Annotated in this window: 52 protein-coding genes (2 of these 52 running past the window's edge); 38 read left to right on the top strand and 14 right to left on the bottom strand. The window is 66.0% G+C overall.

Annotated features, from left to right (window positions below):
* The 3 genes from ACO2Q5_RS09695 to ACO2Q5_RS09685 all read left to right on the top strand — a co-directional run.
* Positions 1-979: the 3' portion of an MATE family efflux transporter gene (locus ACO2Q5_RS09695; RefSeq protein WP_423290365.1), read on the top strand. Its footprint begins 359 nt before the window's first position; only the last 979 of its 1,338 coding nucleotides appear in the window; the start codon falls outside the window, past its left edge; it ends in the stop codon at positions 977-979.
* 58 nt (positions 980-1,037) lie between these two features.
* The gene (locus ACO2Q5_RS09690) at positions 1,038-1,493 is read left to right on the top strand and encodes a universal stress protein (RefSeq protein ID WP_423290363.1); all 456 of its coding nucleotides are present in this window, start codon (positions 1,038-1,040) and stop codon (positions 1,491-1,493) included.
* Positions 1,494-1,648: 155 nt separating this feature from the next.
* Positions 1,649-3,412 carry a trypsin-like peptidase domain-containing protein gene (locus tag ACO2Q5_RS09685; protein WP_423290361.1) on the top strand — a complete coding sequence of 588 codons (1,764 nt, stop codon included), beginning with the start codon at positions 1,649-1,651 and terminating at the stop codon, positions 3,410-3,412.
* Positions 3,413-3,609: 197 nt separating this feature from the next.
* Here ACO2Q5_RS09685 and ACO2Q5_RS09680 read toward each other — a convergent pair whose 3' ends face one another.
* Positions 3,610-4,386: a hypothetical protein gene (locus ACO2Q5_RS09680; RefSeq protein WP_423290359.1), complete on the bottom strand. Its 777-nt coding sequence runs from the start codon at positions 4,384-4,386 to the stop codon at positions 3,610-3,612.
* 422 nt (positions 4,387-4,808) lie between these two features.
* On the opposite strand from ACO2Q5_RS09680, the gene ACO2Q5_RS09675 reads away from it, so the two are divergent.
* The 11 genes from ACO2Q5_RS09675 to ACO2Q5_RS09625 all read left to right on the top strand — a co-directional run bounded on the left by ACO2Q5_RS09675 (position 4,809) and on the right by ACO2Q5_RS09625 (position 14,310).
* On the top strand, positions 4,809-4,970 hold the full coding sequence (locus ACO2Q5_RS09675) for a hypothetical protein (RefSeq protein ID WP_423290357.1): 162 nt from the start codon (positions 4,809-4,811) through the stop codon (positions 4,968-4,970).
* 89 nt (positions 4,971-5,059) lie between these two features.
* On the top strand, positions 5,060-5,620 hold the full coding sequence (locus tag ACO2Q5_RS09670; RefSeq protein ID WP_423290355.1) for a NifU family protein: 561 nt from the start codon (positions 5,060-5,062) through the stop codon (positions 5,618-5,620).
* Positions 5,621-5,731: 111 nt separating this feature from the next.
* Positions 5,732-6,340 (top strand): tRNA (adenosine(37)-N6)-threonylcarbamoyltransferase complex dimerization subunit type 1 TsaB, encoded by a 609-nt coding sequence (gene tsaB / locus ACO2Q5_RS09665; RefSeq protein ID WP_423290353.1) that lies wholly within the window; start codon positions 5,732-5,734, stop codon positions 6,338-6,340.
* Positions 6,333-6,746 carry a GNAT family N-acetyltransferase gene (locus ACO2Q5_RS09660; protein ID WP_423290351.1) on the top strand — a complete coding sequence of 138 codons (414 nt, stop codon included), beginning with the start codon at positions 6,333-6,335 and terminating at the stop codon, positions 6,744-6,746. Before tsaB ends, ACO2Q5_RS09660 begins: the two co-directional genes overlap by 8 nt.
* A 179-nt stretch (positions 6,747-6,925) precedes the next feature.
* Positions 6,926-7,930, top strand: a complete 1,005-nt coding sequence (locus tag ACO2Q5_RS09655) for a BMP family lipoprotein (protein ID WP_423290349.1) — start codon at positions 6,926-6,928, stop codon at positions 7,928-7,930.
* The gene (locus tag ACO2Q5_RS09650) at positions 7,931-9,511 is read left to right on the top strand and encodes an ABC transporter ATP-binding protein (protein WP_423290347.1); all 1,581 of its coding nucleotides are present in this window, start codon (positions 7,931-7,933) and stop codon (positions 9,509-9,511) included.
* Positions 9,511-10,608 carry an ABC transporter permease gene (locus tag ACO2Q5_RS09645; RefSeq protein ID WP_423290345.1) on the top strand — a complete coding sequence of 366 codons (1,098 nt, stop codon included), beginning with the start codon at positions 9,511-9,513 and terminating at the stop codon, positions 10,606-10,608. The genes ACO2Q5_RS09650 and ACO2Q5_RS09645 overlap by 1 nt, the downstream gene beginning before the upstream one ends.
* Positions 10,608-11,576, top strand: coding sequence for an ABC transporter permease (locus ACO2Q5_RS09640; RefSeq protein ID WP_423290343.1), 969 nt, complete (start codon positions 10,608-10,610; stop codon positions 11,574-11,576). Before ACO2Q5_RS09645 ends, ACO2Q5_RS09640 begins: the two co-directional genes overlap by 1 nt.
* A 155-nt stretch (positions 11,577-11,731) precedes the next feature.
* The gene (locus tag ACO2Q5_RS09635; protein WP_423290341.1) at positions 11,732-12,532 is read left to right on the top strand and encodes a purine-nucleoside phosphorylase; all 801 of its coding nucleotides are present in this window, start codon (positions 11,732-11,734) and stop codon (positions 12,530-12,532) included.
* 78 nt (positions 12,533-12,610) lie between these two features.
* Positions 12,611-13,531 (top strand): sulfite exporter TauE/SafE family protein, encoded by a 921-nt coding sequence (locus tag ACO2Q5_RS09630; protein ID WP_423290339.1) that lies wholly within the window; start codon positions 12,611-12,613, stop codon positions 13,529-13,531.
* The gene (locus ACO2Q5_RS09625) at positions 13,528-14,310 is read left to right on the top strand and encodes a TIGR02186 family protein (protein ID WP_423290337.1); all 783 of its coding nucleotides are present in this window, start codon (positions 13,528-13,530) and stop codon (positions 14,308-14,310) included. Before ACO2Q5_RS09630 ends, ACO2Q5_RS09625 begins: the two co-directional genes overlap by 4 nt.
* On the opposite strand, the gene ACO2Q5_RS09620 is transcribed toward ACO2Q5_RS09625, so the two are convergent.
* Together ACO2Q5_RS09620 and ACO2Q5_RS09615 are read right to left on the bottom strand one after the other, a co-directional pair.
* The gene (locus ACO2Q5_RS09620; protein WP_423290335.1) at positions 14,311-14,790 is read right to left on the bottom strand and encodes a VOC family protein; all 480 of its coding nucleotides are present in this window, start codon (positions 14,788-14,790) and stop codon (positions 14,311-14,313) included.
* A gap of 102 nt (positions 14,791-14,892) precedes the next feature.
* The gene (locus ACO2Q5_RS09615; protein WP_423290333.1) at positions 14,893-15,171 is read right to left on the bottom strand and encodes an accessory factor UbiK family protein; all 279 of its coding nucleotides are present in this window, start codon (positions 15,169-15,171) and stop codon (positions 14,893-14,895) included.
* 139 nt (positions 15,172-15,310) lie between these two features.
* On the opposite strand from ACO2Q5_RS09615, the gene lgt reads away from it, so the two are divergent.
* The 4 genes from lgt to ACO2Q5_RS09595 all read left to right on the top strand — a co-directional run bounded on the left by lgt (position 15,311) and on the right by ACO2Q5_RS09595 (position 18,455).
* Positions 15,311-16,201: a prolipoprotein diacylglyceryl transferase gene (gene lgt / locus ACO2Q5_RS09610; RefSeq protein ID WP_423290331.1), complete on the top strand. Its 891-nt coding sequence runs from the start codon at positions 15,311-15,313 to the stop codon at positions 16,199-16,201.
* Positions 16,198-17,241 carry a class I SAM-dependent methyltransferase gene (locus ACO2Q5_RS09605; protein ID WP_423290329.1) on the top strand — a complete coding sequence of 348 codons (1,044 nt, stop codon included), beginning with the start codon at positions 16,198-16,200 and terminating at the stop codon, positions 17,239-17,241. The genes lgt and ACO2Q5_RS09605 overlap by 4 nt, the downstream gene beginning before the upstream one ends.
* Positions 17,242-17,254: 13 nt before the next feature.
* Positions 17,255-18,004, top strand: coding sequence for a peptidoglycan editing factor PgeF (gene pgeF, locus ACO2Q5_RS09600; protein ID WP_423290327.1), 750 nt, complete (start codon positions 17,255-17,257; stop codon positions 18,002-18,004).
* 250 nt (positions 18,005-18,254) lie between these two features.
* Positions 18,255-18,455 (top strand): hypothetical protein, encoded by a 201-nt coding sequence (locus ACO2Q5_RS09595; protein WP_423290325.1) that lies wholly within the window; start codon positions 18,255-18,257, stop codon positions 18,453-18,455.
* A 409-nt stretch (positions 18,456-18,864) separates the two neighbouring features.
* On the opposite strand, the gene ACO2Q5_RS09590 is transcribed toward ACO2Q5_RS09595, so the two are convergent.
* On the bottom strand, positions 18,865-19,365 hold the full coding sequence (locus tag ACO2Q5_RS09590) for an Lrp/AsnC family transcriptional regulator (protein WP_423290323.1): 501 nt from the start codon (positions 19,363-19,365) through the stop codon (positions 18,865-18,867).
* A 180-nt stretch (positions 19,366-19,545) separates the two neighbouring features.
* Here ACO2Q5_RS09590 and trxB point away from each other — a divergent pair, with 180 nt between their 5' ends.
* Entirely contained in the window at positions 19,546-20,484 is a 939-nt protein-coding gene (gene trxB / locus ACO2Q5_RS09585) for a thioredoxin-disulfide reductase (RefSeq protein ID WP_423290321.1), read from the top strand.
* Between the two features lie 4 nt (positions 20,485-20,488).
* Here trxB and ACO2Q5_RS09580 read toward each other — a convergent pair whose 3' ends face one another.
* The 3 genes from ACO2Q5_RS09580 to ACO2Q5_RS09570 form a co-directional block, all read right to left on the bottom strand.
* Positions 20,489-20,965: a cytochrome b gene (locus ACO2Q5_RS09580; RefSeq protein ID WP_423290319.1), complete on the bottom strand. Its 477-nt coding sequence runs from the start codon at positions 20,963-20,965 to the stop codon at positions 20,489-20,491.
* A gap of 76 nt (positions 20,966-21,041) precedes the next feature.
* A complete protein-coding gene (locus ACO2Q5_RS09575; RefSeq protein ID WP_423290317.1) occupies positions 21,042-21,269 on the bottom strand; it encodes a DUF1150 family protein in 228 nt (75 codons plus the stop codon).
* Positions 21,270-21,272: 3 nt separating this feature from the next.
* Positions 21,273-21,686 (bottom strand): Hsp20 family protein, encoded by a 414-nt coding sequence (locus ACO2Q5_RS09570; protein WP_423290315.1) that lies wholly within the window; start codon positions 21,684-21,686, stop codon positions 21,273-21,275.
* 243 nt (positions 21,687-21,929) lie between these two features.
* On the opposite strand from ACO2Q5_RS09570, the gene ACO2Q5_RS09565 reads away from it, so the two are divergent.
* From ACO2Q5_RS09565 to ACO2Q5_RS09550, 4 genes are all read left to right on the top strand, one after another.
* Positions 21,930-22,148, top strand: coding sequence for a YdcH family protein (locus ACO2Q5_RS09565; protein ID WP_423290313.1), 219 nt, complete (start codon positions 21,930-21,932; stop codon positions 22,146-22,148).
* 86 nt (positions 22,149-22,234) lie between these two features.
* Complete coding sequence (gene purE / locus ACO2Q5_RS09560) at positions 22,235-22,720, top strand: 5-(carboxyamino)imidazole ribonucleotide mutase (RefSeq protein ID WP_423290311.1); 486 nt, start codon at positions 22,235-22,237, stop codon at positions 22,718-22,720.
* A 46-nt stretch (positions 22,721-22,766) separates the two neighbouring features.
* Entirely contained in the window at positions 22,767-23,837 is a 1,071-nt protein-coding gene (locus ACO2Q5_RS09555) for a 5-(carboxyamino)imidazole ribonucleotide synthase (protein ID WP_423290309.1), read from the top strand.
* Positions 23,838-23,862: 25 nt separating this feature from the next.
* Positions 23,863-24,285, top strand: a complete 423-nt coding sequence (locus ACO2Q5_RS09550; RefSeq protein WP_423290307.1) for a hypothetical protein — start codon at positions 23,863-23,865, stop codon at positions 24,283-24,285.
* 180 nt (positions 24,286-24,465) lie between these two features.
* Here the strand turns inward: ACO2Q5_RS09550 and dnaE are convergent, their stop codons facing one another.
* Positions 24,466-27,957 (bottom strand): DNA polymerase III subunit alpha, encoded by a 3,492-nt coding sequence (gene dnaE / locus ACO2Q5_RS09545; protein ID WP_423290305.1) that lies wholly within the window; start codon positions 27,955-27,957, stop codon positions 24,466-24,468.
* Between the two features lie 237 nt (positions 27,958-28,194).
* Here dnaE and xdhA point away from each other — a divergent pair, with 237 nt between their 5' ends.
* From xdhA to ACO2Q5_RS09485, 12 genes are all read left to right on the top strand, one after another.
* Positions 28,195-29,601 carry a xanthine dehydrogenase small subunit gene (gene xdhA, locus ACO2Q5_RS09540; RefSeq protein ID WP_423290303.1) on the top strand — a complete coding sequence of 469 codons (1,407 nt, stop codon included), beginning with the start codon at positions 28,195-28,197 and terminating at the stop codon, positions 29,599-29,601.
* On the top strand, positions 29,598-31,961 hold the full coding sequence (gene xdhB, locus ACO2Q5_RS09535; RefSeq protein WP_423290301.1) for a xanthine dehydrogenase molybdopterin binding subunit: 2,364 nt from the start codon (positions 29,598-29,600) through the stop codon (positions 31,959-31,961). The genes xdhA and xdhB overlap by 4 nt, the downstream gene beginning before the upstream one ends.
* Positions 31,954-33,012 carry a xanthine dehydrogenase accessory protein XdhC gene (xdhC, locus tag ACO2Q5_RS09530; RefSeq protein WP_423290299.1) on the top strand — a complete coding sequence of 353 codons (1,059 nt, stop codon included), beginning with the start codon at positions 31,954-31,956 and terminating at the stop codon, positions 33,010-33,012. The genes xdhB and xdhC overlap by 8 nt, the downstream gene beginning before the upstream one ends.
* Entirely contained in the window at positions 32,927-34,474 is a 1,548-nt protein-coding gene (locus ACO2Q5_RS09525; RefSeq protein WP_423290297.1) for an ABC transporter ATP-binding protein, read from the top strand. The genes xdhC and ACO2Q5_RS09525 overlap by 86 nt, the downstream gene beginning before the upstream one ends.
* Entirely contained in the window at positions 34,461-35,615 is a 1,155-nt protein-coding gene (locus tag ACO2Q5_RS09520) for an ABC transporter permease (RefSeq protein ID WP_423290295.1), read from the top strand. The genes ACO2Q5_RS09525 and ACO2Q5_RS09520 overlap by 14 nt, the downstream gene beginning before the upstream one ends.
* A 1-nt stretch (position 35,616) precedes the next feature.
* Positions 35,617-36,549, top strand: coding sequence for an ABC transporter permease (locus tag ACO2Q5_RS09515; protein WP_423290293.1), 933 nt, complete (start codon positions 35,617-35,619; stop codon positions 36,547-36,549).
* 55 nt (positions 36,550-36,604) lie between these two features.
* A complete protein-coding gene (locus ACO2Q5_RS09510; protein ID WP_423290291.1) occupies positions 36,605-37,687 on the top strand; it encodes a BMP family ABC transporter substrate-binding protein in 1,083 nt (360 codons plus the stop codon).
* A gap of 160 nt (positions 37,688-37,847) precedes the next feature.
* Complete coding sequence (locus ACO2Q5_RS09505; protein ID WP_423290289.1) at positions 37,848-38,414, top strand: TetR/AcrR family transcriptional regulator; 567 nt, start codon at positions 37,848-37,850, stop codon at positions 38,412-38,414.
* A 5-nt stretch (positions 38,415-38,419) separates the two neighbouring features.
* Positions 38,420-39,538, top strand: a complete 1,119-nt coding sequence (locus ACO2Q5_RS09500; RefSeq protein ID WP_423290287.1) for an efflux RND transporter periplasmic adaptor subunit — start codon at positions 38,420-38,422, stop codon at positions 39,536-39,538.
* A 5-nt stretch (positions 39,539-39,543) separates the two neighbouring features.
* The gene (locus tag ACO2Q5_RS09495; protein ID WP_423290285.1) at positions 39,544-42,651 is read left to right on the top strand and encodes a multidrug efflux RND transporter permease subunit; all 3,108 of its coding nucleotides are present in this window, start codon (positions 39,544-39,546) and stop codon (positions 42,649-42,651) included.
* Between the two features lie 105 nt (positions 42,652-42,756).
* Positions 42,757-43,833 carry an NAD(P)/FAD-dependent oxidoreductase gene (locus ACO2Q5_RS09490; protein WP_423290283.1) on the top strand — a complete coding sequence of 359 codons (1,077 nt, stop codon included), beginning with the start codon at positions 42,757-42,759 and terminating at the stop codon, positions 43,831-43,833.
* A gap of 87 nt (positions 43,834-43,920) precedes the next feature.
* Entirely contained in the window at positions 43,921-44,736 is an 816-nt protein-coding gene (locus tag ACO2Q5_RS09485; protein ID WP_423290555.1) for a GH25 family lysozyme, read from the top strand.
* A 229-nt stretch (positions 44,737-44,965) separates the two neighbouring features.
* On the opposite strand, the gene ACO2Q5_RS09480 is transcribed toward ACO2Q5_RS09485, so the two are convergent.
* On the bottom strand, positions 44,966-47,467 hold the full coding sequence (locus ACO2Q5_RS09480; RefSeq protein ID WP_423290281.1) for a GcvT family protein: 2,502 nt from the start codon (positions 47,465-47,467) through the stop codon (positions 44,966-44,968).
* 256 nt (positions 47,468-47,723) lie between these two features.
* On the opposite strand from ACO2Q5_RS09480, the gene ACO2Q5_RS09475 reads away from it, so the two are divergent.
* On the top strand, positions 47,724-48,104 hold the full coding sequence (locus tag ACO2Q5_RS09475) for a hypothetical protein (protein WP_423290279.1): 381 nt from the start codon (positions 47,724-47,726) through the stop codon (positions 48,102-48,104).
* A gap of 41 nt (positions 48,105-48,145) precedes the next feature.
* The gene (locus ACO2Q5_RS09470; protein WP_423290277.1) at positions 48,146-49,540 is read left to right on the top strand and encodes a PepSY-associated TM helix domain-containing protein; all 1,395 of its coding nucleotides are present in this window, start codon (positions 48,146-48,148) and stop codon (positions 49,538-49,540) included.
* A gap of 374 nt (positions 49,541-49,914) precedes the next feature.
* On the opposite strand, the gene ACO2Q5_RS09465 is transcribed toward ACO2Q5_RS09470, so the two are convergent.
* The 4 genes from ACO2Q5_RS09465 to ACO2Q5_RS09450 form a co-directional block, all read right to left on the bottom strand.
* Positions 49,915-51,036, bottom strand: coding sequence for a hypothetical protein (locus ACO2Q5_RS09465; protein ID WP_423290275.1), 1,122 nt, complete (start codon positions 51,034-51,036; stop codon positions 49,915-49,917).
* Positions 51,037-51,164: 128 nt separating this feature from the next.
* Positions 51,165-51,956, bottom strand: a complete 792-nt coding sequence (locus ACO2Q5_RS09460; protein ID WP_423290553.1) for an iron chelate uptake ABC transporter family permease subunit — start codon at positions 51,954-51,956, stop codon at positions 51,165-51,167.
* Entirely contained in the window at positions 51,946-52,728 is a 783-nt protein-coding gene (locus tag ACO2Q5_RS09455) for an ATP-binding cassette domain-containing protein (protein ID WP_423290273.1), read from the bottom strand. The genes ACO2Q5_RS09460 and ACO2Q5_RS09455 overlap by 11 nt, the downstream gene beginning before the upstream one ends.
* Entirely contained in the window at positions 52,725-53,264 is a 540-nt protein-coding gene (locus ACO2Q5_RS09450; protein WP_423290271.1) for a Fur family transcriptional regulator, read from the bottom strand. Before ACO2Q5_RS09450 ends, ACO2Q5_RS09455 begins: the two co-directional genes overlap by 4 nt.
* A 70-nt stretch (positions 53,265-53,334) precedes the next feature.
* On the opposite strand from ACO2Q5_RS09450, the gene ACO2Q5_RS09445 reads away from it, so the two are divergent.
* Positions 53,335-54,378 carry a zinc ABC transporter substrate-binding protein gene (locus ACO2Q5_RS09445; protein ID WP_423290269.1) on the top strand — a complete coding sequence of 348 codons (1,044 nt, stop codon included), beginning with the start codon at positions 53,335-53,337 and terminating at the stop codon, positions 54,376-54,378.
* A 190-nt stretch (positions 54,379-54,568) separates the two neighbouring features.
* Here ACO2Q5_RS09445 and ACO2Q5_RS09440 read toward each other — a convergent pair whose 3' ends face one another.
* Positions 54,569-55,490, bottom strand: the 3' portion of a protein-coding gene (locus tag ACO2Q5_RS09440) for an adenosine kinase (RefSeq protein WP_423290267.1). Its footprint extends 62 nt past the window's final position; only the last 922 of its 984 coding nucleotides appear in the window; the start codon falls outside the window, past its right edge; its stop codon occupies positions 54,569-54,571.

The following is a 55,490-nucleotide window of genomic DNA, read 5'->3' as shown; positions in this document are numbered from 1 at the left end:
TGCCCCCGCCAGCGCCGAGGTGGAGGGGCTGGCCCGGCAATATCTGGTCATCCGCATCTGGGGGGCGCCCGCCACCATCGGGCTTTACGCGCTGATGGGCTGGCTGATCGCGGTGGAACGCACCCGCGGCATGGTGGCGCTGCAAATCTGGATCAACGGCGTCAATGTCACCCTGGACCTGTGGTTCGTGCTTGGCCTTGGCTGGGGCGTGCCGGGCGTGGCTGTCGCCTCGCTGATCGCGGAATGGTCGGGGCTTTTCCTTGGCCTCTGGCTCTGCCGCTCCGCCTTTGGCCCGGCCTTTGCGGCGGCCCGCGCCCGGCTGCGCGATGCGGCGGCGCTGCGGCTCATGGTGGTGGTGAACCGGGATATCATGATCCGCTCGGTCATCCTGCAGCTTTCCTTCACAACCTTCATCTTTCTCGGCGCGCGTGAGGGCGACCTGACGCTGGCCGCCAATCAGGTCCTGCTGCAATTCCTTGAGATCACCGCCTATGCGCTGGACGGCTTTGCCTTTGCCGCGGAAACGCTGGTCGGACAGGCCGTCGGCCGCCGCCGCCCCGATGAGGTGCGGCGTGCAACCGCGCTGACCATGGGCTGGACACTGGCCGGGGCAGCGCTGCTTAGTCTGGTCTTCGGGCTGGCAGGCGGGCCGATCATCGACCTGATGACCACCGCCCCCGATGTCCGGGCCGAGGCGCGTCTGTATCTGCCCTGGCTGCTGGCCGCGCCGCTGATCGGGGCGGCGGCCTGGGTCTATGACGGGGTCTATATCGGCGCCACGCTGACGCGGACCATGCGCAACCTCATGCTTCTGTGCGTGGTGATCTATGTCGGGGCGCTGCTACTGCTGGTGCCCGCCTTCGGCAATCATGGCCTCTGGGCCGCGCTGATGGTGCTGAACCTCTCGCGTTCGGTCAGCATGTGGCGCCACGCACCCAAGGCGGCCCGCAAGGCCGAAGGGGCGGCACAGGCGGGCTGAGGCTTGCCTTTTCCCCGCCCGCCGTTCCATGATCCGCCCGCCCAACCGGAGAACCCCGATGCGCAAGTTTCTGGTCGTGCTGGACGACAGCCGCGAATGTCTGAACGCGATGCGCTATGCCGCACTCAGGGCCGCGCACACCGGGGGGGGCGTGCAGATCCTGTCCATCGTGCCCCCGGAAGAGTTCCAGACCTGGATGGGCGTGGCCGATCTGATGCGCGCCGAAGCGCGCGAGCGGATCGAGGCGCATTTCGAGGTTTTCGCCAAATGGATGCGCGACAAGCAGGGGGTGAACCCCGAACTCGTGGTGCGCGAGGGCGATGCGGTGGCCGAGATTCTGGCACAGGTGGCCGAAGATCCCGAAATCGGCGTGCTGGTTCTGGGTGCGGGGACCGAAAAGCACGGCCCCGGCCCGCTTGTCACCGCGATGAGCCGCAACTCCGGCAACCTGCCCATCCCCATCACCATCGTGCCCGGCGACATGTCCAAGGAACGGCTGGAGCGGATCACCTGACACCGCAGGCCCGGGCACAACCCTGCGGCGAACCATGGGATTTCCGCCCTGCCCTGCGGGAATCGTGACCCTGAACCGCTGAAGATTTACTTTTCAAAGCCGCCAAAGCCGGGCAGCATGGGTGGCACTCACATTTCGATGCTGGAGATTGCCGGATGCGTGCGATTGTCTCGGCCACCGCGCTGGTCATCACCCTTGCCCTGACGCTTTTGCTTGTGCCGCAGCGGGCCCAGGCGCAGGCATGGCTGGACAATGCCTTCGACGCCTCGACCATGAGCCGCGAGGACATCGCCACGCTTCAGGCGGCACTGGCCTTCTCGCAGGATTACTACGGCTATCTGACCGGGGTCTGGGACCAGCAGTCGCAGGATGCCTTCACCGCCTATGTCAGCCGCGTCTACAAGCGCAACACACCGACGTACCGCGATCTGAACGATCTGATCATGTCGCTGGAGGATGAGCGGGTCGCCCACAACTGGCAGCTTTATTACGACGAGACCTCGAACACCAGCTACCTGCATCCCTTCGGCCTACTGGAACAGCTGGAAAACAAATCGGACACCGAGCTGGAATTCCTGTCCAAGGACGAGGAATTTTCCATGATCATCCGGTATGAGGATCAGGCCGGCATGAAATCCAGCCATGACTGGTTCATGCAGAAGGTGAAGGCGGGCACCAATCCCTATACCTACAGCGATGCCAACCTGTCCCTGACATGGACCACGATCGAGAATGACTTTCAGGCCTATGTCCGGTCCGACAAGTACAAGGATGGCTGGGTCACCATCTCTATCGTCGTGACGAAAAAATACTACGGGCATGTGAACCTGCTTGCGGCTTCGGCCACGGTCGGGGGCAGCCCGGCCAGCCTGATCTGGACCGAAGGCGGCGTGATTGATCAGGTCATCAACGGCAGCACCACGGCCGCCGCACCGCCGCCGGCCAGCGACAATCCGAAGGATCAGGTCCGCCGTCCGGTGCCGCCCGGCGTGGCCGAAGCGCCGCCGCCGGCCGCCCTGCCCGAACCGCCGAACGCGCCGGTCGAAGTCGTGGTGCCCGGCCCGACCCCCGGCGAAAAGCCCGCGGGTCCGGTTCTGGGCACGCCTGCGCCCGGCTCTGTCGATATTTCGGACAAGCCCGCGCAACCGCCGCTTGGCACCCCTGCGCCCGGCGGAACCGAGGTGGCCGAAGGCCCGGCCCCGGTGCGCGCACCGGGCGCGGACGAGACGCCCGCCACCACACCGACCCCGGAACCGCCGGGCACCGATGTCGCCGAGGCGCCGCTGCCCAAGGTCGAAGGCACGCTGAAAAGCTCGGGCTCGGGCTTCTACATCGCGCCCACCACTCTGGTGACCGCAGCCCATGTGATCGAAGGCTGCAGCGCGGTGGCACTGGCCGATGGCACGCCGCTGGAAATCCTGGCCGCCGATGCCACGCTGGATGTGGCCGTTCTGGGCGGGGCAACCGACTCGGGCGCCTGGCTGAAGCTTTCGGCGCTGGAGGTGCCGAAACTGGGCGAGGCGGTGACCGCGCTTGGCTATCCCTATTACACCAGTCTGGATCAGGGTCTGACGGTGACCAGCGGCAATGTGGCCGCGCTGCGCGGCACCGATGGCTCTTCCAACCGGGTGATGATCACCACCCCGGTGCAGCCCGGCAATTCGGGCGGGCCGCTTCTGAACAAGAAGGGTGCCGTGATCGGTGTCGTGGTCAGCCGCATCGACGATCTGGCCGTGCTGGAAGAGACCGGCACTCTGCCGCAGAACATGAACTTCGCCGTGCCCTCGGGGCCGCTGCTGACGTTCCTGGCGCAGAACCGGATCACCCGCCCGCAAGGCAACGGCACCAGCGGCGAGATTTCCAGCGAAGTGCCTGAAGGCGTGTCGAATGCGGTGGTTCCGCTGCACTGCTACCAGTAAACCGGCCGCATCGACGGATCGAAAAGGGCGCCCCGCGGGCGCCCTTTTTCTGTGATGCCGCAGCTGACGGCGCCCGGCCTGCAGTCCGCACCTGCGCTGCAGCGCAAAGGCTATCCCCGCGCCTCTGGACAATGAAAAGGGCGGCAGGACCCCGTGTCCTGCCGCCCTACGAAACCTGAAGAAAACCGCAGCCTCGTTCAGGCCTCGGCCGTTTCGCCTTCGTCCTCATCCTCATTGGCCGAGGCGTCGTCTTCCGGAAGGTCGTCCTTGTCGGTGCAGAGGCCATCGAAGAACGCCCCGGCCTTGTCCCAATAGGCGCCCTTGGTCTCGGTCAGCTTCTGTCCGAGCTTATGGCCCCATTTGGAACCATCCTTGTCATCGTCCTTGTCGTCGTCTTTATCATCGTCCTTGTCGGCATGCTTGCCGCGATCCTTGTCGCAGTCGTCACCCTTGCCGTGACCTTTGCCGCCGTGGTCCTTGCCACCATGGTCCTTACCCCCATGGCCCTTGCCGCCATGACCACCGTGACCTTTGCCGCCGCCGCAATCGTCATCCTTGTCGTCGTCATCGTCCGCGGAATCGTCATCCTCGAACTCGTCGCCGGTGAAGTGGTAGTAGCTTTCTTCGTTGTTCGGCCCGTAGATCGTCGCCTTGATCACGGTCTTGGTCGGATCCGTGCCCGGCTTGTTCATGTCGATGTTTTCCGAGGCCTTGTCGAAATAGTCCTGGAACGTCGGGGCATCCTTCGTGTCCAGTTCGTCGGCATCGACATAGTAGTAGTCATCCACGGTGCCGTCGTTGTCATAGTCGACGTGGAAGGTGATGCCTGAGGTGTCCTTGGCAATCTCGGGGAAATTCCCCTTGGTGCTGCCATTGTCCTGATCGTCGTCATCGTCCTTGGGATCATCATCCTTGCCCGGACCGCAATGGTCCTTGCCGCCCCCGCCGTGGTCCTTGCCAAAGCCATTCCCCAATCCGATCTTGCCGAGGGACGGCAACGACGGAAGCGAAGGAAGCGAAGGAAGCGAAGGAAGCGAAGGAAGCGAAGGAAGCGAAGGAAGCGAAGGAAGCGAAGGAAGCGAAGGAAGCGAAGGAAGCGAAGGAAGCGAAGGAAGCGAAGGAAGCTTTAGCCCCACTCCAAATTTCATGAAAGACATTTCCCAAACCCTGAATAAGCGGAGCCCCCAAATCTGCCATAGTCTTTTTGCCCGGTTTTCGCCACAAATTGGCCGTAAACAGGCCGTTTCCGGTTTGGCAACGCGGTAACCATGATTGCGCTGGCAGAGGCCAGCCATTCGCGACACGCATTCCGGAACTGCGGAATCGGGCGTTTTCTGCAACGCAGCACAACCCTATGTCCCGCAGCGGGAGGCGCCTGCAAAGAAGGATGGACCCGATGTCCGCAAAACCCGTGAAACCCGCCCCGGCCCGCCGCCCGGCCGAAAACCCCGCTGTCAGCTATCTTTCGGCCGAGCGTGAATTGCTGCGCCATGTGCAGCTGCGGTCGCTGTCGGCGCTGGACGAGATGTATTCCTACTACGGCACCGACCGGGCCTGAGGCCCGCCGCCATGCCAAATATGGGCGCCAAGGTTGACTTGACGCCCGCCAAAGCGCATATCCCGGGGGAACGGGCCGGAGGTCAGAGCATGTTCATCCAGACAGAATCCACCCCGAATCCCGCCACGCTGAAATTCCTGCCGGGCCAGACCGTGCTGGATATGGGCACGGCAGATTTTCCGGGCACCGAGGCGGCGGCCAGCTCGCCCCTGGCGCGGCGCATCTTTGCGGCGGGCGGCGTGACCGGCGTGTTTCTCGGCTCTGATTTCGTGACGGTGACCAAGGCGGAGGATGTGGAATGGAACCACATCAAACCGCAGATCCTTGGCGCGATCATGGAGCATTTCCAGTCCGGCGCCCCCGCGATCGAAGGTGAGGCCGGATCGGGTCATGCCGCGCATTTCGCAGCCGAGGATGGCGATATCGTCCGCCAGATCAAGGAACTGCTGGACACCCGGGTGCGCCCTGCCGTGGCCCAGGACGGCGGCGACATCACCTTCCACGGCTTCGACCGCGGCGTCGTCTACCTGCACATGCAGGGCGCCTGCGCGGGCTGCCCCTCCTCGACCCTGACGCTGAAGATGGGGATCGAAAACCTCCTGCGGCATTATATCCCCGAAGTGACCGAGGTTCGGCCGGTCGCGGCCTGACCTTTCTGCTGTCATGCAGGGGAATGCTCATCGAGCCCTCCGGGCCCTTTTCGCACGGCGGGCGCCGGGGCGTTTCGTGCCTGGCTGCCGAAGACAGGCGGGGCACCGCTGATGTCCGCCGCTGTTCTGGCCTTCGACACATCCGGCCCGCATTGCGCGGCCTGCCTGCTGTTGCAGGATCAGGTTTTCCTGCGTCAGGAAGACATGGCCAAGGGACAGGCCGAACGGCTGATGCCGTTGCTGGAGGAGTTGTTGGCTGAGGCCGGGATCGGCTGGCGCGACCTGACGCTTCTGGCTGTGGGCACAGGGCCGGGGAACTTCACCGGCGTGCGGATCGCCGTGGCGGCCGCCCGCGGGCTGGCGCTTGGCCTTGGCATCCCCGCCATCGGCGTCACCACGCTGGAGGCGCTGGCCCATGGTCTGCCGCGCCCGCTGCGGGTGGTCGAAGATGCCCGCCGCGGCATGGTCTATGTCCAGAGCTTTGGCCCCGGCAGTGCAGCGATCCTGACCGAAGCCGCCAGCCTGCCCGCCTTTGCCGGGCCTGAGACCGGATCGGCCGCAAAAGCCCCCCTGCCCCCCGCAATGCCGCTGGCCGAGGCGATTGCCCGGATCGCGGCTTCCCGCGCGGGCAGCCCGCAACCACGCCCTGCGCCGTTCTACCTGCGCGGCGCCGATGCGCTGCCGCCGTCGGACCCGCCGCCGGTCATTCTGGATGCCTGACACCCCGGCGCTGGCCGCGCTGCACCACGCCTGCTTCACCGCCCCCCGGCCATGGTCCGAGGCGGAGATTGCGGGCCTTCTGGCCGATCCGACCGTCTTTTTGCTGGAGGCTCCCGCCGGGTTCCTGATGGGCCGCGCGGTGGCAGGCGAGGCGGAGCTTCTGACGCTGGCCGTCGACCCCTCCGCCCGCCGGACGGGCACCGGCCGCGCTTTGGTTGCCCGGTTTCTGGACGAAGCCCGCGCCCGGGGCGGCGAGACGGCCTTCCTTGAAGTCTCTGCCGAAAATGACGCCGCCATCGCGCTTTACGATTCGGCAGGCTTCGTCACGGCGGGCCGCCGCCGCGGCTATTACGCGACGTCAGACGGCCGCCGTATCGACGCGCTTGTGATGTCCTGCACGCTTTAACCCGCCGCATCTGCCGAATCCTGACCTTCCGGTCAGGTTCCCCTCGCCGATCACGCGAATCCGTCTTGACCCCCGGTTCGGCTTCGTCGCTATCATGGGGGCAATCCGGCCGCGACCGGCCCCCGTCAGGGGCGCCGGCGGACTGGCCGGAATGTAGTTAAGCAACCGGGAGAAGACCCATGACCTTCCTGAAATCCCTGTCCGGGGCCACGGCCGCCCTTGCCCTGATGGCGGGCGCCGCGCTGGCCGAACCGGCGCTGATCTACGATCTGGGCGGCAAGTTCGACAAATCCTTCAACGAAGCCGCCTTCAACGGCGCCGAGATGTGGGCGAAAGAGACTGGCGGCACCTACAAGGAACTGGAGATGCAGGACGAAGCGCAGCGCGAACAGGCGCTGCGCCGTCTGGCGGAATCGGGCGCGAACCCGATCGTGACCACCGGCTTTGCCATGTCGGACCCGATTTCCAAGGTCGCGCCGGACTTCCCGGACACCAAATTCGTCACCATCGACGGCTGGGTCGATCCGGCGGCGAACCCGAATGTCCTGTCCATCGGCTTTGCCGAGCATGAGGGCAGCTATCTGGTCGGCATGCTGGCCGCGATGGCGTCGAAGACCGGGACCGTCGGCTTCATCGGCGGGATGGACATTCCGCTGATCCGCAACTTCGCCTGTGGCTATGCCCAGGGCGCAAAAGCGGTGAACCCGGATATCAAATTCGTCTCCTCGATGACCGGCACCACCCCGGCCGCCTGGAACGACCCGGTGAAGGGTGCGGAACTGGCCAAGGCCCAGAAGGGGCAAGGCGCAGATGTGATCTATGCAGCCGCGGGCGGCACCGGCATCGGCGTTCTGCAGGCCGCCGCGGACGAAGGCATCCTGTCGATCGGCGTGGACAGCAACCAGAACCACCTGCACCCCGGCAAGGTCCTGACCTCGATGCTGAAGCGCGTCGATGTCGCCGTCTACAATTCGATGAAGGCGGGCGCCGATCTGGACACCACCCCGCAGGCGCTGGACCTGAAGTCGGACGGCGTGGGCTATGCGCTGGACGACAACAATGCCGCGCTGATCACGCCGGAAATGAAGGCGGCCGTCGATGCCGCGGCCGAAAAGATCAAGTCGGGTGAGCTGGTCGTGCACGATTACCGCACCGACAACACCTGCCCCGCCGCGACCTTCTGAATGGTCCCGGGCGAACAGGAGGGGCGGCCCGCAGCGGCCGCCCCATTCGCCATTGAGCTGAAGGGCATCTCCAAGGCCTTCGGCCCGGTTCAGGCGAACAAGGACATCAACATCGCCGTGCCCCGCGGCACGATCCACGGCATCATCGGCGAGAACGGCGCGGGCAAATCCACGCTGATGTCCATTCTCTACGGCTTCTACAAGGCTGACGCCGGACAGATCCTGATCGGCGGCACGCTGACCCCCATCCCCGACAGCCAGAGCGCCATCCGCGCCGGCATCGGCATGGTGTTCCAGCATTTCAAGCTGGTGCAGAATTTCACCGTTCTGGAGAACGTCGTCCTTGGCGCCGAGGACGGCCCCCTGCTGCGCGGCTCGCTGGCCAAGGCGCGCAAGGTGCTGACCGATCTGTCGCGCGAATATGAGCTGGACGTGGACCCGGACGCCCTGATCGAGGATCTCTCGGTCGGCCACCAGCAGCGGGTCGAGATCCTGAAGGCGCTGTACCGGCAGGCCGAAATCCTGATTCTGGACGAACCCACCGGCGTTCTGACCCCGGCTGAGGCCGACCACCTGTTCCGCATTCTCAAGGGGCTGAAGGAACAGGGGAAAACCATCATCCTGATCACCCACAAGCTGCGCGAGATCATGGAGGCGACCGACAATGTCAGCGTGATGCGCCGCGGCACCATGGTCGGCACCGTCCGCACCGCGGAAACCAGCCCCGAGCAGTTGGCCGAGCTGATGGTGGGCCGCAAGGTCCTTTTGGAGGTGCCGAAAGAACCGGCCCGTCCCGGTGATGTGGTTCTGCGGGTCGAAGACCTGCGCGTCCGTGACGAACATGGCGTCGAACGGCTGAAGGGTGTCGGATTCGAAATCCGCGCGGGCGAGATCCTTGGCATCGCGGGCGTCGCCGGCAACGGCCAGTCCGAACTGCTGGCAGCCCTTGGCGGCATGACCAAAGCCACCGGCATCGCCATGCTGAAGGGCAGCCCCCTGCCCCTGTCGGGACGCGGCGCCGATGGCAAGTCGCGCCGCCGGGCGGGCATCAGCCATGTGCCCGAGGACCGGCATCATCACGGTCTGATCCTCGACTTTTCGGCCTGGGAGAATGTGGCCTTCGGCTATGACGATGACCCGCGCTACTCCCGTGGCCTGCTGATGGACAATGCCGCGCTGAAGGCCGACACCGCGCAGAAGATGGCCACCTTCGACGTGCGCCCGCCGATCCCCGGCCTTGCCGCCAAAAGCTTTTCCGGCGGCAACCAGCAGAAGATCGTCGTCGCGCGCGAGATCGAGCAGAACCCAGACCTCCTGCTGATCGGCCAACCCACCCGCGGCGTGGACATCGGCGCCATCGAATTCATCCACAAGCAGATCGTCGCCCTGCGCGATGCCGGAAAGGCCATCCTGCTGGTCAGCGTCGAACTGGACGAGATCATGAGCCTGTCAGACCGCATCGCCGTGATGTTCGACGGAAAGATCATGGGGTTCCGCGATCCCGAAACCACGAACGAGCGCGAACTGGGCCTTCTGATGGCCGGGATGAGCGGCACGGACGGCAAAGGAGAAGCTGCCTGATGGACCGCCTGCCGAAATGGGCCGATGTGGCCCTTGTGCCGCTGATCTCACTCCTTCTGGCAGCAATCATCTCCGCCCTCGTGATCCTTGCCATCGGGCAGGACCCGTGGGAGGCGATCACCGTCATGGTCGAGGGCAGCCTGATGTCCGCCTATGGCTGGGGCTATACGCTGTATTACACCACCAGCTTCATCTTCACCGGGCTGGCGGTCACGGTGGCCTTCCATGCCAGCATGTTCAACATCGGGGGCGAAGGGCAGGCGCAACTGGGGGGGCTGGGCGTGGCCTTGTGCTGCCTGTTCATTCCCTGGCCGCACTGGTCGCTGGCGCTGATCGGCGCGGCCTGCGCGGCGGCGGCCTTCGGCGCGGCATGGGCGGCGATCCCGGCCTGGTTGCAGGCCAAGCGCGGCAGCCATATCGTGATCACAACGATCATGTTCAACTACATCGCCTACAGCCTGATGATCTTCATGCTGGTCGATGTGCTGCGCCCGCCGGGCCAGCAGGACCCGTCCACGGCGAATTTCCCCGCGGCAACGCATATCCCCTCGCTGGACCAGCTGCCGCTATTCAACCTGGTCTTCACCCGGCCGGTGCCTGCGAATATCACCCTACTGATCGCATTGCTGCTGGCCGTCGGGGTCTGGGTTATGCTCTGGCACACAAAGCTGGGCTATCAGATCCGCGCCTTCGGCAAATCCGAACCCGCCGCCCGCTATGCCGGGATCAGCCCGGTGAAGATCACCATGATCGCCATGCTGATGTCGGGCGGTCTGGCGGGCCTGATGGCCATCAACAACGTGATGGGCGAGGCGGAGCGGCTGGTCGGCAATTCCGCCTCCGGCGCGGGCTTCATCGGCATCGCCGTGGCGCTGATGGGCCGCAACCATCCGGTCGGCGTGGTGCTGGCGGCCTTTCTCTTCGGCTTCCTGTTTCAGGGCGGGGCGGAGCTGGGCATGTGGACGAAAATCCCCATCGAGATGCGGGTGGTGGTGCAGGGTCTGGTGATCCTGTTCACCGGCGCGCTGGACATGATGGTGCGGATGCTGCTGGCGCGGGTGTTCGCCCTGGGCCGCAGGAAGGCAGAGGTGGCGTGATGGATTACAACACCCTGCTCCAGCTGCTGGATTCAACCATCCGCCTGGCGACGCCGCTGCTGCTGGCCTGTCTGGCCGGGCTCTATTCCGAACGCGCGGGGATCTTTGACATCGGGCTGGAAGGCAAGATGCTGGTCGCGGCCATGTGCTCGGGTGCGGTGGCCTTCTATTCGGGATCGGTCTGGGTCGGGCTTCTGGCCGGGATCGCGGGTTCCATGGTCTTTGCGCTGATCCATGGCGTGACGGCGATCACCTTCCGCGGCAACCAGCTGATTTCCGGCGTGGCGCTGAACTTCCTCGCCTCCGGGCTGACCGTGCTGGTGGCGCAGACGCTGTTCTCGCAAGGCGGACGGACGCCCCCGATCTCGGGCGAGGCGCGGTTCAACCCCCTCGACCTGCCGCTGGCGCAGGCGGTGAAGGAGGTGCCGCTGGCCGGCCCCCTTTATCAGGAGGTGGTGTCGGGCCATTCGATCCTCGTCTATGCCGCCTTCGCCATCGTGGCGCTGACATGGTGGGTGCTCTACCGCACCCGCTTTGGCCTGCGGCTGCGCGCGGTGGGAGAGAACCCGGCCGCGGTGGATACGGCAGGCGTCTCGGTCGCGGGGCTGCGCTATGGGGCGGTGATGATCACCGGCATCCTCTGCGGCATCGCCGGCGCCTATATGGCCACAGCACTGCAGGCGGGCTTTGGCAAGGAAATGACGGCGGGCCGCGGCTATATCGCGCTGGCCGCGCTGATCTTCGCCAAATGGCGCCCGGTGGCGGCGATGTGGGCCTGCCTGCTGTTCGGCTTCTTCCAGGCGCTGGCGCTGCGCCCGGACGTGGTCGAGGGCGTGGCGCAGGTGCGCATCCCCGGCGCCTTCCTTGAAGCGCTGCCCTATGTGCTGACCGTGCTGGTGCTGGCCGGTTTCGTCGGCAAGGCCATCCCGCCCCGTGCGGGCGGCGAGCCCTATGTGAAAGAACGCTGATCTTCCTGACCACCCGCGCACCGGGGGTTTCACACCCCCGGACCCCCGTGGGATATTTATGCAAACTGGAAAGGCCCATTCCACTTTGAGCAAATATCCTCTGGGGGTCCGGGGGGCGAAGCGCCCCCGGCCTGCGGCCCATCAAAGGCCCTGCCATGACGATTTCTGACACCGCTGCCCTGATCCGTGCCCGTGCGGGGGATGCACCCGTAGACGTGGGGCTGATCCTCGGCTCCGGGCTTGGCCATCTGGCCCATGCGGTAGAGGGGGTGGCGATTCCTTACGCCGATCTGCCCGGGTTCCCGCATGTCGGCGTGTCAGGGCACAATCCGCATCTGCATGTGGGTGTGTTGGAGGGTGTCCGTGTAGCCGTCTTCGGCGCGCGCGAACATTATTATGAGAACGGCAATTCTGCCGCGATGCGGCCTGCGCTATCGGTCCTGAAGGAGCTGGGGGCGAAGCGGCTGATCCTGACCAATGCCGCGGGCAGCCTGCGCAGCGACATCCGGCCGGGCGATCTGATGCTCCTGTCGGATCACATCAACTATTCCGGGCTGAACCCGCTGATCGGCGAGAAGACGGATGCGCGTTTCGTGCCAATGACCGAGGCGCATTCCCCGGTCCTGCGCGCGGCGCTGAAGGCTGCCGCCGCGGCCGAGGAGCTGCCGTTGCCCGACGGGGTTTACTGCTGGTATTCCGGCCCCAGCTTCGAGACGCCGGCCGAAATCCGCATGCTGAAGCTTCTGGGCGGCGATGCCGTCGGCATGTCCACCGTGCCGGAGGTAATCCTTGCGCGGTTTCTGGGGCTGGAGGTGGCGGCGATCTCGACCATCACCAATATGGCGGCGGGTCTGTCGGACGAGCAGATCAGCCATGAGCATACCAAGGCCATGGCCCCCCTGGGTGCGGCAAAACTGGAACGCATCCTGCGGCAATTCCTGCGCGGCCTGCGTTAGCGGCAAACCGCCTTTGACAACCGGGCGAAAGGGGCGCAACCCTTTGACACACCCCATTCTCTGCCCGGCCCCGATGCGATGCAGCTGTACCTTCCCATTGCCGAGGTCTCGGTCAACATCTTCATCCTGCTGGGGATCGGCGGGATCGTGGGCTTCCTGTCGGGCATGTTCGGGGTGGGAGGCGGCTTTCTGATCACGCCTTTGCTGTTCTTCATCGGCGTGCCGCCCGCGGTGGCGGTGGCGACCGGCGCCAATCAGGTGGTGGCCTCCTCCATCTCGGGCGTGCTGGCGCAGATGAAGCGCAAGGCGGTGGATTTCCGCATGGGCACCGTGCTGCTGGTGGGGGGCTTTGCCGGGTCATCGGTCGGAATCTGGGTCTTTGCCCTGATGCAGCGGCTGGGCCAGATCGACCTGTTCGTGCAGCTGTCCTATGTGCTGTTTCTGGGTCTGATCGGCATGATGATGTTTCAGGAATCGATCAGGGCGCTGTTGCGCAGCCGCCGGCCGGGGGCGCCGGTGCGCCGGGCCCATGTGCACAGCTGGGCCCATGGCCTGCCCTTCAAGATGAAATTCCGCGCCTCGGGCCTATACATCAGCGTGATCCCCCCGGTGGCCATAGGGGCGGCTGTAGGCTTTCTGGCGGCGATCATGGGGGTGGGTGGCGGCTTCATTCTGGTGCCCGCGATGATCTATATGCTGGGGATGCCGACCAAGGTGGTGATCGGCACCTCGCTCTTTCAGATCATCTTCGTCACCGGCTTCACCACGATCATGCATGCTGTCACCAACCAGACGGTGGATATGATGCTGGCGCTGACGCTGATCCTGTCCGGCGTCATCGGCGCACAGATCGGCGCCCGTCTGGGGGTGCGTCTGAAGGCCGAGCAGCTACGCGTGCTCCTGTCACTCCTCGTGCTGGCGGTGTCGTTGCGGATCGCGGTGGATCTGCTGGTGCAACCGGCCGAGCTGTTTTCGGTCACGCCGGGGGCTTTGCCATGACCGGGACCTTGGCCGGGCGGCTGATGCGGGCGATGCTTGCCCTTATGGTCTTCGCGCTGCCCGCCGCCGCACAGGACGAGGGCATCGTCTCCGGCCTCAGCCAGACCCGCGTGTCGATCACCGCGGATTTCGACGGGTCCGAAATTCTGGTCTATGGCGCGGTCAAGCGCGACAGCCCGGCGCCGGAGGGACCGATCGACGTGATCGTGGCCGTCATGGGCCCCTCTGGCCCGGTGACCGTGCGGCGCAAGGAGCGGGTCTTCGGCATCTGGGTGAACAATTCCGCGGTGGAAATCGACAGCGCGCCCAGTTTCTTTGCCCTGGCCACGACGCGGCCGCTGGATGTGATCCTGACGGCAACGGACAATTTCCGCCATTCCATCAGCATCGACCGCATGATCCGCGCCGTGGGCATCGCCGATCAGGCCTATGGGCACGAGGATTTCGTCCGCGCGCTGGTGCGCGTGCGCAGCGACGAAGGACGCTATCGTCTGCTGGAAAACAAGGTCGAACTGACGGAACAGACCCTGTTCCGTGCCGATATCGCTTTGCCCGCCAACCTGACCGAGGGCGGATACCGCGTGCGCCTGTTCCTGCTGCGCGAAGGCCGCGTCATCGCAGAGCAGGAGCGGACGATCTATGTCCGCAAAGAGGGGCTGGAGCGCGCGGTCTTCAACCTCGCGCAGCGGCAGCCGTTGATCTACGGCCTCTTGTCGCTGGCGATGGCCGCCGTGGCAGGCTGGGGCGCCTCGGCGGCCTTCCGGCTGTTCCGGGTCTGATCAGTCCGCTTCGGACAGAAGCTTGCGCAGGTCCAGCCGGGCGTTGGACATGGCCAGTTTGCCATTCGCATCGCGCGGCCATTCCTCTTCGGGGCGGTCACGGTAAAGCTCCACCCCGTTGCCATCGGGATCGTCCAGATAGACCGCCTCGCTGACACCATGGTCGGCGGCGCCGGTCAGTGGCCATCCCGCCGCCACGATACGCTTCAGCACATTGGCCAGCGCCTTGCGGTCGGGGAACAGAAAGGCCGTGTGATAAAGCCCGGTCGTGCCCGGCGCGGGGCGGCTGCCCCCGGCGGATTCCCAGGTGTTCAGGCCGATATGGTGGTGATAGCCGCCAGCCGACAAAAAGGCCGCCTGCGGGCCATAGGTCTGCATCACCTCAAACCCCAGAAGGCCCGAGTAAAAATCGATGGAGCGCTGAAGGTCCGACACCTTGAGGTGGACGTGGCCCACGCGGGTCTGCGGATGGATGGTCATGGCGAAGGTCCTGAATGTTCGTTCGCCACTGAACATAGGCGCACAGATGATTCCCGCCTATCCGCGATCTTTGCACAGATTATGCGCAGGGCGGACGGGCGGTCAGACGTCCTTCTTGCGCGTGGCCTTCGGCTTTTCGGCCAAGGCTTCCTCCAGCGCGGCAAGGCGGGCGGACAAAGCCGCGTTCTCTTCACGGGCCTTCTGGGCCATGGCGCGCACGGCGTCGAATTCCTCGCGCGTGACGAAATCCTTGCCGGCCATCCAGCGGTCGATCATCGACTTGAATGCCGTCTCCGCCTCGGTCCGGGCGCCTTGGGCCACGCCCATGGCATTGGTCATCAGCTGGCTCATGTCGTCAAAGAATTTGCTGCGGGTCTGCATGCGAACCTCCTGCACTTTGATCCTATATGCGCGGCAGCGTCCCCGTTCACAAGACCGCGGACCCCGGCTGCGACAATTGACTTCGCCCCCTGCCCGCAAGACAAGCATTCTGCCGCCAACCCCGGCCGAAGGACCGCCCATGATCCCGTTTCCCGATATTTCGCCTGACATTTTCAGCATCGACATCGGCCCGATGACGCTGACCCTGCGCTGGTACGCGATGGCCTATATCGTCGGACTTCTGCTGGGATGGTGGATCGTCACCAAAGCGGTGAAGACGCCCCGGCTCTGGGCACCCGGCACCGCGCCGATGACGGCCGAGCAGGTGGAGCGGCTGCTGACCTGGGTGATCCTGGGCGTCCTGCTGGGCGGACGGCTGGGCTATGTGATCTTCTACGATCCGGCAACCTATCTCGCCAATCCGGCCGCCATCGTGCAGGTCTGGAATGGCGGCATGTCTTTCCACGGCGGCTTTGCCGGGGTGGTGATCGCGGGGCTGTGGTTCTGCCGGCGCGAGAAGATCGCTCCGCTGAAGGTGGGCGATCTGTTCGGTCTGGCCGCCACGCCCGGACTTCTGCTGGGCCGTGTTGCCAATTTCATCAATGCCGAGCTGTGGGGCCGTCCGACCGACCTGCCCTGGGGCGTGATCTTCCCGGGCGAGGCCGCGCAGGCCTGCGCGGGGGTCACCGGCCTGTGCGCCCGCCACCCCAGCCAGCTCTATGAGGCGACGATGGAGGGGCTGATCCTGGGCGCGCTGCTGATCTGGCTGGTCTGGCGCCGCGGCGCGCTGCGCTTTCCGGGCCGGGTCATGGGTATCTTTATCGCGGGCTATGGCATCGCGCGCTTTCTGGTGGAATTCCTGCGCCAGCCCGATGCGCAATTCGTGACCGATGGCAACCCGCTGGGTCTGGCGCTGCATCTGGGCGGCTACGGGCTGACCATGGGCCAGCTTCTGTCACTGCCGATGATCGCCGTGGGCCTGTGGTTCGCCTTCCGCGCCCGGCCCGTCGCCGCCCCCGCCACGGCATGACCCCGCTGGCTGCCCTTCTGGCGGATCGCATCCGCGCGGGCGGGCCGCTGACCTTGGCGGATTACATGGCCGAGTGCCTGCTGCACCCGCTGCATGGCTATTACGCCACCCGCGATCCCTTCGGCACGGGCGGCGATTTCACCACCGCGCCCGAGATCAGCCAGATGTTCGGAGAGCTGCTGGGACTTGCCCTGGCGCAATACTGGCTGGACCTTGGCGCGCCCGCGCCTTTCGTGCTGGCAGAGCCGGGGCCCGGTCGCGGCACGCTGATGGCCGATGTTCTGCGCGCCACGCGGGCGGTCCCGGGCTTTCACGCGGCCGCGCAGATCTGGCTGGTCGAGGCCTCTCCCGTGCTGCGCGACCGGCAGCGGCAGGCGCTGGCGGGCCATGCGGTGCACTGGGCCGACCGGGTGGAGGATCTGCCCGACGGGCCGCTGTTCCTTTTGGCCAACGAATTCTTCGACGCCCTCCCCATCCGCCAGTTCACCCGCGGCCCGACGGGCTGGGACGAGACGGTCGTCGGCCTGTCCCCCGCGGGCGCCCTGCAGCTGGGCCGGGTGCCGGTGGCGGATCCCGGCCTGACCGCTGCCCCCGGCACCGTGGTCGAGATCTGCCCCGCCGCCCTGCCGATCGCCGCCCATCTGGGGACGCGCATCGCGGCACAGGGTGGGCTGGCGCTGATCCTGGACTATGGCGGTTGGGGCAGCCGCGGCGATACGTTTCAGGCGCTCCACCATCACACCTTTGCCGATCCGCTGGCCGCCCCGGGCGAGGCGGACCTGACCGCCCATGTCGATTTCCGCGCACTGGCGGCCGCGGCCCGGCCCGCCGCCCATGCCTTCACCACGCAAGGCACCCTGCTGAACGCGCTCGGCCTGCAAACCCGGGCCGAGCGTCTGGCGGCCAGACTTTCAGGCCCCGCCTTGCAGGCCCATCTTGCAGCGGCCCGCCGCTTGACCCATCCTGACGAGATGGGAACCCTGTTCAAGGCGCTGGCGCTTTATCCGCCCGGTGCCCCCACGCCTCCGGGCCTTGCGTGACGGACCGCATCAGATGCTTGAGATCATCACCTCCTCTGCCCTGCCCGTCCGCCACGGGTTCTTCACCCGCAAGGGCGGCGCCTCTTCGGGCGTGTTCGCCGGGCTGAACTGCGGCACCGGATCGTCCGACCAGACCGAGATCGTGGCCATCAACCGCGCCCGCGTGGCCGAGGCCATGGGTGTCGATGCCGGTGCGCTGGCCGCGGTGCATCAGGTGCATTCCGCCGATGTGGTGACCGTCGTCGGACCCACGGCCGACCGGCCGCGCGCCGATGCCCTGGTGACGGCTGCACCGGGGGTGGCCCTGTCGGTCCTGACCGCCGATTGCCAGCCGGTGCTGCTCGCCGATCCGCAGGCGCGGGTGATCGGCGCGGCCCATGCCGGCTGGCGCGGTGCGCTGGACGGGGTGCTGGAGGCGACGCTGGACGCGATGGAGGCCGCCGGCGCCCGGCGCGACAGGATCCGGGCCGTCATCGGCCCCTCGATCAGCCAGCCCGCCTATGAGGTCGGACAGGAGTTCTTTGACGCCTTTCTGGCCGAGGACCGCGACAACCACCGCTTCTTCACCCACAGCCCGGCCGGGCGCTATCTGTTCGACCTGCCCTCCTACGGGCTGCACCGGCTGCGCAGCGCGGGCGTGGGCCATGCGGAATGGACCGGCCACTGCACCTATCGCGATTCGGAGCGGTTCTTCAGCTATCGCCGCACCACCCATGCGGGTGAGGCAGATTATGGCCGTCTGATCTCGGCCATCCGGCTCTGACCGGCGCTGCGCCGCGGCGCGGCCACGATCCCGCCACAATTGCCGAAACAGTCCATGCGGATCTGGCGCATTATCCTTTAGATCAAGGAATTTTCTTGAAACGATGCTGACAATGCCCCGTGCGCCCCGGCATTGTTTCCGCACCGGAAAACGCCCCAATCCGGCGCCAATCCGTCCTAATGGCCGCCGCAATACCCGGTGAAACTGTCCTCAAGCCCGAAGAGGCACCACGAAGAGGATGGAGAGCAGAATGACCCAGACCATCAAGACCGAACGCCGCTGGCTGCGCAGCCTGATTGTCGCCTCGGCCGAGCCGCTGCCGAACTTCCCCTGGATGCGCGGTGAACGCCGCCGCCCCGCCGCACTGCAGGACAAGGCCGAAGCGCCGGTGGTCCTGCCCGTTCCGCATGTGCCGGTCTTCGGTCGTATGGGCGCCATCGCGGCCCGCTGATTCTATGGCGGCCCGATGCGATTCGCAGCCCGGCCGCCGTACCCCGCCGAGGCCAGCGCTCTGACCTGAAAGAGCGCGGCTTCGCCAAATCCTTGAGATTCCTTGGTTAATGATACCAGTGGCCCGAACCGGGCCACAGCCCGTCTTCAACATGAAGAACCTGCGGCAAGTATTTGACACACGGCCGTATTTCGGTCATCCTTTCAATCAGCAGATGTCCACTGCTGAAAGGATGGCCGGCGCGATTGTAAGACCCTACGGGGCCACCGCCGGACAGACCGCCCGAAGCGCGCTCACGCTTCAGGGTGGGGTTCAGGAAAGGCGGCCCCGGTGCTCCTCTGGCACATAACGGGGCCGCTTTCATTTTGCGGCCTTCGCCTGCGTTCGGTCCCCGCCCCCTGCCGCGCCCTCAGGCGCTGCGCGACAGCCGTTCTTCCAGCACCTCGAACGGCACGCCGGGCTGGTCCTTGGCACAGCGGATGACAAGGCTGGTCTTCACATTTGCCACATTCGCGGCCTTCAGCAGCTCTCCGGTCAGGAAGTTCTGGAAGGTGGACAGATCGGGCGAGACGCATTTCAGGATGAAGTCGATCTCGCCGTTCAGCATGTGGCATTCGCGGACCAGCGGCCACGACCGGCAGCGCTCCTCGAACGCCGAAAGGTCGGCTTCGGCTTGACTGTTCAGCCGGACCATGGCGAAAACCGCCACCTCGAACCCCAGTTCGCGGGCGTCGATATCGGCGTGATAGCCGGTGATGAAGCCCTGCTCCTCCAGCGTGCGGACCCGGCGCAGGCAGGGCGGCGCCGAAATGCCGACCCGGCTGGCCAGTTCGACATTGGTCATGCGGCCATCGGCCTGAAGCTCGGCCAGGATACGCCGGTCGATGTCGTCAAGCTTGTGGCCGGGCATGGCATTCTCCTTCATCCGCAGACTATCTAGGACGTTGGTCCCGATTGCGCAACAAAGTTTCAAACGCCGGAAATTAACACACGTTTGCATTGCGCCGCAGCGGCACAAGACGCAACGCGGCAGGGCTTTCGGCCAATCGCCGGGCAGATTATATGCGGTTCCGACAGATAGGGGACGATCATGGGCGAGACGCGGCACACCAAGGTTCTGATCATCGGCTCCGGCCCAGCGGGCTATACCGCGGCGGTCTATGCGGCGCGCGCGATGCTGGAACCGATCCTGATTCAGGGCCTGCAACCGGGCGGCCAGCTGACCATCACCACAGAGGTCGAGAACTGGCCGGGCCACAAGACCGTGCAGGGCCCCGACCTGATGGTCGAGATGGAAGAGCATGCCCGTGAAATGGGGGCCGAGATCATCGCGGATTACATCACCGCGCTGGACCTGTCGCAGCAGCCCTTCACTGCCACGGCCGACAGCGGCACGGCCTATACGGCGGATGCGGTGATTCTGGCCACCGGCGCGCAGGCGAAATGGCTGGGCCTGCCGTCGGAAGAGCGGTTCAAGGGCTTTGGCGTCTCAGCCTGTGCCACATGTGACGGGTTCTTCTACCGCGGCAAAGAGGTTGTGGTCATTGGCGGCGGCAATACCGCTGTGGAAGAGGCGCTGTTCCTGACCAATTTCGCCTCGAAAGTCACCGTGGTCCACCGCCGCGACAGCTTCCGCGCGGAAAAGATCATGCAGGACCGGCTGTTCAAGAACCCGAAGATTCAGGTGATCTGGGACAGCGAAGTGACCGAGGTTCTGGGCACCGACACCCCGCTTGGCGTCACCGCCGTGCGGGTCCGCAACGTGAAGACCGGCGCGGAACACGACCTGCCCTGCGCCGGGTTCTTCGTGGCGATCGGCCATGCGCCTGCCAGCGAATTGGTGAAGGATCAGCTGGAGCTGCACAACGGCGGCTATGTGAAGGTGGAGCCGGGCACGACCCGCACCTCGATCCCCGGTGTCTTTGCAGCGGGCGACCTGACCGACCATGTTTATCGTCAGGCCGTCACCAGCGCGGGCATGGGCTGCATGGCCGCGCTGGATGCGGAACGCTGGCTGGCCGGGCACTGACCCTTCAGGCGGGACGCAGCATCCGGCGCAGCGTCCCGTCCTTCAGCACGAACTGGTGCCACAGCGCCACCAGCGCATGGCCCGCCGCCAGAATCACCAGAAGATTGGCCATGAGCTGATGCGGCCCGCCCGCTGCGTCCTGCCCGCCGAACCATGCCACCATACCGGCCACCGGCATCAGCAGGATCAGAAGGTAAAGCAAGCCATGTCCGGCATGGGCGAGCTTTCCGGCCCATCCCGACGGCGCCGGCGGTGCGCCACGGATCAGGCGCAGCGCAATGCGGATCAGCGCAAGGACGAAGACCGACACGCCCACCCAGACATGCAAGGGCGCCACAGAGACTGTGACCGCTGCCCCTTCAAGCCTCTGGTCCAGGGCATCGCCCATGCCATCGCTGAAGATGTAGTTGAAAAGAATACCCAAGGCGATCAACCAGTGAATGGTGATCTGTGCGGCACTGTATCCTGTGGTTGTTTTCATGCTGGCCTCCTGCTGGCGACGTCAACGATACGTCACCGCGCCGGAATTCCGGCGCGGTCAGGAACCAGTGTAGCGTTTAATGAACGCTGACGGGCGCGAAATCATGCGCTTTGGCCAAATGGAAGGCAGATTGCCGGTCCGCCACCAGTGCCAGCCGCTGACCATCGGGCGCGTGGACCGAATAGATCACCTCGGCCCCGCCCACCTGTTCGCGCACCTCATCGGGCAGATCGGCCACGGGAACAGCACGGACATAGACGATCCGGCCCCCGGCGGCGGGAAATCCTTCGTATGGCGTGTTCATGACTTACTCCTTCCGTCCGATCCTGATGGTCTGCACAACCGTCTCCGGCACCTGCCGGCGCAGGTCGACATGCAAAAGCCCGTGCTCCATATGTGCGCCTGCCACTTCAACGCCGTCGGCCAGCACAAAGCTCCGCTGGAAAGCGCGCGACGCGATGCCACGGTGCAGGAACACCCGTTCCTGCGCATCGTCGCCCATGCGGCCGCGGATCACCAGCTGACGGTCCTCGACCGTGATCGACAGGTCTTCCTCGCGGAAACCGGCCACCGCCAAGGTGATGCGATAGGCGTTCTCGGTCACCGCCTCGATATTGTAGGGCGGATAACCTTCGCCCGATTTGGCCGTGCGCTCGACCAACCGTTCAAGCTGCTCGAACCCCAGAAGGAAGGGATGCGCGCCGAAGCTGAGTTTCGTCATCGTCGGACTGTCCTTGTGGTAAGCGACAATTCGCGGCGCAGACCCCATCCGGGCATCGCACGCCATGGGGTGAATATGGGGCGGCCGCGGTTCCCTCGCAAGGGTGGCCATCCGTTGCGCCACCGAAACACGGACGAACGCGGGAGAACGCGGACAGGCGCGAAAATTTATGCGCGAATCTTCACCGAATCGGGCAATTTCCTATATTCTGCGGTCAGGTAGCCAGAAGGACGCAGTCCCGCCATGAACGCCCCGTCGGAAATGAGCTTCGAAGACATGATCCGTGTGAAGCTTGAGGTCCTGCGACGCGAGCATCGCGATCTGGATGAGGCGATCCATGCGCTTGAAACCAACGGGCGCCCGGACATGCTGACGCTGCGGCGGCTGAAGAAGCAGAAGCTGGCGCTGAAGGACCAGATCACCCAGATCGAGGACCGGCTGATCCCCGATATCATTGCCTGACCGCGTGATCCTGCCGCTTGCCCCCTCCGGCCGCATTGGGTAATGCCCTTGAAAACCTTGGCTGGACAACCGTTGCGGGGGCCGGAATGACCGTATCCGTGGGCATCATCATGGGATCCCAGTCCGACTGGGCCACGATGCGCGAAGCCGCCCTGATTCTGGACGAGCTGGGCATTGCCTATGAGGCGAAGATCGTCTCGGCCCACCGCACCCCGGACCGGCTGTGGACCTATGGCAAGACAGCGGTGGACCGCGGGCTGAAGGTGATCATCGCAGGCGCGGGTGGGGCGGCGCATCTGCCGGGGATGATGGCGTCGAAGACCCGGGTGCCCGTGATCGGCGTTCCGGTGCAGACAAAGGCCCTGTCCGGCGTGGACAGCCTTTATTCCATCCTGCAGATGCCCAAGGGCTTTCCGGTGGCGACCATGGCCATCGGGGCTGCGGGCGCGGCCAACGCCGGGCTGATGGCCGCGGGCATTCTGGCCGTGTCGGACGCTGCCATCGCCGCCCGGCTGGACGCATGGCGCGACGCGCTCTCCGCCTCGATCCCGGACGAACCCAAAGACGACTGAGGCCCCCAAGGGCGCCGCGCCTCGGGCTTCGGGGGCAGGATACCGCATGAACACCCCGCTTCCGCAAGGCTCCGTCATCGGCATTCTGGGCGGCGGCCAGCTGGGCCGGATGCTCTCGGTCGCGGCCAGCCGTCTGGGCTATCGCTGCCATGTCTATGAACCCGGCCCGGGCGCCCCGGCGGGCCATGTTGCGGAAAGACTGATCACCGCTCCCTATGAGGATGAGGCCGCGCTGCGCGCCTTTGCCGAAGGCGTGGACGTGATCACCTATGAATTCGAGAACGTGCCGACTGCGGCGCTGGACCTGTTGGAAAGCCTGGCGCCGATCCGCCCCAACCGCCGGGCGCTGGCGGTGTCGCAGGACCGGATTTCGGAAAAGACCTTCCTCAACGGCCTTGGCCTTGTCACCGCGCCCTGGGCCGCCGTGGCCTCCGAAGATGACCTGCGCGCCGCCGTGGCGCAGATCGGCCTGCCCGCGATTCTGAAGACCACCCGGCTTGGCTATGACGGCAAAGGACAGGCCCGGCTGTCGTCCGAGGCCGACATTCCCGCCGCCTGGGCCGCCATGGCAGGCGCGCCATCGGTGCTGGAAGGCTTCGTGGATTTCCAGCGCGAGGTGTCTGTCGTCGCCGCCCGCGGGCTGGACGGCGCCGTTGCGGCCTTCGATCCCGGTGAGAATGTCCACCGCGAGGGCATCCTGCGCACCACCACCGTGCCCGCCAAGCTGACCCCCGGCCAGCGCAGTGATGCCGTGCTGCTGGCCGCCCGCATCCTGAACGCGCTGGATTATGTCGGCGTCATGGGGGTGGAGCTGTTCGTGACCCCCGCGGGCCTGCTGGTCAACGAAATCGCCCCCCGCGTCCACAACTCCGGCCACTGGACGCAGCAGGGCTGCACCGTGGACCAGTTCGAACAGCACATCCGCGCGGTTGTCGGCCTGCCCCTGGGCGACGGCGGCCGCTATGCCGATGTGGTGATGGAGAACCTGATCGGCGACGACGTGGACCGCGTGCCCGAGATCCTGAAAGACAAAACCGCCGCCCTGCATCTCTATGGCAAGGGCGCCCCGCGACCGGGGCGGAAGATGGGGCATGTGAACCGGGTGGTCCGGGGGTAGCGGGATGCCGACCCCAAGCGTTCGGTTGCTTCTGGACCAGTTGACGCTTGAAGAGAAACGCGCGCTGGTCCGCGTTCTGGGGCGTTGGGCAGATCAGGAATGGTATGTCGGCGTTCAGGAAGGGGCTTATTCGGCGCCAGAGGGCCGGATCGAGGATGTAATCCGCGGCAGCAGCCGTCCGTTTCGGGAGCATCTGTGCAACCTTGAGGGAACCCGCAACGAAGAGGCGGCGCTCGCCAAGGCGATTAGTGATATGTTCCGCGGCGTGAAGATCATGCAACGGGAGCGGATCGGGGGAAAGTTCAACACTTTTCTGCGCGCACATCTGACTGAACGGGTGTTTCGTCTGTATTTCGAATGTGCGGGCCTGAAGACAGAGTCCCTGCGGTTTGACGAGACTTTTCCGACCGATGACAGCTGGAATCTGACAAGCGAACGCGAACAATAGCAGACCGGGCCGGGTTAACAGCGGCGCCAGCCGCCCCGGCCAGCGCCCGACCGCCCCATGGGCGGGCGCTTCTGCGCCACCTCTGCATCTGTCAAGCCGCAGGAGAGGCCGCACGATAAAGCGCACCGCTCCACCGTCGGCAGCGCCGGCCCGCGGTCTGGCACCGGCCTCGGTTCCGCGTCAAACCTCCTCCACCATCACCACCCCCCGTATCGCCTTCAGCGCGCCTTTCACTTGCGGGCTGACCGGGTAGGGCTGCGGCAGTTCCAGGTCGATCTCGCGGCCGGTCTCGTCCGGCACGCACAAAGTGATGCGGGCGCGGTTGCGGCCTTCGACCTTGGCCAGCAGCGCGGCGATCGAGGCCACGGCATCTTCGCGGTTCAGGTGGATGCGCAGGTCGGCGGCCTGCGCCTGATCGGCGACCGTCTCGATGGGGGAAACCGCATTGGCCAAGAGCTTGACCCCCTCGCCCTCCGGGTCCACGCGAACGGTCAGCACCACGTTGCGCCCCGGCTCCAACTGGTCGCGCGCCACCTCCAGCACGTCGGAGAACACCGTCACCTCATAAAGCCCGGTGGGGTCCGAGCAGGCGACGAAGGCAAAGCGGTTGCCCTTGGCCGATTTCCGCTCCTGCCGCGCGCTGACGGCCCCGGCCAGACGGGCCACCATGGGCTGGCCGCGGGCCACCGCCTCCTGCGTGATTTCGGCCAGCGTTTTCACGCCCTGCCGCTTCAGCCCGGGCATGTAATCGTCCAGCGGGTGGCCGGAGAGGTAGAAGCCCACGGCCTGATGCTCATGCCCCAGCCGTTCGACCGGCAGCCAGTCGTCGCGCCAGCCGATCCGCGGCTCGGGGATGTCCGACCCCGCCTCACCGAACAGCGACACCTGCGAGGATGCCGCCGCCTCATGCACCGCGGCCGAGAAGGCCACCAGCGCATCCAGCCCCTCGAACACCCGGGCGCGGTTCGGCTCCAGCAGATCAAAGGCCCCGGCGCGGGCCAGCATTTCCAGCGGGCGCTTGCCGATCTTTTTCAGATCCACCCGGCGGGCGAAGTCGAAGAGCGAGGCGAAGGGCTTGTCCCCCCGCGCCTCGACGATGAGACCCATGGCGTCGACACCGACATTCTTCAGCGCGCCCAAAGCATAGACGACCTTGCCGTCCTTCACGTCGAATGTGGCCAGGCTGCGGTTGACGCAGGGGGGCACGACCTCAATCCCCATCCGGTCGAGTTCCCGCTTATACACCGCCAGCTTGTCGGTCAGATGGATATCGCAATTCATCACCCCGGCCATGAATTCGACGGGGTGATTGGCCTTCAGCCAGCCGGTCTGATAGCTGACCACCGCATAGGCGGCCGCGTGAGATTTGTTGAAGCCGTAGTTGGCGAACTTCTCCAGCAGGTCGAAGACCTCACCCGATTTCTTCGGGTCGATCTTGTGGGTCTTGGTGCAGCCTTCAATGAATTTGGGCCGCTCTTTCGCCATTTCCTCGGCGATCTTCTTGCCCATGGCCCGGCGCAGAAGGTCGGCACCGCCCAGCGAATAGCCCGCCATGACCTGTGCAATCTGCATCACCTGTTCCTGATAAACGATGATGCCCTGCGTTTCCTTCAGGATATGGTCAATGGTGGGGTGAATGCTCTCCAGCTCGCGGACGCCGTTCTTCACCTCGCAATAGACCGGGATATTCTCCATCGGGCCGGGGCGATAAAGTGCCACCAGCGCCACGATATCCTCGATGCAGGTGGGCTTCATGCGCCGCAGCGCATCCATCATGCCAGAGCTTTCCACCTGGAACACCGCCACCGTGCGGGCCGCGGAGTAAAGCTCATAGGTGGCCCCGTCATCCAGCGGGATATGGCCGATGTCATTCTCGGCCCCCGGCTTCGGCTCATAAAGAATGCGCCCGTCTGCGGCCTGATGCAGGGGGCGGCCCCCCTTCAGGATCAGGCTTATCGCATTCTGGATGACGGTCAGCGTCTTCAGACCCAGAAAGTCGAACTTCACCAGCCCCGCCGCTTCGACCCATTTCATGTTGAACTGGGTGGCGGGCATGTCGGACCGCGGATCCTGATAGAGCGGCACCAGCTGGTCCAGCGGCCGATCGCCGATCACCACACCCGCGGCATGGGTCCCGGCCGAACGATAGAGCCCCTCCACCTGTTCGGCATAAGTCAGAAGGCGCCCGACCACCTCCTCCTTCGCCGCCTCGCGCAGCCGCGGCTCATCGGCCAGCGCCTTGGTGATGGACACGGGCTTGACCCCGTCCAGCGGGATCATCTTGGCCAGCCGGTCCACCTGCCCATAGGACATCTGCAAGACGCGGCCCACGTCCCGCACCGCCATCTTGGACAGAAGCGCGCCGAAGGTGATGATCTGGGCCACCTTGTCGCGGCCGTATTTCTGCTGAACGTAGCGGATCACCTCTTCGCGGCGGTCCATGCAGAAGTCGATGTCGAAGTCAGGCATGCTGACCCGCTCGGGGTTCAGGAACCGTTCGAACAATAGGGCATAGCGCAAAGGGTCAAGGTCGGTGATGGTCAGCACATAGGCCACCAGCGACCCCGCGCCCGATCCGCGGCCGGGGCCGACCGGGATGCCCTGCGCCTTGCCCCATTTGATGAAGTCGGCCACGATCAGAAAGTAGCCCGGGAAGCCCATCTTCTCGATGATGCCCAGTTCGAACCGCAGCCGGTCCTCATATTCCTCGCGGCTGGCGGCCATCGGGATCACGGCAAGGCGCTTTTCCAACCCGTCCCAGGCCTGACGGCGCAGCTCCTCCACCTCATCCTCGGCAAAGATCGGCAGGATGGGTTTGCGCTTGTAGGCCATGAAGGCGCAGCGGCGGGCGATCTCGACCGTATTCTCCACCGCTTCGGGCAGATCGGCGAAAAGCGCGACCATCTCGGCTTCGGATTTCAGGTAATGCTGCGGGGTCAGGCGGCGGCGCGGCTCCTGCTGGTCGACATAGGCCCCCTCGGCAATGCAGATCAGCGCGTCATGCGCCTCATACATCTCGGTCTTGGGGAAATAGACATCGTTCGTCGCCACAAGGGGCAGGCCCATATCATAGGCCAGTTCGATCTGCCCGCGTTCGGATTGCGCCTCGGCCTCGGGCAGGGCGCCGCCCTCCACCGGATGGCGCTGCAGTTCCACATACAGCCGCCCCGGATAGATCGCCGCCAGCCGCTCCATCAGCGCGCGCGCCTTGGGCCCCTGCCCCTGCCGCAGGAAGCGGCCCACCGGCCCGTCCGGCCCGCCGGTCAGGCAGATCAGCCCCTCGGCATGGGCGGCCAGATCCTCCAGCGTGACCTGCACCAGCTGCCCGCCCTTGCCCAGATAAAGGCAGGAGTTCAGCTTCATCAGATTTTCATAGCCCGCCTCGGTCTGCGCCAGCAGCACCACCGGCGCAGGCATCCGCGGCTTTTCTCCGGGCTGTGCCGGATCATGGGCAAGGCTGACCTGACAGCCCAAGATGGGCTGAACCCCCGCATCCTTGGCATGGCTGGAAAACTCCAGCGCGCAGAACATGTTGTTCGTATCGGTCACCGCAATCGCCGGCATGTCGGCCGCCGCGGCCAGCTTGACCAGCTTCTTGACGGGGATGGCCCCCTCAAGCAGCGAATGTTCGGTATGGGTGCGAAGGTGGATGAATCGGGGGGCGCCAGACATGGCCTGACCCTATCAATCCCCGCCCTGCCACGGAAGGGCGCCCAGTTTTTCGGCAGATCACTTTCATTGAAAGCCATCAACTCCTTCATGTCTGCCGGACGGATTGAGGCTTGCCTTGAATCACCCGGCCCGGCTTGATTGACTTCAACCAGAATGAAGGGGCGCGTTGCCAGCTCTACGCCGCATCGGGCGGGCACGCAGGACGCCTCAAACGGGGGTATCGCGGCGGAACGATTGATGACCGAGGTTGCGTTTCTGCTGAACGGAACGCCCGTCCGCATCTCCGGCGAAAGCCCGGTGCGGACCCTGCTGGATTGGCTGCGCGAGGCGCGCGGCCTGAAAGGCACCAAAGAGGGCTGCAACGAAGGCGACTGTGGTGCCTGCACCGTCATGGTCACCGACCGCGACGGGGCAAAGGCGATGAACGCCTGCATCCTGTTCCTGCCGCAGCTGCAGGGCAAGGCGGTGCGCACGGTCGAAGGCATCTCCGGCCCCGGCGGTGCGCTGCACCCGGTCCAGCAGGCGATGATCGACCATCACGGCAGCCAGTGCGGCTTCTGCACCCCGGGCTTCATCACCTCGATGGCCGCCGCCCATGCGCAGGGCCGCACCGACCATGACGATGTGCTGTCCGGCAACCTCTGCCGCTGCACCGGCTATGCTCCCATCATCCGCGCCGCCACGGCCGCCGAAGGCACGCCGGTGCCGGACTGGATCGCCGCGGATGCGGATTTCATACTGGCCGAAATATCCTCGGGGGGTGAGGGCGAAGCCCGAGGGGGGCAGACAGCCCCCCTGCGCCCGCAGTCCACGGACGAACTGGCCGCGCTTTACGAGGCCACGCCCGGTGCCACGCTGATCGCCGGGGCCACCGATGTCGGCCTCTGGGTCACCAAGCAATTGCGCAACCTTTCGCCGGTGATTTTCCTGAATGGCATCCCCGAGCTTCAGAAGATCGAACAAACGGCCGAGACCATCCGCATCGGCGCCACAGCCACGGTCGAGGCACTGCGGCAGGCGATGGCCGGCCCGCATCCCTCCTTTGCCGAGCTTCTGCGGCGCTATGCCAGCCTGCCCGTCCGCAACTCTGCCACCATCGGCGGCAATGTGGCGAACGGCTCGCCCATCGGAGACGGGCCGCCCGCGCTGATCGCGCTTGGGGCCACGCTGCACCTGCGTCGCGGCGACAGCCGCCGCGATCTGCCGCTGGAGGAGTTTTTCCTCGACTACCGCAAGCAGGACCGCCAGCCCGGCGAATTTGTCGAGGCGCTGACCATCCCCGCCGCCGCGCCCGCGCTGCGCTGCTACAAAATCTCCAAACGCTTCGATCAGGACATTTCCGCCGTCTGCGGCTGTTTCAATCTGACGGTGACCAACGGGCAGATCACGGCGGCCCGCATCGCCTTTGGCGGTATGGCGGGCATCCCCAAACGTGCCGCACAGACCGAGGCGGCGCTTTTGGGCCAAAGCTGGTCTGAGGCGACCATCCGCGCCGCCATGCAGGCCATGGCGCAGGATTTCCAGCCGCTGTCGGACATGCGGGCCAGCGCGGATTACCGGCTGACCACGGCGCAAAACCTGCTGCTGCGCTATTTCCATGATCTGAACGGCAGCCCGGTTTCCGTGCTGGAGGTGGCGCCATGACCATGGGCAAGCCGCTTCCCCATGATTCCGCGCCGCTGCATGTGACCGGGCAGGCGCGTTATCTGGACGACATTCCCCTGCCCGCGGGCACGCTGCATCTGGCCTTTGGCCTGTCCACCATTGCCTGTGGCGAGATCACCGCGATGGACCTCTCGGCCGTGTGCGCCGCGCCCGGTGTGGTGCAGGTCATCACCGCCGAAGACCTGATCCGCGACTTCCACGGCATCCCGGATTGTTCGCCTTCTCTGGGGGATGAGCCGCTGCTCACCTCCTCGCAGGTGGAATTCCACGCCCGGCCCATCTTCATCGTGGTGGCCGAAACCCATCTGGCCGCGCGCAAGGCGGCGCGTCTGGGCAAGATCAGCTATGCGGAAAAGCCCGCCCTTCTGACACCGGAAGAGGCCCTCGCCGCCAATTCCCGTTTCGAACAGGGCCCCTCCGTCTGGACCCGCGGCGATGCCGCCGCGGCCATCGCCACCGCCCCCCATGTGCTGGAGGGGGAGCTGGAGGTCGGCGGGCAGGAGCACTTTTATCTGGAAGGCCAGATCGCCGCAGCCCTGCCCGGCGACGATGGCGGGATGCATGTCTATTCCTCGACCCAGCACCCGACCGAGGTTCAGCACAAGGTCGCCCATGCGCTGCACCTGCCGATGTCTGCCGTCCGGGTCGAGACGCGGCGAATGGGCGGCGGTTTCGGCGGCAAGGAAAGTCAGGGCAACTGGCTGGCCATCGCCTGTGCCCTGGCCGCGCGGCTGACCGGACGCGCGGTCAAGATGCGCTACGACCGCGACGACGATATGGTCATCACCGGCAAGCGGCACGATATCAAGGTCCGCTACAAGGTGGGTTATGACGACGAAGGCCGGGTTCTGGGCGTGGATTATGTCCACCTCGTCCGCTGCGGCTGGAGCCAGGACCTGTCGCTGGCGGTGGCCGACCGCGCCATGCTGCATGCGGAAAACTGCTACTGGATGCCCAACATCCGCATCGAAAGCCACCGGCTGAAGACCAACACCGCCTCGGGCACCGCCTATCGCGGCTTTGGCGGGCCGCAGGGGATCATCGGGGCAGAGCGGGTGATGGACCACATCGCATTCGCCCTGAAGAAGGACCCGGTCGAGATCCGCCGCGTGAACTATTACGCGGAGATGGAACATGCCCGCACCGGGCCGGGCACCGGCCAGCGCTATGCCGGGCCGCATTCCCGCCCGTCGAACACACAGCAGACCACACCCTACGGCATGCCGGTGGAGGATTTCATCGGCCGGGCGATGACCGATGACTTGCTGAAATCCTGCAACTATGAGGGGCGGAAGGCCGAAATCGCCGCCTGGAATGCGAAAAATCTGATCCTGAAGCGCGGGATCGGCTTCAGCCCGGTGAAGTTCGGGATTTCCTTCACGCTCACATGGCTCAATCAGGCGGGGGCGCTGGTCCATGTCTATCAGGACGGCTCCGTCCACCTGAACCATGGCGGAACCGAGATGGGTCAGGGCCTGAACCAGAAGGTCGCGCAGGTGGTGGCCCATGTCTTCGGCGTGGATACCGCAGCGGTGAAGATCACCGCGACCGATACGGGGAAGGTGCCGAACACCTCGGCCACGGCGGCCAGTTCCGGCTCTGACCTGAACGGCATGGCGGCGCGGCAGGCGGCGGAAGTGATCCGCGACCGGATGGCCGCCTATCTGGCCGAAAAGCACCAGGTCGCGGTAGAGAAGGTCCGCTTCGCCGACGGCATGGTCAGCGTGGCAGGCGAAAGCTACCCGTTCGAAAAAGTCGCCGCTTGGGCCTATCAGTCGCGGATCTCGCTATCCTCGACCGGGTTCTATGCCACGCCCAAGATCACATGGGACCGGGTGAAGGGTCAGGGCCGGCCGTTCTTCTACTTCGCCTATGGCGTCGCCGTCAGCGAGGTGGTGATCGACACGCTGACCGGCGAAAACCGCATCCTGCGGGCGGATATCCTGCATGACACCGGGTCCAGCCTGAACCCCGCTTTGGACATCGGACAGGTCGAGGGCGCCTATGTGCAGGGCGCGGGCTGGCTGACGACCGAGGAGCTGGTCTGGGACGGCAAGGGCCGGCTTTCGACCCATGCCCCCAGCACCTACAAGATCCCCGCCTGTTCGGACCGGCCGCGCATCTTCAACGTGCGGCTGTGGGACCAGCCGAACCGCGAAGATGCCGTGGGCAAGTCCAAGGCCGTGGGCGAACCGCCGTTCAACCTTGGCATCTCGGCCTTCCTCGCGCTCAGCCATGCGGTAGAAGCCTGCGGCGACGGCACGATCTATCCCGATCTGCGGGCGCCCGCCACGGCCGAGGCGGTGCTGGCCGCCATCGCCCGGGTGCGTCATGTTTGATCTGACCGCACTCCAGGCCGCCGTGGCCGCCCATGGCCGCGTGGCGCGGCTGGTGGTGGCGGCTCATGACGGATCCTCCCCGCGCGAGGTGGGGGCGGCAATGCTGGTCTGGGCCGAAGGGGACAGCGGCACCATCGGCGGCGGCGCGCTGGAATGGGAAGCGGTCACCCGTGCCCGGGCCATGCTGGCCGCTGCAGGGCCGGCGGGCGGCGCCCGGCTGGACCGTGAGGCGCTTGGCCCCAAGCTGGGCCAATGCTGCGGCGGGGCGGTGTCTGTCCTGACCGAAATTTATGACGATGCCGCCGCCATGGCGCTGGAGGGGCAGGACGTTGTCGCCCGCCCCGTGTCGGTCCACCCGGTTTCCTCGGGGCCTTCACCGGCAGACCCGATGCCGCTGATGGTGAAGCGGCTGATCGCGGATGCCCGTGGCAAGGGGCAGGCCCCTGCACCGCAACTGGTGCAGGGATGGATGGTCGAACCCCTCGCCCGGCCGCAACGGGAAATCTGGGTCTGGGGCGCGGGCCATGTGGGCCGGGCGCTGGTGGCGGTGCTGGCGCCGCTGCCCGGGCTGCATCTGACATGGATCGACACGGCACGGTCCCGGTTTCCGGACAACATCCCCGCGGGCGTTGACCCGCTGTGGACTGCCACCCCCGAACGGCTGGCCGATCATGCCCCGACGGGTGCGGAACATCTGATCGTCACCTATTCGCATGCGCTGGACCTTGAGCTGTGCCACCGCCTGCTGAAACGGGACTTCCGGGGGCTGGGGCTGATCGGCTCGGCCACGAAATGGGCGCGGTTCCGGTCGCGTCTGGCGCATCTGGGCCATGCGCCGCAAGAAATTGCCCGCATCGCCTGCCCCATCGGCGACCCGGGCCTGGGAAAGCATCCGCAGGCCATTGCCGTCGGGGTGGCAGTTGACCTATTGAAAAATAAAAACAAATCCGAGACGGAGATCACGGATGACTTCAGGGACGGAAATCACGAACGACACGCTTCTGCGGCTGGAGGGTCTGACCAAGGCCTATCCGGGCGTGGTGGCGAATAGCGATGTCTCCTTCAGCATCGGCACCGGAGAGGTGCATGCCCTGCTGGGAGAGAACGGCGCGGGAAAATCGACACTGGTCAAGATGATTTACGGGCTGGTGAAGCCCGACACAGGACGCATGACCCTGCGCGGCAAGCCCTATGCCCCGGCAAAACCGGCCGAGGCGCGGCGGTTGGGCGTGGCGATGGTCTTCCAGCACTTCAGCCTGTTCGAGGCGCTGACCGTGGCCGAGAATGTCGCGCTTGGCATGGAAAGCCCGCCGCCGATGCGAGAGCTTTCGGCCCGTATCCGTGCCGTCAGCGAGGAATACGGCCTGCCGCTGGACCCAGGCCGCATGATCGGCGATCTGTCCGCGGGCGAACGCCAGCGGGTGGAGATCATCCGCTGCCTGCTGCAGGACCCCAAGCTTCTGATCATGGACGAACCGACTTCGGTGCTGACCCCGCAGGAGGTGGAGATCCTGTTCAAGACCCTGCGCCAGCTGCGGGATGAGGGGACCTCGATCCTTTACATCAGCCACAAGCTGGAAGAGATCCGCGCCTTGTGTGACGAGGCGACGATCCTCCGCCGTGGCCGGGTGGTGGCAACCTGCACCCCGCGCGACCGGACGGCGCGCGAGATGGCGGAACTTATGGTCGGCGCCACCCTTGGCACGCCGACCCGCAGCTCCAGCCCGAAGGGCGAAGTGGCGCTTGGTGTCAGCGATCTGTCTGCCGCCTCGCCCATTCCCTTCGGCACTTCGCTGAAAGCAGTCAGCTTCACCGTGGCGAAGGGAGAGGTTCTGGGCATTGCCGGTGTGGCGGGCAACGGTCAGGACGAGCTGTTGCTGGCCCTGTCGGGCGAATTGCGGACCGAACCTGACAAGGTACGGCTCAACAGCCGGCCGGTGGGCGATCTGGGTCCGGCGGACCGGCGCCGTGCGGGTATGGTCGCCGCGCCCGAAGACCGCTACGGCCATGCGGCTGCCCCGGACATGAGCCTGATCGAAAACGGCTTTTTGACCGCGGCCATCCGCAAGGGGCTGACCCGCAGCGGCTTTGTCGACTGGGGCAAGACCCGCAGCTTTGCCGAAGAGATCATTGCCGATTACGACGTGCGCACCCCCGGTCCGGGCGTGGCCGCGCGGGCGTTGTCGGGCGGCAATCTGCAGAAATTCCTGATGGGGCGCGAACTGAAGCAGGGCGCCGATGTCATCGTCATCAATCAGCCCACCTGGGGCGTGGATGCGGCGGCGGCGGCCTCGATCCGGCAGAAGATTCTGGACTGTGCGGCCGCGGGCGCGGCCCTTGTCGTGATCAGCCAGGATCTGGATGAGCTGATGGAGATTTCCGACAGCTTTGCCGTGCTGAACGAAGGGCGGCTGACAAAGCCCCGCCCGGCACAGGGCCTGACCATCGACGAGATCGGGCTGATGATGGGCGGCGCCCACGGGATGGAGGTCGCACATCATGCTGAGGCTTGAGAAACGGCCGACGCCGTCGAAATTCTGGCTGTATGCCACGCCGGTGGTGGCCGTGGTACTGACCATGCTGGCGGGCGGGCTTCTGTTCGCGCTGATGGGCAAGAACCCCTTCGCGGTGATCCGGACCATCTTCTGGGACCCGGTGTTCGGCGAATTCGCCTTCTATTACCGCAGCCAGCTTCTGGTGAAAGCCGGGCCGCTGATCCTGATCGCCATCGGCCTTGCACTGGGGTTCCGGGCGGGGATCTGGAACATCGGGGCCGAGGGCCAGTATATCATGGGCGCGATCATCGGCGCCTCGGTCGCGCTGGCCTTCTATCCGGGTGATCCGGTGCAGGTCCGCTGGTTCGGCGGGCTGGTGGAATTCACCTGGGGCGCCACCCTGCCCCGCCCGGTGCTGTTCCCGCTGGCGGTGATGGCGGGCGCGCTTGGCGGCTGGTTCTGGGCGATGATCCCGGCCTTTCTGAAGACCCGTTTCAACACGAACGAAATCCTAGTCTCGCTGATGCTGGTCTATGTGGCGGAAACCATTTTGGCCAAGGCCGCGACCGGATTTCTGCGCAGCCCGCAGGGCATGGGCTTTCCGGGCAGCCGCAGCTTTACCTCCTTCCCCGATGCCGCGAACCCCGAGCTGATCGCCGGTTCCGGCCTGCATTGGGGCGGGGTGACCGCGCTGGCGGTGGCGGTGCTGGCCTATATCCTGCTGACCCGGCACCTTCTGGGGTTCCAGATCCGGCTGGCCGGGCAGGCGCCACGCGCCGCGCGGTTCCACGGGGTCAGCCCGACCCGGCTGGTTCTGCTGTGCATGGGGATTTCCGGCGCGCTGGCAGGCCTTGCCGGCTGGTTCGAGGTGTCGGGTCCCGCAGGCCAGATCTCGATCGACTTCAACACCGGCTACGGTTTCACTGCGATCATCGTGGCCTTCCTTGGCCGGCTGAACCCCCTTGGCATCGTGCTGGCGGGCTTCCTGATGGCGCTGACCTATGTGGGGGGCGACATGGCCTCGACCGATCTTGGCCTGCCGCGGGCGGCAATCCAGGTGTTCCAGGGCATGCTGTTGTTCTTCCTTCTGGGCGTGGATGTGATGACGAACTACCGCTTCCGCATGACGGCGGGCGGGCTGGCGAAAGGGGCCAAATAAGATGGACATCGGCGGAATCAATCTGGTCGTCCTTGTCGCGTCGATGATGGTCGCCGCGGTGCCGGTCCTGCTGGCCGCCTTGGGCGAGGCGGTGGTGGAACGGTCGGGCGTTCTTAATCTGGGCGTCGAAGGGCTGATGATCACCGGCGCCATCGGCGGCTTTGCCACGGCGGTCTGGTCCGGCAGCCCGGTGGTGGGCTTTCTGGGCGGTGCGCTGGCAGGGGCGGCGCTTGCCTCGGTCTTTGCGCTGCTGACACAGGTCTTTCTGGCCAATCAGGTGGCCACCGGCCTTGCGCTGACGCTGTTCGGGCTGGGCGTCGCCTCGCTGGCCGGTCAGGGCTATGACGGGATCAAGCCGCCACCCACCGGCAAGGTGCCCTTCGGCCCCCTGACCGAGATTCCGGTGCTGGGCCCCATCCTCTTCAGCCATGACTGGGTGGTCTATTTCTCCATCGCCATGACCGCCGTCCTGTGGTGGGTCCTGCGCGCCACGCGGCTTGGCCTGATCATCCGCGCCGTGGGCGAAAGCCATGAGGCCGCCCACGCCCTTGGCTACAAGGTGAACCGCATCCGCCTGATGTGCATCCTGTTCGGCGGCGCCATGGCGGGGATGGGCGGCGCCTATGTCAGCCTGATCCGGGTGCCGCAATGGGTGGACGGGATCACCGCCGGCGCGGGCTGGATCGCGCTGGCCATCGTGGTCTTTGCCAGCTGGCGGCCGTGGCGTGTCCTGCTGGGTGCATATCTTTTTGGCGGAATCACCCAGCTTCAGCTTAGTTTGCAGGCGACAGGAAGCGCCATTCCGGTGGAATACTTGTCGATGGCCCCCTATCTGGTAACCATCCTTGTGCTTGTCATCATGTCGTCGGGGCGCGGACGTGCCACGATGGGGGCGCCCGCCGCCCTGGGCCAGAACTTTCACGCCTCGCGTTGAGGCTAATTCAATGCGGGGCCGCCCAATGGTCCCGCCCAAACGGGGAGAAATCCGAATGAACCGCAGAACGCTTCTGGCCAGCGCCGCCCTGGGCTTTGCCCTTGTCTCCGGCGGGGCAGCCATGGCGCAGGACAAGACGAAGGCCTGCTTCGTCTATGTCGGCACCGTGACCGATGGCGGCTGGACGCAGGCCCACCACACCTCGGTCCTGAAAGCGCAGGAAAAATTCGGCGATGCCGTTGAATTCCAGTGGCAGGAATCGGTGCCCGAAGGTGCGGATGCCGAGCGGGTGATGACCCAGATGGCGCTTGGCGGCTGCGACATCATCTTCGCGACCTCCTTCGGCTATATGGACCCGGTGAATGCCGTGGCGGCCAAGTTCCCGGATGTGAAGTTCGAGCACGCGACCGGCTTCAAGCGGGAACATCCGAATGTCGGCATCTACAATGCCCGCTTCTACGAAGGTCGCGCGGTGCAGGGCCTGATCGCGGGCAAGATGACCAAGACCAACAAGATCGGCTACATCGCCTCGTTCCCGATCCCCGAAGTCATCATGGGCATCAACTCCTACTTCCTGAACGCGAAGAAGGTGAACCCGGATGTGCAGATCAACGTGGTCTGGGCCTTCACCTGGTTCGACCCGGCGAAAGAGGCCGATGCCGCCAAGGCGCTGATCGACGCGGGCGTGGACGTGATCGCGGCCCACACCGATTCGACCGCGCCGCTGGCCGAAATCGCCAAGACCAACGGCAAGGTGATCGGCTTCGGTCAGGCCTCTGACATGGAAGCCTACAAGCCTTCGCCGCGCGTCAGCTCGATCATCGACGACTGGTCGCCCTATTACATCAAGCAGATCCAGGCGGTGATCGACGGCAACTGGGTGTCGGAAGACACCTGGGACGGGATCAAGGACGGCACCGTGGGCATCGGTGAATTCACCGGCCTGCCCGAGGAGCTGGTGGCAGAGGCGACCGCGCTGAAAGAGGCCATCGCGGCGGGCACCTATCACCCGTTCACCGGCCCGATCAACAAGCAGGACGGGTCGCCCTGGCTGGCCGAAGGCGCCACCGCGCCCGATGGCGACCTTCTGGGCATGAACTTCTATGTCGAAGGCGTGACCGGCGACATTCCCCAGTAATCCGGCCCGTTTCGGATTTGCGAAGGCCCGCTCCGGCGGGCCTTTTGCATTCCGCTGCCCGAAAATCTTGCAATCCTGCCACAGCTTTCCCCGGAGCCGCAGTTGACGCTTGCGGCAACGCAGCATGATAGCTAAACAAGCGGTCGGAAAAAGGCGGACCATGGGACGCAGACGCAGCCTGACGCAGACGGAACTGTTTGACGCGGTGGAACGTGTGGTCCGCCGCGACGGTCCGCTTGGCCTGACGATCGAGGCGGTCGCGCAGGAGGCAGGGGTCAGCAAGGCGACAGTGCTTTACGACCATGCCTCGAAAACCGATCTGCTGCTGGCGCTGATCACCGACCGCTTCGCCCGTCACCGCGACCAGATGGCCGAACGCGCCGCCCGGTCGGACAACCCCGATCTGGCCTGGATGCAGGGGGTGATCGAAGTGATGGGCCGCCCGCCCTCCGAGGACGATTCCCTCGTCTCGCTTTTCGTGGGCGAGGCGTTGAAGCCCGGAAACCCCTGCCGGGACCTGCTGCAGCAGGTGCTGGAAGAGGATATGGAGCGGATGCGCCGTGTCTCGAACGATCCGCGGGCGGCAAGGCTGGCCTATCTGGCCCTCTATGGTCTGGCCACCGCCACGCTTTACGGTGCCGTCTCGCTGTCCGATGCGGACCGCGCCCTGCTTTTGACTGATATTCAGCGGCTGGCCTGCAATGGCTGTGCCACAAGACCGGAGTGAACCCGATGCGTGCCCCCCTTCTTTCTGCCGCGCTGGTGGCAGTGATCCTGTCCTCGGCGGCGCTGGCCCAGACCCCGGGCCAGATGCCGCCCACGGCCGTGACCACGCTGGTGCTGGAAGCGAAGCCGCAGCCGGTGATCAACGAACTGCCCGGCCGGATTTCTGCCACCCGCGTCAGCGAGGTGCGGCCGCGCGTCTCGGGCATCCTGATCGAACGGGTGTTCGAACAGGGCTCGGTCGTGGCCGCGGGCGATGTGCTTTACCGCATCGACGCCAAACCCTTCGAGGTGAAGGTGCAGGCGGCCGAAGCCGCGCTGGCCAAGGCACAGGCGACGCTGGCCAATGCCGAGGTGGGCCTGAAACGTCAGCTGGCGCTGCGGGAGAAAAATGTCGCCGCGCAGGCCGAACTGGACAGCGCCGAAACCGTGGTGCTGCAGGCCAAGGCCGATGTCGCGCTGGCCGAGGCTTCGCTGGCCGAGGCACGGCTGAATCTGGAATATACTGAGGTGCGGGCCCCGATTTCCGGCACCATCGGCCGTGCGCTGGTGACCGAAGGCGCGCTGGTGTCGTCCTCGGGCGAGTATCTTGCGCTGATCCAGCAGCTGGACCCGGTCTATGCCGATTTCACCCAATCCACGACCGAACTCTTCCGCCTGCGCCGCGCGCTGGCCGATGGCACGCTGGTCGCGGCCACCCCGGGCGAGGCGACGGTGCGGCTGTTCTTTGATGACGGCACCGAATATGGCCACAAGGGCGCGCTCCTGTTCTCCGAAGCGGCGGTGGACGAATCCACCGGGCAGGTCACCCTGCGCGGCGAATTCCCGAACCCCGAGGGCGACCTTCTGCCCGGGCTTTATGTCCGGGTGCGGATCGAACAGGCGGTCCGGCAGGACGCGCTGGTGATCCCGCAAAAGGCCGTGCTGCGCGATACCGCGGGCAATGCGACAGTCTATGTCGTGGCCGAAGGCAACAAGGCCGAACCCCGCGCCGTGCGGCTTGGCCCCACCGTGGACAGCGGCTGGATCGTCGAAGAAGGGCTGAACCCTGGCGATGTTGTGGTGATCGAGGGGGCGCAAAAGCTGTTCCCCGGCGCCGATGTCGCCCCCGAAGCAAAGGCCGAGTGATACCCATGGCGCAGCTTTTCATCCGCCGGCCGATTCTGGCCTGGGTCATCGCCATCTTCATCGCCATGGCCGGCATTCTGGCCATCCCGCTGATGCCGATTTCGCAATATCCGGCGGTGGCCCCGCCGCAGATCTCGATTTCCGCCTTCTACACCGGGGCCAGCCCCGAAGAGATGTATGAGGGCGTCGCCAACCCCATCGAAGAGGAACTGAACGGGATCGAGGGGCTGGAATATTTCGAAAGCACCTCGGACGCCTCCGGGATGATTTCGATCACGGCGACCTTCACGCCCGAAACCGATGCGGCCAAGGCCACCATCGACGTGCAGAATGCGGTCAGCCGGGTGGAACCGCGGCTGCCCGTGGCCGTCACGCAGGGCGGGATCACCGTGGAACAGGCGGCCTCGGGCTTTCTGATGATGGTGGCGCTGACCTCGGACGACGGGTCGCGCAACGCGATTGAGCTGGGCGATTACATCAACCGCAATATTCTGGGCGAGGTGCGGCGGATCGACGGCGTGGGCAAGGCGCAGCTGTTCGCCGCCCCGGTCGCACTGCGGATCTGGATCGACCCCGACCGGATGACCGGCCTGAACCTGACCCCGGCCGAAGTCACCGCGGCCATCCGCGCGCAGAATGCGCAGGTGGCGGGCGGCAGCATCGGCGCCGACCCGAACCCCGTCTCGACCGAGATCACCGCCACCGTCCTGCTGAAAGGTCAGCTGAAAACGGTCGAGGATTTCCAGAACATCATCCTGCGGGCCAATGCCGACGGCTCCTCTGTGCGGCTGAAGGATGTGGCGCGGGTCGAACTGGGGGCGCAGACCTATGCCTTCTCCTCGCGGCTGAACGGCCAGCCCGCCGCCGCCATGGCGGTGCAGCTGTCGTCCACCGGAAACGCACTGGCCACCTCCACCGCGGTCAAGGACAAGATGGCGGAACTGGCGCAGTTCTTCCCCGAAGGCATCAGCTATTCGGTGCCCTATGACACCGCGCCTTTCGTGGCCCTGTCCATCGAGAAGGTGATCCATACGCTGCTGGAGGCGGTGGCGCTGGTCTTCGTGGTGATGTTCGTCTTCCTCCAGAACATCCGCTACACGATCATTCCGACCATCGTGGTGCCGGTCGCCCTGTCCGGCACGCTGGCCGTGTTGTGGGCCGCGGGCTTTTCGATCAACGTCATGACCATGTTCGCCATGGTTCTGGCCATCGGCATTCTGGTCGATGACGCCATCGTCGTGGTGGAAAACGTCGAACGCATCATGGCGACCGAGCATCTGCCCCCCAAGGAGGCGACGCAGAAGGCCATGAAGCAGATCACCGGCGCGATCATCGGCATTTCGCTGGTGCTGGCGGCGGTGTTCATCCCGATGGCGTTCTTTGCGGGGTCCACCGGGATCATCTACCGACAGTTCTCGCTGACTATGGTTGTGTCGATCCTGTTCTCATCCTTCCTTGCGCTGTCGCTGACGCCTGCGCTTTGCGCGACCTTCCTGAAGCCTATCCCCGAAGGTCAGGGCCATGTGCACAAGGGCGGTCTCTTCGGCCTGTTCAACCGCGGCTTCGACGGGCTGACCCGGCGCTATGGGCGGCTGATGGGCGGGCTGACGCGGCGGTCGGCGGTGATGATGGTGCTTTATGTCGCCATCACGGCGGCGGTCGGCTGGGGCTTCACCCGCCTGCCCGCCTCCTTCATCCCGACCGAGGATCAGGGCTTCATCATCGTCGATCTCCAGACGCCCTCCTCGGCCTCGGTCAACCGGACACTGGCCGCGGTGCAAGAGGCCGAAGGCTTCTTCGCCCAGCAACCCGAGGTGGAAAACACCGTCGCCGTCACCGGCTTCTCTTTCTCGGGCTCCGGCACCAATGCGGCGCTGATGTTCGTCACCTTCAAGGACTGGGCCGAACGCGACCGCAGCGCCGATGAGATCGCCATGGGCGCGAACATGGCCCTGTTCGGCATGAAGGATGGCCGCGCCTTCGCCCTGTCGCCCCCGGCGATCATGGGTCTGGGCGGGACCGGCGGCTTCTCCCTGCGCTTGCAGGACCGCGGTGGCAACGGCCAGCAGGCGCTGATGGCCGCGGCACAGCAGCTGATCGATCAGGCGCAGGCCTCCGGCCTTGCCGTCGCCATGCGGATGGAGGGGATGCCCCCCGCGCCGCAGGTGGTGGTGACCATCGACCGCGAGAAGGCGAATACCTTCGGCGTGACCTTTGCCGACATCAACTCGGTCATGGGCACTTATTTCGCCTCGACCTATGTGAATGACTTCCCCAATGCGGGGCGTCTGAACCGGGTGATCGTGCAGGCCGAAGAAGGCGCCCGACTGGATGCCGAAGACCTGCTGCGGCTGACCGTGCGCAATGCGCAGGGCGGCATGGTGCCCTTCTCCACCTTTGCCACGGTGTCGTGGCAGCAGGGTCCGGCGCAGGTTGTGGGCTACAACGGCTATGCCGCGGTCCGCATCTCGGGGTCTGCCGCGCCGGGCGTGGCCACGGGCGAGGCGATGGCCCAGATCGAGGCGATTGCCGCCAGCCTGCCCGAGGGGTTCGGCTATGAATGGTCCGGCGCCTCACTGGAGGAAATCAAGTCCGGCAGTCAGGAATATCTGCTTTACGGCCTGTCCATCGTCTTCGTCTTCCTGCTTCTGGCCGGGTTGTATGAAAGCTGGTCGATCCCGCTGTCGGTCATGCTGATCGTGCCGCTTGGCGTGGCGGGCTGCGTGGCCGCGCTGATGCTGCGCGATCTGCCAAATGACCTGTATTTCAAGGTGGGCCTCATCACGATCATCGGGTTGTCGGCCAAGAACGCCATCCTGATCGTCGAATTCGCCAAGGAACTGGTGGAACAGGGCAAATCGCTGGCCGATGCCGCGGTGGAGGCGGCGATGCTGCGCTTCCGCCCGATCCTGATGACCTCGCTGGCCTTCACCTTCGGCGTCTTGCCGATGATGCTGGCCTCCGGCGCCTCGGCGGCCTCGCAGCAGGCGCTTGGCACCGGGGTGGTGGGCGGCATGATCGCGGCCACGCTCTTCGCGCCGATCTTCGTGCCGGTGTTCTTCTGCTTCGTGCTGAAATACGCCCCCTGGGGCAAGCGGCACGTCCGGGCCTAGGGTCGCCTGACAGATCGCAGCGCCGGGCCGGCGGAATGACTGGCCCGGCGGCTTGAATTCGCCCCCGCGCGGTGATTGTGTCGCCGCAAAACCGCGGGGGCCTTCATGTTCGACTTCCTTATCATCGGTGGCGGCATCGCCGGAATCTCGGCCGCCGCCCGCATCGCCCCCTTGGGGTCCGTGCTGGTGCTGGAGGCCGAAGAGGCGCTGGCTCATCACGCCTCGGGCCGGTCCGCCGCGCTGTATGAGCCGCGCTATGGTGCGCCTGCGGTGGTCGAACTCTCCATGGCCTCGGGCGATTTCTTCCGCGCGGCGGGCAATATCCTGTCGCCCCGCGGATTGATGCTGGTGGCGCGCGACGACCAGAAAGAGGCCTTCGACCACGATCTGGCGGCGATGGACTTCACGCCCATCAGCGTGGCAGAGGCGCAGGCGATCCTGCCGATCCTGAACCCGGATGTGGTGAAGATGGCAGGCCACGCCGCCCATGCCGAGGATATCGACACCGACCTTCTCTTGCAGGGCTTCGCGCGTGAAGCCCGCGCCCATGGTGCCCAGATCCTGACCCGCGCCCGCGTGACCGCGATCCGCCGCACCGCAACGGGCTGGCATTTGACGCACGAGAAGGGAGAGGCCGAGGCGCGGATGATCGTCAATGCCGCAGGCGCCTGGGTCGATCAGGTGGCCGCGCTGGCCGGGGTGCGCCCCTTGGGCTTCACCCCCCTGCGCCGGTCGATGGCCCGCATCCCCGCCCCCGCAGGCAGGGATGTGTCGCGCTGGCCCATGCTCTTCGGCCCGGGTGAGGATTGGTACATGAAGCCGGACGCAGGCGCGCTCATCGTCTCTCCGGCCGAGGAAGACCCGGTCGATGCGCCGCATGATGCCTGGGCCGATGATATGGTGCTGGCCGAAGGCCTTGCCCGGTATGAGGAATTCGTCACTGACCCCGTCACCCGCGTCATCGCCAACTGGGCAGGCCTGCGCACCTTCTCACCGGACCGGGTGCTGGTGATCGGGCCCGATGCGCGGGATCCGGCGTTCTTCTGGCTGGCCGGACAGGGCGGCTATGGCTTCCAGTCCTCTCCCGGGGCCAGCGCGTTGGCCGCCGATCTGATCGCGGGCCGCAGCCCCGCCCTGCCCCCCGCGCTGGTGACCCAGCTCTCCCCCGCCCGCTTCGGCTGATCCGTCGGCAAGGGGCCGCCGGGGCCCGCGCGGCGGGGATGGGCAAGGGGCGTGACACGGGCGGCGACCTCGGCCATCATCGCGGCCATGCGCCGTTTGTCCCTTGCCCCCGCCCTCACCCTTCTGTGCCTTGTCCTTGCCGCCTGTGGCGGCGTCTCGCGCGAAAGACCCTCTGCCCGGCCCCCGGTCGATGTGGCGCCCACAGCCGTGGTTGCGCCGAATTTCGGCGATGCCGATCCGATCACCGACTGGAACGGCAAGCCGCCGCAATCCTATGCCGTCCATGGCATCGACGTGGCCCGCTACCAGAAGGGCATCGACTGGCGCACCGCCCGGGCGAACGGGGTGAACTTCGTCTTCATCAAGGCGACCGAGGGCGGCGACCGCGTGGATGAGATGTTCCATGACCACTGGCGCGGCGCGGGCCGGGCCGGGATCGAACGCGGGGCCTATCACTTCTTCTACCATTGCCGGCCCGCCGCCGAACAGGCGCGCTGGTTCATCCGCAACGTGCCCAAGACGCCGGGCATGCTGCCCCCCGTGCTGGACATGGAATGGACCCCCTTCTCACCCACCTGCACGGTGCGACGCGACGGCGCCACCATCCGGGAGGAGGCGCGGATCTTCCTCGACATCGTGTCCCGCCATTACGGGCAAAAGCCGATCGTCTATACCTCGATCGACTTTTTCGAGGACAACCAGATGTGGAAGGTGCAGGGCGCCGACTTCTGGCTGCGGGCGGTGGCGAAACACCCGCAGGACCTTTATGACGGGCACCATTGGCGGTTCTGGCAATATACCTCGACCGGGCTGATCCCGGGCATTCCCGGCAAGGTGGACATCAACGTCTTCGACGGCTCCGCCGCGGACTGGACCAGATGGCTGGCGTCCCGCGCGAACTGACGGGCGGAAGCGGGGGCCAGCCCCCGCACCCCGGGATATTTAGCGACAGAAAATGGCAGGAGCCTTGCCTTTGGCACAGAGGTCTGGCTGCCCGACTGACCAGCGGGCGGCACGGGCGCAGCAGCCCTGAACACAAAGAACCGGCCCCTGTCAAAGGGCTGGCTCCCGATTTCATCTGTTCCCAAATATCCCGGGGTCCGGGGCAGAGCCCCGGCGGGCGGTGAAAGGCTCAGCCGTCCACCCGGATGCGGGCGTTGGCCGGGTCATGCGGGCTGTCTTCCACCACCACGGCATCCCATTCCTGCAACAGGATTTTCACCTTCAGCTTCGTGCCCACCTCGGCCAGATCGGGGCGGACATAGCCCATGCCGATCTGTTTGCCGAAGACCACCGAATAGCCGCCCGAGGTCAGGCGCCCGATCTTCTCGCCGTCCAGCAGCAGCGCCTCTTTGCCCCACGGATCAGTGTCGGACGGGCCGTCGATCAGCAGCGTCACGCATTTCGACCGGATGCCCTTGTCCAGCATCGCCTGCTTGCCGCGGAACTCTTTCGACAGATCGACGAAGCGGTCCAGACCCGCCTCCAGCGGCGTGGCGTCACGACCCAGTTCGGTGCCGAAGGCGCGGTAGCTTTTCTCCTGCCGCAGCCAGTTCTGCGCCCGGGCGCCGACCGGCTTCAGCCCGTGCTTCTCGCCCGCCTTCATCAGGAGGTCCCAGAGGTAGCGGCCGAATTCCACCGGGTAATGCAGTTCCCAGCCCAGTTCGCCGGTATAGGCCACCCGGATCGCGCGGACCGGGCACATGCCCAGTTCGATATTGCGCATCGACAGCCAGGGGAACCGCTTGTTCGACAGCACGGTGTCGGGATCGGCGTCCTGGACGATCTCTTTCAGGATGGCGCGTGCGGTCGGCCCGGCCAGCGCATAGACGCCCCATTGCGTGGTCACATCGTGAATGTCGATATGCCCGCCGCCCGCCGCGATGAAGTCTTCGGCGGATTTCTTCAGGAAGTCATAGTCATAGGCCGTCCACGCGCCCGCCGAGATGATGTAGTATTCATCCTGCGCCAGCCGCACGATGGTGTATTCGGTGCGGGTGGTCCCGGCCTCGGTCAGGGCATAGGTCAGGTTGATGCGGCCGACCGTAGGCAGTTTGTTGCAGGTGAAATGGTCAAGGAAGGCCGTGGCGCCCGGGCCGCGCACCAGATGTTTGGTGAAGGCGCTGGCGTCGATGATGCCGCAGGTATCGCGGACGGCATCGGCCTCGGCCTTGGCAAAGGGCCACCACGCCCCGCGGCGGAACGACCGGCTGTCATGGTCGAACGAGGGCGAGGCGTCGAGCGGGCCGTAATAATTCGGACGCTCCCAGCCGTTCACCTGCCCCATCTGGGCACCAAGCGCCAGCTGACGGTCATAGGCGGGCGCGGTGCGCAGCGGGCGGGCCGCTTCACGCTCTTCATCCGGGTGGTGCAGGATGAAGACATGCTCATAGCATTCCTCATTCTTCTTCACCGCATAATCGGTGGTCATCCACGCCCCGTAACGCTTGGGGTCCAGCGAGGCCATGTCGATCTCGGCCTCGCCCTCCACCATCATCTGGGCAAGGTAGTATCCGGTCCCGCCCGCGGCGGTGATCCCGAAGGAGAAGCCCTCGGCCAGCCACATGTTGCGCAGGCCCGGCGCCGGGCCGACCAGCGGGTTGCCGTCGGGGGTATAGCAGATCGGGCCGTTGAAATCGTCCTTCAGCCCCACGGTTTCCGAGGTCGGGATCCGGTGGATCATCGACATATACTCCGCCTCGATCCGCTCCAGATCCAGCGGGAACAGATCCGCGCGGAAGCTGTCGGGGACGCCATAGGCAAAGCGGGCGGGCGCGTTACGCTCATAGGGGCCAAGGATCCAGCCGCCGCGTTCTTCGCGCACATACCATTTGGCATCGGCATCGCGCAGCACCGGGTGTTCCGGGTTCCCGGCCTTGCGCCAGTCCACCAGCGCGGGGTCGGGCTCGGTCACGATATACTGGTGCTCGACCGGGATCGCCGGGATCTTGATGCCCAGAAGTTTCGCCGTGCGCTGCGCGTGGTTGCCGGTGGCGGTCACCACATGTTCGGCATGGATGTCGTATTTTTCATCCGTGGCCACCAGATTGCCGCCGACATCGGCCATGCGGGTGACGGAAACGATCCATTCCGACCCGGTCCAGCGATAGGCATCGACCTGGATCTTCCGCTCGATCGTCACGCCGCGCTGGCGGGCGCCCTTGGCCATGGCCTGCGTCACATCGGCGGGGTTGATATAGCCGTCCTGCGGGTGGAACAGCGCGCCCTTCAGGTCTTCGGTCCTGACCAGCGGCCAGCGCTCCTTGATCTGCGCGGGGCTGAGGAATTCGTGATATACCCCGGCCGTTTCCGCGACCGAGGAATAGAGCATGTATTCGTCCATCCGGGCATCGGTCTGTGCCATGCGCAGGTTGCCGCAGATGGAAAAGCCCGCGTTCAGCCCGGTTTCCGCCTCCAGCGTCTTGTAGAGATCGACGCTGTATTTGTGGATATGGGTCGTCGCATAGCTCATGTTGAACAAGGGCAGCAGGCCCGCGGCATGCCAGGTGGAGCCGGAGGTCAGCTCGTCCCGCTCGACCAGCAGGGTGTCCCATCCGGCCTTTTGCAGGTGGTAGGCGATGGATGTGCCGACGGCGCCGCCACCGACGACAAGGGCTTTGACATGGGTCTTCATGGGGGACGCTCCGCGCAATCTGGTTGCCACATAGATGCCACGGCCCCTGAAACCGGGACAGGCCCGCCCGACCCTTCGCATCAAAAAGCGACATCGCCCGGACAGACCCCGCCGCAGGATGCGGCACAGGTCACGCCACGCCCTTTGCCGGTTGCCCGACCGGACCGGAGATACCGGGTGCGGCCCGCCCGTCCTGCTGCGGCGGCGCAGGATGCCGCATTGACCGCGGCCCGGCTTTGCCGGTAGAGCGCATTGCATGCAGCGGCGGTCCCTTACAGCACAGGCTTTCCTCTGGGTCCTGCTGGCCCCGTTCCTGCTTCTGTCGCTGATCCATCCCTCGGTCATGCCGGCACGGGCCGCGGATGGCACGCTGACCATGGTTCTGTGCAGCGTGGACGGGCCGGATGAGGTGACGATCGACCTTGCCACCGGCGAGGTGGTGGACAAGGCACCCTCCGACGGCTCTGACCATTGCGACTGGGCCTGCGGCCAGATGGCCGGTGCCGTCGTCACACGCCCCGAAGCACCGCCGCGGGCCGTCCGGGTCACCCGCATGGCTCCGCCACCGGCAGCAGCGCTCCTGCAGATCGCGGCGGCCACCGGCCTGCCTCCTGCCACGGGTCCCCCCTCCGCCTGACGTTTCCCGCTTTCATAGAAACATCAGACGGACAGTGAGACATGACCGATGCAACCCACGGGACCGCGGTCCCGACGGCCGCAGCTGCGGCCAGCAAATTCTATTTCATCGCCTGGCGCTGGCATTTCTACGCCGGGCTTTACGTGATCCCCTTCCTGGCCATGCTGGCGGTGACAGGGCTGGTGATGCTCTGGATCTCGGCATTGGCCGGGGTGACGGGGGACAAGATCCCGGTCGTTCCCGGATCTGCACCCCTGGCGGTGTCCGCCCTTCAGACGGCGGCCGAAGCGGTGGTGCCCGGCGGCACAGCGGCCACCTATCTGGCGCCGTTGAGCCCGGACAGTGCCGCCGTCTTTGCCATCGCATCGGATGCGGGCAAGACGGGCGTGTCTCTGAACCCCTATACCGGAGAGGTTCTGCACAGCTTCCCCTGGCGCGCGGGCTGGTATGACACGGTGAACAAGATCCATGGCACGCTGATGCTGGGCACAACGGGCGACCGCCTGATCGAGATCGCCGCAAGCCTTGCCATGGTTCTGGTCGTCTCCGGCCTTTATCTGCACTGGCCCCGCGGCGGGCAGGGCAGTCTTCTGCTGCCCAATCTGGCAGCCCGCGGCCGTGCCCTGTGGAAATCGCTGCATGGCGTCATCGGGTTCTGGATGTCGCTGGTGATGGTGGCCTTCCTGATCTCCGGCCTCAGCTGGTCGGGCATCTGGGGCGAGCGGATGGTGCAGGCCTGGAACACTTTCCCGGCTGAAAAGTTCGGTGCGCCGTTGTCGGACCAGACCCATGCCACGATGAACCACAACGGATCGAAAGAGGTGCCCTGGGCTCTGGAACAGACGCCGCTGCCGGAATCGGGCTCTCTGACCGGGATCACGGCCATCGAAGGTCCGGTGACGCTGGACGCGGTGGCCGCCTTTGCGGAGCGTCTGGCCCTTCCGGGGCGGTTCCAGATCGCCCTGCCGCAACGCGCCTCCGGGGTCTGGACGATCAGCCATGACAGCATGTCGAATGACGGAAACGATCCTGCCGCCGACCGCACGATCCACATCGACCAATATACCGGCAATATTCTGGCCGATGTCCGGTATGAGGATTATTCGCCCTATGCCAAGGCCATGGCCTGGGGCGTGGCCTTCCACGAAGGCGACATGGGCTGGTGGAACGTGGCGTTGAACACCGTCTTTTGCCTGTCGATCCTGTTCCTGACCATTTCGGGTCTGGTGATGTGGTGGAAACGCCGTCCCGCCGGGGCCCCACGTCTGGCCGCCCCGCCGCGCCCGCGCGATGCGGGACTGTGGAAAGGGGCGGCCCTGCTGATGATCGTTCTGGGTGCCCTGTTCCCGCTGGGCGGTCTGGCGATGGTGGCCGTTCTGCTGCTGGACGCCACGCTGCTGCGTCTGCTGCCCGGGTTGAAGCGCGTGCTCAGCTGAACCGCCCGACAACTGAACCGCCCGGCATGCCGGGCGCGAAAACGCTGGTCCTGCCGGAGGGGTTCCTTCCTTCGGCAGAAATAAAATCTGCCCCGCAGCGGGAGCCGGTTCTGAACTGTCGCGTTTACTTTCCGAGAGCGCAGGACGCGCCATGGATCCAAGGGTTCTCCCTCCCTGCCCGCGGACCCGGAGTTCGTCTTCCGGCTTCGGTCGGTCCCCGATCTCGACAAGACCGGCCCGTGCCCGGGTTTGTAACCAGTTGTTTTCGTGTGATGTAACAAGTGCCCGGCCACGCCTTGCGCGTGGCCGGTTTTCTTTGGGAGACCAGACTGGGCAGGGCGTGGATCACATACCGCGATCCGGTCACCCGGGCCTCAGTCTCCGACGCCGCAGACTTTCCGGCCATTTTCTTTCCGGCATCCGTCGCCCCCAAAACCTGCCGCCCCGCCGGTTCCGGGAAGCGGGGTCGATCCTTTACCCACCCCGCGGCGGACCACCGTCTCACCGTCCCCGCTCTCATCGTCCCCGGTGGCGGGCTGGCCCGCGTCATCCCCATCGGTCCCGATCCCCGCGGCCGCCCCGGCTTCGGATCCCGGTTCCGCAGCAGCCCCCGCCTCGCCGCCGGGGGTAGCACCCGCGGCCGCGGCCTTGGCCTCCTCCTCCTGCCGGGCGGTTTCCGCAGCGGCCCGCTCCCGCGCGGCGGCAGCCTCGGCCTCATAGGCGGCCCGCTCCTCCTCCTCCAGCGCAGAGGCCAGCACGATCACCGGAACCTCGCCCATGCCGGGCACCGAGCGCACCACATCGGCTGCCATGGCGGGCACATGCAGCGTCTGGAACAAAGGCAACAGCGCCAGATCCGGCAGACCGGCAGGCGCTGTCACCCGCAGATGCAGCTGTCCGCCGATATCGCCCACAAAGGCCCGCACCGGCGATCCGGCCGGCAGCCGCACCTCGCGCACCTCGAAACCGCGCACCGTCATGAAATCCTGCGACGGGATGGCCATGGTCCGCATTTCCAGCTCGAACTTCACGCTCATCGCCATGAAGCTGGTGAAAACGCTGTCCGGGTAGCGCACCAGTTCAAAGACCACCAGCGCGCCTTCGGGGCTGACATAGGCCTGCCGCGCCTGCTCCAGCCCCTTGCCGCGGTTTTCCTGCAACGCATCGGCAGCCAGTTCCAGATCCTCTCCCTTCAGGCCAGACCCCAGAACCGCGGTCACATCCTGCGGGGTCAGGGCGCGCGTGGTCCAGCCTTCGGGCGGTCTGGGCAGCATGGCCGTCAGTTCGGTCGGCATTGCGCCCGTTTCCGCGCCGCGGTCGGGGGTGCCGACGATCTCGACCAGATTGATCCAGCCCATGACATAGGCGCCAAAGCCGATCTCGCTTTCGCCCATGGCGCGGGCGGCGCGGTTCGACATCGTGTAGTCGAACGCCATATAGCCCAGCACCGGAATGGCCGAGAGCACCAGACTGACCAGAAACAGAAGACCGCGCATGCCGCACTCCGCCGGAAATTCCCGGCTGCGATGCCATGGGATTGGGGCCGCGTTGCGGCGGGGCGGCGGCGGAAAAGCGCGTCTGCAAACGGGCCGCCCGAAATGCGGCCGCCGCCAGTCCCGGGGTGTCAGCCGCGGCGGAACCGCGCCGCCAGTCCGGCCACCGCGAATGAGGCCGCCGCGGCCACGATGATCGACGGCCCGGCCGGCGTGTCCTGCCAGAGGGACAGCCGCAATCCCGCCAGCACCGAAAGCGCACCGATCGCCACCGCGCCCAGAGCCATCCCCTCGGGACTGCGGGCCAGCGCACGGGACGCCGCCGCCGGAATGATCAGCATGGCCGCGATCAGCAGCGCCCCCACAACCTTCAGCGCGACGGCGACCACCACAGCCAGCGCAAGGACCAGCACCAGCCGCTCGCGGTCCGGACGCAATCCGCTGGCATGGGCAAGATCCTCATTCAGGGTCGCTGTCAGCAGCGCCTGCCAGCGCCAGACCAGAAGCCCCGCCACAGCGATGGCACCGCCCCAGACCAGTACCAGATCCTGCCGCGACACCGACAGGATATCGCCGAAGAGATAGGCCGACAGATCGGTGCGCACCGCCGGGAAATAGCTGACCGCCACCAGCCCGAAGGCCAGCGCGGAATGCGCCAGAACCCCCAGTGTGGTGTCCATGGCCCAGCCCCGGGCGGCCAGCGTGGCCACCGTCACCGCCATGGCCAGCGCCACGACCAGCGTTCCCGCCGCAACCGGCAGATCGGTGGCCAGCGCCAGCGCCACCCCCAGAATGGCGGCATGCGAGGTGGCATCGCCGAAATAGGCCATCCGCCGCCAGACGACAAAGGCGCCCAAAGGTCCGGTGGCCAGCGACAGCCCCACCCCCGCCAGCCCGGCGCGGACCAGAAAATCATCCAGCATGATGGTGCGGCCCGTGATGATGGTCGTGGGGATGATCATGGCCGCAGTGATGGTCCACCGGGCCGGAATGATCATGGTCATGCACATGACGATAAAGCGCCAGCGCCCCCTGCGTGCCCATCCCGAACAGCGCGCGGTATTCCGGCGCGGTCGAGACGACCTCAGGCGTGCCTTCGCAGCAGACATGGCCGTTCAGGCAGATCACCCGGTCACTGGCCGCCATCACCACATGCAGGTCATGGCTGACCATCAGGACGGCACAGCCGGTCTCTGACCGCACCTCCTCGATCAGCCGGTAGAAGGCCGCCTCGCCCGGCTGGTCCAGGCCCTGCGTCGGCTCGTCCAGCATCAGAATCTGCGGCCGGGCCAGCAGCGCCCGCGCCAGCAGCGCCCGTTGCATCTGCCCGCCGGACAGGGCCGCCATCTGCAGACCGCCCTTTCCCTCCAGCCCGACCCGGGCCAGCGCCGCCCCTGCCGCCGCATCCGGCACACGGACGGGCAGCGACAGGAACCGCCGCAGGGTGATGGGCATGCTGCGGTCGATGGTCAGCCGCTGCGGCACATAGCCGATGCGCAGACCCGGCGCGCGGGTCACCTGCCCCTCCTGCACCGGCAGGATGCCCAGAAGCGCCCGCAGCAGCGTGGATTTCCCGCTGCCGTTCGGCCCGAGGATCGTGACGATCTCCCCCTCCGCCACCGAAAGCGAGACATCGTGCAACACCTCCGCCCCGCCCAGCCGGACGCAGATCCGTTCCGCCGAAATCAGGCTCATGCCGCGCCCATCCGGCAAGCGGGACACAGGCCAAGCGCCTCGACCGTCGACCGTTCAACGACAAAGCCCACCGCGGCGGCCGAAGCCTCCAGCGCGGCGCGGACCGGCGCGCCGGGCGCCTCGGCCACGGCATTGCAGGACCGGCAGATCAGGAAGGCCGGGGCATGGTCTTCGCCCGGATGCATGCAGGCGGCAAAGGCGTTCAGCCGGCGGATGCGGTGGACAAGCCCCTGCTCGGCCAGAAACTCCAGCGCGCGATAGGCCACCGGCGGCTGGTTGCCAAAGCCTTCTGCCGCCAGCCGTTTCAGCACATCATAGGCGCCCATGGCGGTATGGCCTTCCAGCAGGATTTCCAGCACCCGGCGGCGGACCGGGGTCAGCCGGGCGCCGTTCTCGCGCGCCAATGCCTCGGCCCGCGCCAGCACGTCTTCGCTGCAATGGGCATGGTCATGGGCGCTGAAGGCCGCACCGGGGCTTTGGCAGCCCGGGCAATCCGCCCCGCCATCCCCGTGGGCGGCATGGTCATGATGGTGCATCCGTCACCCCTTGACGAGTTATGATATTACATACATAGAGCATCCGCCCCAAACGGAAAGGCCCGACATCATGCGTTATATCATATCCGCTTTGCTGACCAGCACTGCCCCGCTTGTTCTGGCCCCTGTCGTTCTGGCCCCCACCCTTCTGGCCACCGCCGCACAGGCCGAAGTGCCGAAGGTGGTGACCGACATTCCGCCAGTCCATTCCATCGTGGCGGCGGTCATGGGTGACTTGGGGCAGCCGGTGCTGCTGCTGGACAAGGGGGCCTCCGAACACCATTTCCAGCTGCGCCCCTCGCAGGCAGCCCAGCTGTCAGAGGCCGGTCTGGTGGTCTATGTCGGCCCGACGCTGACCCCTTGGCTCGCGGCGCCGCTGGCCTCGCTGGGCAACGGGGCGGCACAGCTGGAACTGCTGGCGGTGCCGGGCACCCATCTTCAGGACTATGGCGCCACCAGCGAAGATCACGACGGGCACGACCACGCCGAAGAGGCCGGTCATGACGACCATGATCATGATGCCGAAGCGGATCAGGCCGGCCACGCGGACCATGACCACGAAGGCCACGACGATCATGAGGATCATGACCACACCGGCACCGATCCGCATGCCTGGCTTGACCCGGCGAATGGAAAGCTCTGGGCCGGGGCCGTCGCGGCAGAACTGGCGCGGCTGGACCCGGAGCATGCGGCGACCTATGCCGCCAATGCCGCCGCATTGACCGCCGCCATCGACGCGGCCGATGCCGCGGCCACTGCCACCCTGACCCCGGTGAAGGACAGGCCTTTCGCCGGGTTCCACGATGCCTATGGCTATTTTGCCGGGCATTACGGGCTGGCCATGGCGGGCGCCGTTTCGCTGGGTGATGCCACCACGCCGGGCGCGAAACACATGGCCGACCTGAAGGCAAAGGTCAGCGCGGGCAAGATCCTGTGCCTCTTCCCCGAGGCGCAGCATGACCCCGCGCTGCTGGAACAGCTGGCGGAAGGCACCGGCGTGCGCATCGGCGGGGCGCTGGACCCGGTCGGCGCCACGATGGAGCCCGGGCCCACACTTTACAGCGACCTGCTGACCGGCACGGCCGGGACGCTGGCCGAGTGTCTGGGTCAATAACCGTCGCATTCTGGCGCGGTGACGGCAGAAACCGGGGCGAATCCTAGGACCACGGCCTGTTTACCCCAAGGCAGGCCCGCCGCCCTATCCCGGGCATCCTGAGGCGAGGGCGCAGGCCCGAGCCGAGGCAAAAGCAATGCGGGCAGGGCCGTCATGGCCCCGCCCGCGCCATGTCACAGGCCCTGCAGCGTCAGATCAGGCCCTGCTTGCGGAACAACGCCTTCACATCGCCCTCGGGCCGGGCGCCGAAATGGCCGATCACCTCGGCCGCGGCAACGCAGCCCATCCGGCCCGCCACCTCCAGCCCGGCACCCGTGGCCAGCCCGTAGATGAAGCCCGCGGCGAACTGGTCACCCGCACCGGTCGCATCCACCGGCACCACGCGGTTCACCGGCACCACCACCTGCTCGTCCCCGCGGACCACGATGACCTCGTTGCCGGACCGGGTGCAGACCACCAGCCCGGCATCCGCCGCCGCCTGCTCCAGCGCGGCCGACAGGTCGGTCTGGTAGAGCGAGGCCCATTCGTGCTCGTTCCCGATGACGTAATCCAGTTCCTTCACCAGACGGCGAAAGCTGTCGCGATGGCGGTCCACGCAGAAGGGGTCGCTGAGGGCGATCCCCGCCTTGCCGCCACCCGCCCGCGTCAGCCGCGCCGCCTTTTCAAAGGCTTCCTTGCCCTTGTCCTTGTCATAGAGATACCCCTCAAGGAACAGGATCTGCGCGTGACCGGCCACGCTGTCGGACACATCCTCCGGCCCCAGTTCCGAGGAAATCCCCAGATAGGTGTTCATCGACCGCTCGCCGTCGGGCGAGACGAAGATCATGCTGCGCGAGGTGGGCAGGTCGCCGCCATGCACCGGCGGGTTCACGAAATCCGTGCCCTCGGCCGCCATCGACTGCGCATAGAACCGCCCCAGGGCATCGTCATGCACGCGACCTATGAAGGCCGTGGACAGACCAAGTGCACCCACCCCCGCCACTGTATTGGCGACCGATCCACCGGGGGCCTGCCGCCGGTCCTTCATCGAGCCATAGAGCATCTCGCCCCGCTCGCGCTCGACCAGCTGCATGATGCCCTTTTCGATCCCCATCAGGTCCAGAAAGCTGTCA

This window comes from Neotabrizicola sp. VNH66 (assembly GCF_049445895.1).
Classification (GTDB): Bacteria; Pseudomonadota; Alphaproteobacteria; order Rhodobacterales; family Rhodobacteraceae; genus Pseudogemmobacter.
Note: the sequence above shows the minus strand (reverse complement) of the source record. Positions and strands in the feature narration are given on the sequence as shown.

Excerpts from the sequence above, each read along its gene's own strand:
- ACO2Q5_RS09485 (WP_423290555.1), top strand. The coding sequence starts at position 43,921 with ATGCGCCGTTTGTCCCTTGCCCCCGCCCTCACCCTTCTGTGCCTTGTC.
- ACO2Q5_RS09590 (WP_423290323.1), bottom strand. The coding sequence starts at position 19,365 with ATGCCCGGCCACAAGCTTGACGACATCGACCGGCGTATCCTGGCCGAG.
- ACO2Q5_RS09605 (WP_423290329.1), top strand. The coding sequence starts at position 16,198 with ATGACCCCGCTGGCTGCCCTTCTGGCGGATCGCATCCGCGCGGGCGGG.
- ACO2Q5_RS09625 (WP_423290337.1), top strand. The coding sequence starts at position 13,528 with ATGACCGGGACCTTGGCCGGGCGGCTGATGCGGGCGATGCTTGCCCTT.
- ACO2Q5_RS09445 (WP_423290269.1), top strand. The coding sequence starts at position 53,335 with ATGCGTTATATCATATCCGCTTTGCTGACCAGCACTGCCCCGCTTGTT.
- ACO2Q5_RS09640 (WP_423290343.1), top strand. The coding sequence starts at position 10,608 with ATGGATTACAACACCCTGCTCCAGCTGCTGGATTCAACCATCCGCCTG.
- ACO2Q5_RS09450 (WP_423290271.1), bottom strand. The coding sequence starts at position 53,264 with ATGCACCATCATGACCATGCCGCCCACGGGGATGGCGGGGCGGATTGC.
- lgt (WP_423290331.1), top strand. The coding sequence starts at position 15,311 with ATGATCCCGTTTCCCGATATTTCGCCTGACATTTTCAGCATCGACATC.
- ACO2Q5_RS09525 (WP_423290297.1), top strand. The coding sequence starts at position 32,927 with ATGACTTCAGGGACGGAAATCACGAACGACACGCTTCTGCGGCTGGAG.
- ACO2Q5_RS09630 (WP_423290339.1), top strand. The coding sequence starts at position 12,611 with ATGCAGCTGTACCTTCCCATTGCCGAGGTCTCGGTCAACATCTTCATC.
- xdhC (WP_423290299.1), top strand. The coding sequence starts at position 31,954 with ATGTTTGATCTGACCGCACTCCAGGCCGCCGTGGCCGCCCATGGCCGC.
- ACO2Q5_RS09675 (WP_423290357.1), top strand. The coding sequence starts at position 4,809 with ATGTCCGCAAAACCCGTGAAACCCGCCCCGGCCCGCCGCCCGGCCGAA.
- tsaB (WP_423290353.1), top strand. The coding sequence starts at position 5,732 with ATGTCCGCCGCTGTTCTGGCCTTCGACACATCCGGCCCGCATTGCGCG.
- ACO2Q5_RS09685 (WP_423290361.1), top strand. The coding sequence starts at position 1,649 with ATGCGTGCGATTGTCTCGGCCACCGCGCTGGTCATCACCCTTGCCCTG.
- xdhB (WP_423290301.1), top strand. The coding sequence starts at position 29,598 with ATGACCATGGGCAAGCCGCTTCCCCATGATTCCGCGCCGCTGCATGTG.
- xdhA (WP_423290303.1), top strand. The coding sequence starts at position 28,195 with ATGACCGAGGTTGCGTTTCTGCTGAACGGAACGCCCGTCCGCATCTCC.
- ACO2Q5_RS09595 (WP_423290325.1), top strand. The coding sequence starts at position 18,255 with ATGACCCAGACCATCAAGACCGAACGCCGCTGGCTGCGCAGCCTGATT.
- ACO2Q5_RS09620 (WP_423290335.1), bottom strand. The coding sequence starts at position 14,790 with ATGACCATCCATCCGCAGACCCGCGTGGGCCACGTCCACCTCAAGGTG.
- ACO2Q5_RS09505 (WP_423290289.1), top strand. The coding sequence starts at position 37,848 with ATGGGACGCAGACGCAGCCTGACGCAGACGGAACTGTTTGACGCGGTG.
- ACO2Q5_RS09460 (WP_423290553.1), bottom strand. The coding sequence starts at position 51,956 with ATGCTGGATGATTTTCTGGTCCGCGCCGGGCTGGCGGGGGTGGGGCTG.
- purE (WP_423290311.1), top strand. The coding sequence starts at position 22,235 with ATGACCGTATCCGTGGGCATCATCATGGGATCCCAGTCCGACTGGGCC.
- trxB (WP_423290321.1), top strand. The coding sequence starts at position 19,546 with ATGGGCGAGACGCGGCACACCAAGGTTCTGATCATCGGCTCCGGCCCA.
- ACO2Q5_RS09495 (WP_423290285.1), top strand. The coding sequence starts at position 39,544 with ATGGCGCAGCTTTTCATCCGCCGGCCGATTCTGGCCTGGGTCATCGCC.
- ACO2Q5_RS09580 (WP_423290319.1), bottom strand. The coding sequence starts at position 20,965 with ATGAAAACAACCACAGGATACAGTGCCGCACAGATCACCATTCACTGG.
- ACO2Q5_RS09455 (WP_423290273.1), bottom strand. The coding sequence starts at position 52,728 with ATGAGCCTGATTTCGGCGGAACGGATCTGCGTCCGGCTGGGCGGGGCG.
- ACO2Q5_RS09570 (WP_423290315.1), bottom strand. The coding sequence starts at position 21,686 with ATGACGAAACTCAGCTTCGGCGCGCATCCCTTCCTTCTGGGGTTCGAG.
- ACO2Q5_RS09500 (WP_423290287.1), top strand. The coding sequence starts at position 38,420 with ATGCGTGCCCCCCTTCTTTCTGCCGCGCTGGTGGCAGTGATCCTGTCC.
- ACO2Q5_RS09660 (WP_423290351.1), top strand. The coding sequence starts at position 6,333 with ATGCCTGACACCCCGGCGCTGGCCGCGCTGCACCACGCCTGCTTCACC.
- ACO2Q5_RS09565 (WP_423290313.1), top strand. The coding sequence starts at position 21,930 with ATGAACGCCCCGTCGGAAATGAGCTTCGAAGACATGATCCGTGTGAAG.
- ACO2Q5_RS09575 (WP_423290317.1), bottom strand. The coding sequence starts at position 21,269 with ATGAACACGCCATACGAAGGATTTCCCGCCGCCGGGGGCCGGATCGTC.
- ACO2Q5_RS09480 (WP_423290281.1), bottom strand. The coding sequence starts at position 47,467 with ATGAAGACCCATGTCAAAGCCCTTGTCGTCGGTGGCGGCGCCGTCGGC.
- ACO2Q5_RS09490 (WP_423290283.1), top strand. The coding sequence starts at position 42,757 with ATGTTCGACTTCCTTATCATCGGTGGCGGCATCGCCGGAATCTCGGCC.
- dnaE (WP_423290305.1), bottom strand. The coding sequence starts at position 27,957 with ATGTCTGGCGCCCCCCGATTCATCCACCTTCGCACCCATACCGAACAT.
- ACO2Q5_RS09475 (WP_423290279.1), top strand. The coding sequence starts at position 47,724 with ATGCAGCGGCGGTCCCTTACAGCACAGGCTTTCCTCTGGGTCCTGCTG.
- ACO2Q5_RS09555 (WP_423290309.1), top strand. The coding sequence starts at position 22,767 with ATGAACACCCCGCTTCCGCAAGGCTCCGTCATCGGCATTCTGGGCGGC.
- ACO2Q5_RS09650 (WP_423290347.1), top strand. The coding sequence starts at position 7,931 with ATGGTCCCGGGCGAACAGGAGGGGCGGCCCGCAGCGGCCGCCCCATTC.
- ACO2Q5_RS09510 (WP_423290291.1), top strand. The coding sequence starts at position 36,605 with ATGAACCGCAGAACGCTTCTGGCCAGCGCCGCCCTGGGCTTTGCCCTT.
- ACO2Q5_RS09690 (WP_423290363.1), top strand. The coding sequence starts at position 1,038 with ATGCGCAAGTTTCTGGTCGTGCTGGACGACAGCCGCGAATGTCTGAAC.
- ACO2Q5_RS09520 (WP_423290295.1), top strand. The coding sequence starts at position 34,461 with ATGCTGAGGCTTGAGAAACGGCCGACGCCGTCGAAATTCTGGCTGTAT.
- ACO2Q5_RS09465 (WP_423290275.1), bottom strand. The coding sequence starts at position 51,036 with ATGCGCGGTCTTCTGTTTCTGGTCAGTCTGGTGCTCTCGGCCATTCCG.
- ACO2Q5_RS09515 (WP_423290293.1), top strand. The coding sequence starts at position 35,617 with ATGGACATCGGCGGAATCAATCTGGTCGTCCTTGTCGCGTCGATGATG.
- ACO2Q5_RS09645 (WP_423290345.1), top strand. The coding sequence starts at position 9,511 with ATGGACCGCCTGCCGAAATGGGCCGATGTGGCCCTTGTGCCGCTGATC.
- ACO2Q5_RS09615 (WP_423290333.1), bottom strand. The coding sequence starts at position 15,171 with ATGCAGACCCGCAGCAAATTCTTTGACGACATGAGCCAGCTGATGACC.
- ACO2Q5_RS09670 (WP_423290355.1), top strand. The coding sequence starts at position 5,060 with ATGTTCATCCAGACAGAATCCACCCCGAATCCCGCCACGCTGAAATTC.
- pgeF (WP_423290327.1), top strand. The coding sequence starts at position 17,255 with ATGCTTGAGATCATCACCTCCTCTGCCCTGCCCGTCCGCCACGGGTTC.
- ACO2Q5_RS09655 (WP_423290349.1), top strand. The coding sequence starts at position 6,926 with ATGACCTTCCTGAAATCCCTGTCCGGGGCCACGGCCGCCCTTGCCCTG.
- ACO2Q5_RS09470 (WP_423290277.1), top strand. The coding sequence starts at position 48,146 with ATGACCGATGCAACCCACGGGACCGCGGTCCCGACGGCCGCAGCTGCG.
- ACO2Q5_RS09635 (WP_423290341.1), top strand. The coding sequence starts at position 11,732 with ATGACGATTTCTGACACCGCTGCCCTGATCCGTGCCCGTGCGGGGGAT.